Source organism: Nonomuraea sp. NPDC048916 (assembly GCF_040649575.1).
Lineage (GTDB): Bacteria > Actinomycetota > Actinomycetes > Streptosporangiales > Streptosporangiaceae > Nonomuraea.
In genome coordinates this window covers 1-55,558 of sequence record NZ_JBEZFS010000009.1, presented here as the reverse complement: position 1 = coordinate 55,558, position 55,558 = coordinate 1, and the positions used below count along the sequence as shown (strand labels likewise).

The 55,558-nt window shown below is 72.2% G+C and carries 54 protein-coding genes, 3 tRNA genes and 1 pseudogene (1 of these 58 cut by a window edge); 37 read left to right on the top strand and 21 right to left on the bottom strand.

The genetic code is table 11. The features are described from left to right. Positions 1-591: the start of an alpha/beta fold hydrolase gene (locus AB0C16_RS11120; protein ID WP_357681347.1), read on the bottom strand. 591 nt of this gene lie to the left of the window's left edge; only the first 591 of its 1,182 coding nucleotides appear in the window; its start codon is at positions 589-591; its stop codon lies beyond the left edge, outside the window. An 85-nt stretch (positions 592-676) separates the two neighbouring features. Between AB0C16_RS11120 and AB0C16_RS11115 the strand changes: the two genes are divergently transcribed. Next, a complete protein-coding gene (locus tag AB0C16_RS11115) occupies positions 677-1,258 on the top strand; it encodes a TetR/AcrR family transcriptional regulator (RefSeq protein ID WP_357681345.1) in 582 nt (193 codons plus the stop codon). Here AB0C16_RS11115 and glgC read toward each other — a convergent pair. Beyond that, a complete protein-coding gene (glgC, locus tag AB0C16_RS11110; RefSeq protein WP_357681343.1) occupies positions 1,227-2,462 on the bottom strand; it encodes a glucose-1-phosphate adenylyltransferase in 1,236 nt (411 codons plus the stop codon). The genes AB0C16_RS11115 and glgC overlap by 32 nt on opposite strands. Positions 2,463-2,663: 201 nt before the next feature. Between glgC and glgA the strand changes: the two genes are divergently transcribed. After that, positions 2,664-3,875 carry a glycogen synthase gene (gene glgA, locus AB0C16_RS11105; RefSeq protein ID WP_357681341.1) on the top strand — a complete coding sequence of 404 codons (1,212 nt, stop codon included), beginning with the start codon at positions 2,664-2,666 and terminating at the stop codon, positions 3,873-3,875. Here glgA and AB0C16_RS11100 read toward each other — a convergent pair. Next, positions 3,844-5,103: a hypothetical protein gene (locus tag AB0C16_RS11100; protein WP_357681339.1), complete on the bottom strand. Its 1,260-nt coding sequence runs from the start codon at positions 5,101-5,103 to the stop codon at positions 3,844-3,846. The genes glgA and AB0C16_RS11100 overlap by 32 nt on opposite strands. Positions 5,104-5,279: 176 nt before the next feature. Between AB0C16_RS11100 and AB0C16_RS11095 the strand changes: the two genes are divergently transcribed. After that, positions 5,280-6,758 carry an Nramp family divalent metal transporter gene (locus tag AB0C16_RS11095; protein ID WP_357681336.1) on the top strand — a complete coding sequence of 493 codons (1,479 nt, stop codon included), beginning with the start codon at positions 5,280-5,282 and terminating at the stop codon, positions 6,756-6,758. A gap of 24 nt (positions 6,759-6,782) precedes the next feature. Here AB0C16_RS11095 and AB0C16_RS11090 read toward each other — a convergent pair whose 3' ends face one another. Together AB0C16_RS11090 and AB0C16_RS11085 are read right to left on the bottom strand one after the other, a co-directional pair. After that, entirely contained in the window at positions 6,783-7,268 is a 486-nt protein-coding gene (locus AB0C16_RS11090) for an OsmC family protein (RefSeq protein ID WP_357681334.1), read from the bottom strand. A 39-nt stretch (positions 7,269-7,307) separates the two neighbouring features. Further along, positions 7,308-7,499: pseudogene (locus tag AB0C16_RS11085) on the bottom strand (nitroreductase/quinone reductase family protein); the annotation flags it as partial. Positions 7,500-7,642: 143 nt separating this feature from the next. On the opposite strand from AB0C16_RS11085, the gene AB0C16_RS11080 reads away from it, so the two are divergent. From AB0C16_RS11080 to AB0C16_RS11050, 7 genes are read left to right on the top strand one after another with little or no spacing between them, the layout of a single operon-like run. After that, positions 7,643-8,644, top strand: coding sequence for a LacI family DNA-binding transcriptional regulator (locus AB0C16_RS11080; protein ID WP_357681332.1), 1,002 nt, complete (start codon positions 7,643-7,645; stop codon positions 8,642-8,644). Next, positions 8,641-9,903, top strand: a complete 1,263-nt coding sequence (locus tag AB0C16_RS11075; protein ID WP_357681330.1) for a sugar ABC transporter substrate-binding protein — start codon at positions 8,641-8,643, stop codon at positions 9,901-9,903. Before AB0C16_RS11080 ends, AB0C16_RS11075 begins: the two co-directional genes overlap by 4 nt. A gap of 3 nt (positions 9,904-9,906) precedes the next feature. Continuing rightward, a complete protein-coding gene (locus AB0C16_RS11070; protein ID WP_357681328.1) occupies positions 9,907-10,785 on the top strand; it encodes a sugar ABC transporter permease in 879 nt (292 codons plus the stop codon). Then, positions 10,782-11,603 (top strand): carbohydrate ABC transporter permease, encoded by an 822-nt coding sequence (locus AB0C16_RS11065; RefSeq protein WP_357681326.1) that lies wholly within the window; start codon positions 10,782-10,784, stop codon positions 11,601-11,603. The genes AB0C16_RS11070 and AB0C16_RS11065 overlap by 4 nt, the downstream gene beginning before the upstream one ends. A 26-nt stretch (positions 11,604-11,629) precedes the next feature. Then, positions 11,630-12,154 (top strand): DUF3131 domain-containing protein, encoded by a 525-nt coding sequence (locus AB0C16_RS11060; RefSeq protein WP_357681323.1) that lies wholly within the window; start codon positions 11,630-11,632, stop codon positions 12,152-12,154. After that, complete coding sequence (locus AB0C16_RS11055) at positions 12,151-13,146, top strand: glucoamylase family protein (RefSeq protein WP_357681321.1); 996 nt, start codon at positions 12,151-12,153, stop codon at positions 13,144-13,146. Before AB0C16_RS11060 ends, AB0C16_RS11055 begins: the two co-directional genes overlap by 4 nt. A gap of 26 nt (positions 13,147-13,172) precedes the next feature. Further along, positions 13,173-14,972, top strand: a complete 1,800-nt coding sequence (locus AB0C16_RS11050; protein ID WP_357681319.1) for a hypothetical protein — start codon at positions 13,173-13,175, stop codon at positions 14,970-14,972. A 177-nt stretch (positions 14,973-15,149) separates the two neighbouring features. On the opposite strand, the gene AB0C16_RS11045 is transcribed toward AB0C16_RS11050, so the two are convergent. Then, a complete protein-coding gene (locus AB0C16_RS11045) occupies positions 15,150-15,605 on the bottom strand; it encodes a hypothetical protein (RefSeq protein ID WP_357681317.1) in 456 nt (151 codons plus the stop codon). Positions 15,606-15,953: 348 nt separating this feature from the next. On the opposite strand from AB0C16_RS11045, the gene AB0C16_RS11040 reads away from it, so the two are divergent. Next, positions 15,954-16,241, top strand: coding sequence for a DUF1540 domain-containing protein (locus AB0C16_RS11040; RefSeq protein ID WP_357681315.1), 288 nt, complete (start codon positions 15,954-15,956; stop codon positions 16,239-16,241). A 56-nt stretch (positions 16,242-16,297) separates the two neighbouring features. Here AB0C16_RS11040 and AB0C16_RS11035 read toward each other — a convergent pair whose 3' ends face one another. Further along, complete coding sequence (locus AB0C16_RS11035) at positions 16,298-16,846, bottom strand: GNAT family protein (protein WP_357681313.1); 549 nt, start codon at positions 16,844-16,846, stop codon at positions 16,298-16,300. Positions 16,847-16,889: 43 nt separating this feature from the next. After that, complete coding sequence (locus tag AB0C16_RS11030; RefSeq protein ID WP_357681311.1) at positions 16,890-17,597, bottom strand: hypothetical protein; 708 nt, start codon at positions 17,595-17,597, stop codon at positions 16,890-16,892. A gap of 256 nt (positions 17,598-17,853) precedes the next feature. Here AB0C16_RS11030 and AB0C16_RS11025 point away from each other — a divergent pair, with 256 nt between their 5' ends. Next, entirely contained in the window at positions 17,854-19,146 is a 1,293-nt protein-coding gene (locus AB0C16_RS11025; protein ID WP_357681309.1) for an MFS transporter, read from the top strand. Between the two features lie 3 nt (positions 19,147-19,149). Here AB0C16_RS11025 and AB0C16_RS11020 read toward each other — a convergent pair whose 3' ends face one another. Further along, on the bottom strand, positions 19,150-19,317 hold the full coding sequence (locus tag AB0C16_RS11020) for a hypothetical protein (protein ID WP_357681307.1): 168 nt from the start codon (positions 19,315-19,317) through the stop codon (positions 19,150-19,152). Positions 19,318-19,335: 18 nt separating this feature from the next. Next, on the bottom strand, positions 19,336-20,643 hold the full coding sequence (locus AB0C16_RS11015) for an MFS transporter (protein WP_357681305.1): 1,308 nt from the start codon (positions 20,641-20,643) through the stop codon (positions 19,336-19,338). A gap of 85 nt (positions 20,644-20,728) precedes the next feature. Here AB0C16_RS11015 and AB0C16_RS11010 point away from each other — a divergent pair, with 85 nt between their 5' ends. From AB0C16_RS11010 to AB0C16_RS10990, 5 genes are all read left to right on the top strand, one after another. Then, positions 20,729-21,415 (top strand): GntR family transcriptional regulator, encoded by a 687-nt coding sequence (locus AB0C16_RS11010; RefSeq protein ID WP_357681303.1) that lies wholly within the window; start codon positions 20,729-20,731, stop codon positions 21,413-21,415. A 9-nt stretch (positions 21,416-21,424) separates the two neighbouring features. Beyond that, positions 21,425-21,787, top strand: coding sequence for a DUF2203 domain-containing protein (locus tag AB0C16_RS11005; RefSeq protein WP_357681301.1), 363 nt, complete (start codon positions 21,425-21,427; stop codon positions 21,785-21,787). 102 nt (positions 21,788-21,889) lie between these two features. Beyond that, positions 21,890-22,891 carry a hypothetical protein gene (locus AB0C16_RS11000; RefSeq protein ID WP_357681299.1) on the top strand — a complete coding sequence of 334 codons (1,002 nt, stop codon included), beginning with the start codon at positions 21,890-21,892 and terminating at the stop codon, positions 22,889-22,891. 5 nt (positions 22,892-22,896) lie between these two features. Then, positions 22,897-23,862: a hypothetical protein gene (locus AB0C16_RS10995; RefSeq protein ID WP_357681297.1), complete on the top strand. Its 966-nt coding sequence runs from the start codon at positions 22,897-22,899 to the stop codon at positions 23,860-23,862. Positions 23,863-23,904: 42 nt separating this feature from the next. After that, a complete protein-coding gene (locus tag AB0C16_RS10990; protein WP_357681295.1) occupies positions 23,905-24,432 on the top strand; it encodes a CGNR zinc finger domain-containing protein in 528 nt (175 codons plus the stop codon). A 6-nt stretch (positions 24,433-24,438) separates the two neighbouring features. Here the strand turns inward: AB0C16_RS10990 and AB0C16_RS10985 are convergent, their stop codons facing one another. After that, on the bottom strand, positions 24,439-25,794 hold the full coding sequence (locus AB0C16_RS10985) for an MFS transporter (RefSeq protein ID WP_357681293.1): 1,356 nt from the start codon (positions 25,792-25,794) through the stop codon (positions 24,439-24,441). 212 nt (positions 25,795-26,006) lie between these two features. Here AB0C16_RS10985 and AB0C16_RS10980 point away from each other — a divergent pair, with 212 nt between their 5' ends. Together AB0C16_RS10980 and AB0C16_RS10975 are read left to right on the top strand one after the other, a co-directional pair. After that, on the top strand, positions 26,007-26,636 hold the full coding sequence (locus AB0C16_RS10980) for an alpha-ketoglutarate-dependent dioxygenase AlkB (RefSeq protein WP_357681291.1): 630 nt from the start codon (positions 26,007-26,009) through the stop codon (positions 26,634-26,636). 279 nt (positions 26,637-26,915) lie between these two features. After that, complete coding sequence (locus AB0C16_RS10975; protein ID WP_357681289.1) at positions 26,916-27,899, top strand: putative protein N(5)-glutamine methyltransferase; 984 nt, start codon at positions 26,916-26,918, stop codon at positions 27,897-27,899. A gap of 685 nt (positions 27,900-28,584) precedes the next feature. Here AB0C16_RS10975 and dusB read toward each other — a convergent pair. Beyond that, positions 28,585-29,694, bottom strand: coding sequence for a tRNA dihydrouridine synthase DusB (dusB, locus tag AB0C16_RS10970; protein ID WP_357681287.1), 1,110 nt, complete (start codon positions 29,692-29,694; stop codon positions 28,585-28,587). An 82-nt stretch (positions 29,695-29,776) separates the two neighbouring features. Between dusB and AB0C16_RS10965 the strand changes: the two genes are divergently transcribed. The 5 genes from AB0C16_RS10965 to AB0C16_RS10945 all read left to right on the top strand — a co-directional run bounded on the left by AB0C16_RS10965 (position 29,777) and on the right by AB0C16_RS10945 (position 31,251). Further along, the gene (locus tag AB0C16_RS10965) at positions 29,777-30,412 is read left to right on the top strand and encodes an ACT domain-containing protein (protein WP_357681284.1); all 636 of its coding nucleotides are present in this window, start codon (positions 29,777-29,779) and stop codon (positions 30,410-30,412) included. Positions 30,413-30,450: 38 nt separating this feature from the next. Further along, positions 30,451-30,522 (top strand) — tRNA-Gly (locus AB0C16_RS10960). A 15-nt stretch (positions 30,523-30,537) separates the two neighbouring features. After that, positions 30,538-30,611 (top strand) — tRNA-Cys (locus AB0C16_RS10955). Position 30,612: 1 nt separating this feature from the next. After that, positions 30,613-30,687, top strand: a tRNA-Val gene (locus AB0C16_RS10950). A gap of 156 nt (positions 30,688-30,843) precedes the next feature. After that, positions 30,844-31,251, top strand: a complete 408-nt coding sequence (locus AB0C16_RS10945) for a TIGR03667 family PPOX class F420-dependent oxidoreductase (protein WP_357681282.1) — start codon at positions 30,844-30,846, stop codon at positions 31,249-31,251. A gap of 158 nt (positions 31,252-31,409) precedes the next feature. On the opposite strand, the gene AB0C16_RS10940 is transcribed toward AB0C16_RS10945, so the two are convergent. Continuing rightward, entirely contained in the window at positions 31,410-32,393 is a 984-nt protein-coding gene (locus AB0C16_RS10940) for a hypothetical protein (RefSeq protein ID WP_357681280.1), read from the bottom strand. A 7-nt stretch (positions 32,394-32,400) separates the two neighbouring features. Between AB0C16_RS10940 and AB0C16_RS10935 the strand changes: the two genes are divergently transcribed. Further along, positions 32,401-32,964, top strand: a complete 564-nt coding sequence (locus AB0C16_RS10935) for a hypothetical protein (RefSeq protein WP_357681279.1) — start codon at positions 32,401-32,403, stop codon at positions 32,962-32,964. A gap of 127 nt (positions 32,965-33,091) precedes the next feature. On the opposite strand, the gene AB0C16_RS10930 is transcribed toward AB0C16_RS10935, so the two are convergent. Both AB0C16_RS10930 and AB0C16_RS10925 read right to left on the bottom strand, forming a co-directional pair. After that, on the bottom strand, positions 33,092-35,590 hold the full coding sequence (locus AB0C16_RS10930; RefSeq protein WP_357681276.1) for a DUF3516 domain-containing protein: 2,499 nt from the start codon (positions 35,588-35,590) through the stop codon (positions 33,092-33,094). Positions 35,591-35,656: 66 nt separating this feature from the next. After that, positions 35,657-36,937 carry an acyltransferase gene (locus AB0C16_RS10925; RefSeq protein WP_357681274.1) on the bottom strand — a complete coding sequence of 427 codons (1,281 nt, stop codon included), beginning with the start codon at positions 36,935-36,937 and terminating at the stop codon, positions 35,657-35,659. Between the two features lie 186 nt (positions 36,938-37,123). Here AB0C16_RS10925 and AB0C16_RS10920 point away from each other — a divergent pair, with 186 nt between their 5' ends. Together AB0C16_RS10920 and AB0C16_RS10915 are read left to right on the top strand one after the other, a co-directional pair. Then, a complete protein-coding gene (locus AB0C16_RS10920) occupies positions 37,124-38,371 on the top strand; it encodes a sensor domain-containing protein (RefSeq protein WP_357681272.1) in 1,248 nt (415 codons plus the stop codon). Then, on the top strand, positions 38,362-39,009 hold the full coding sequence (locus tag AB0C16_RS10915; protein ID WP_357681269.1) for a response regulator transcription factor: 648 nt from the start codon (positions 38,362-38,364) through the stop codon (positions 39,007-39,009). Before AB0C16_RS10920 ends, AB0C16_RS10915 begins: the two co-directional genes overlap by 10 nt. A 202-nt stretch (positions 39,010-39,211) precedes the next feature. On the opposite strand, the gene mihF is transcribed toward AB0C16_RS10915, so the two are convergent. From mihF to AB0C16_RS10900, 3 genes are all read right to left on the bottom strand, one after another. After that, positions 39,212-39,517, bottom strand: a complete 306-nt coding sequence (gene mihF, locus AB0C16_RS10910) for an integration host factor, actinobacterial type (RefSeq protein WP_184962109.1) — start codon at positions 39,515-39,517, stop codon at positions 39,212-39,214. Between the two features lie 105 nt (positions 39,518-39,622). Continuing rightward, positions 39,623-40,027: a heme-binding protein gene (locus AB0C16_RS10905; RefSeq protein WP_357681267.1), complete on the bottom strand. Its 405-nt coding sequence runs from the start codon at positions 40,025-40,027 to the stop codon at positions 39,623-39,625. A 143-nt stretch (positions 40,028-40,170) separates the two neighbouring features. Beyond that, entirely contained in the window at positions 40,171-41,508 is a 1,338-nt protein-coding gene (locus AB0C16_RS10900; protein ID WP_357681265.1) for an ROK family protein, read from the bottom strand. Positions 41,509-41,554: 46 nt separating this feature from the next. Here AB0C16_RS10900 and AB0C16_RS10895 point away from each other — a divergent pair, with 46 nt between their 5' ends. Continuing rightward, positions 41,555-42,787 (top strand): MFS transporter, encoded by a 1,233-nt coding sequence (locus AB0C16_RS10895; protein WP_357681262.1) that lies wholly within the window; start codon positions 41,555-41,557, stop codon positions 42,785-42,787. A 176-nt stretch (positions 42,788-42,963) separates the two neighbouring features. On the opposite strand, the gene AB0C16_RS10890 is transcribed toward AB0C16_RS10895, so the two are convergent. After that, on the bottom strand, positions 42,964-43,923 hold the full coding sequence (locus tag AB0C16_RS10890; protein ID WP_357681260.1) for a DUF523 and DUF1722 domain-containing protein: 960 nt from the start codon (positions 43,921-43,923) through the stop codon (positions 42,964-42,966). Positions 43,924-44,064: 141 nt separating this feature from the next. After that, entirely contained in the window at positions 44,065-45,522 is a 1,458-nt protein-coding gene (locus tag AB0C16_RS10885) for an SDR family oxidoreductase (protein ID WP_357681258.1), read from the bottom strand. Positions 45,523-45,671: 149 nt separating this feature from the next. Between AB0C16_RS10885 and AB0C16_RS10880 the strand changes: the two genes are divergently transcribed. Genes AB0C16_RS10880 through rbsK form a run of 9 tightly spaced genes read left to right on the top strand, consistent with a single transcriptional unit; the run spans position 45,672 to position 55,167 of the window. Continuing rightward, positions 45,672-46,697, top strand: coding sequence for a LacI family DNA-binding transcriptional regulator (locus tag AB0C16_RS10880; protein WP_357681256.1), 1,026 nt, complete (start codon positions 45,672-45,674; stop codon positions 46,695-46,697). Further along, on the top strand, positions 46,694-47,605 hold the full coding sequence (locus AB0C16_RS10875; RefSeq protein ID WP_357681254.1) for a sugar ABC transporter permease: 912 nt from the start codon (positions 46,694-46,696) through the stop codon (positions 47,603-47,605). The genes AB0C16_RS10880 and AB0C16_RS10875 overlap by 4 nt, the downstream gene beginning before the upstream one ends. Next, complete coding sequence (locus AB0C16_RS10870; RefSeq protein ID WP_357681252.1) at positions 47,602-48,420, top strand: carbohydrate ABC transporter permease; 819 nt, start codon at positions 47,602-47,604, stop codon at positions 48,418-48,420. Before AB0C16_RS10875 ends, AB0C16_RS10870 begins: the two co-directional genes overlap by 4 nt. Before the next feature lie 9 nt (positions 48,421-48,429). Then, positions 48,430-49,731: a sugar ABC transporter substrate-binding protein gene (locus tag AB0C16_RS10865; protein ID WP_357681250.1), complete on the top strand. Its 1,302-nt coding sequence runs from the start codon at positions 48,430-48,432 to the stop codon at positions 49,729-49,731. Then, a complete protein-coding gene (locus AB0C16_RS10860) occupies positions 49,728-50,804 on the top strand; it encodes an ADP-ribosylglycohydrolase family protein (RefSeq protein WP_357681248.1) in 1,077 nt (358 codons plus the stop codon). Before AB0C16_RS10865 ends, AB0C16_RS10860 begins: the two co-directional genes overlap by 4 nt. A gap of 7 nt (positions 50,805-50,811) precedes the next feature. Further along, complete coding sequence (locus AB0C16_RS10855) at positions 50,812-51,774, top strand: ADP-ribosylglycohydrolase family protein (RefSeq protein ID WP_357681246.1); 963 nt, start codon at positions 50,812-50,814, stop codon at positions 51,772-51,774. Next, positions 51,771-52,946: an ADP-ribosylglycohydrolase family protein gene (locus AB0C16_RS10850; RefSeq protein ID WP_357681244.1), complete on the top strand. Its 1,176-nt coding sequence runs from the start codon at positions 51,771-51,773 to the stop codon at positions 52,944-52,946. Before AB0C16_RS10855 ends, AB0C16_RS10850 begins: the two co-directional genes overlap by 4 nt. Next, on the top strand, positions 52,943-54,283 hold the full coding sequence (locus AB0C16_RS10845) for an ADP-ribosylglycohydrolase family protein (RefSeq protein WP_357681242.1): 1,341 nt from the start codon (positions 52,943-52,945) through the stop codon (positions 54,281-54,283). The genes AB0C16_RS10850 and AB0C16_RS10845 overlap by 4 nt, the downstream gene beginning before the upstream one ends. Further along, complete coding sequence (gene rbsK / locus AB0C16_RS10840) at positions 54,280-55,167, top strand: ribokinase (protein WP_357681240.1); 888 nt, start codon at positions 54,280-54,282, stop codon at positions 55,165-55,167. Before AB0C16_RS10845 ends, rbsK begins: the two co-directional genes overlap by 4 nt. 248 nt (positions 55,168-55,415) lie before the next feature. On the opposite strand, the gene AB0C16_RS10835 is transcribed toward rbsK, so the two are convergent. Further along, positions 55,416-55,558 (bottom strand): methionine adenosyltransferase domain-containing protein (locus AB0C16_RS10835; RefSeq protein WP_357681641.1); only part of this gene is annotated, 143 nt, incomplete at its 5' end.

Genomic DNA, 55,558 nt, shown 5'->3' with positions numbered 1-55,558 from the left:
CCAGTCGGGCCTGAACACCAGCCCCTCGCGCAGGGCGCCCGGCTGTCCGGGACCGTCGAAGGTGAGCACGTTGAAGCCCCGCTCCGACAGCGCGGCGGCGGCGAAGAAGTGCAATTCCTCGGCGCTGCCGTCGAAGCCGTTGTGCATGACGACCGTCGCGCCACCGGTGCCCCGGTAGAGGTAGCCGGGCAGCGTGGTGCCTTCGTAGGGGATCTCGACCCGTTCGATGCCCGACAGGTCGGCGAAGGCGCGGAAGCAGGTCACCTGCCCGGTGTAGGCGACGTCGATGCGTGGGTCCGCCGGGTCGCCGTGCAGGAAGAACTCCGCGGCGCGGTAGTAGTTGGAGGCGCGCAGGAACCCGTCTCGGGCGCTCACCCGGCGCCCGGCCGCCAGGGATTCCGCCGCCTCGGCGGTCACCCGGTCGGCCGTGGCCAGCCACTCGTCGTGCCAGCTGTCGTAGTCGCCCTCGATGATCCGTTGCGATGTGGTCAGCACCTCGCCGAAATCGGCGCCGCCGTACGCGATGTGACCGAACGAGCGGAGTGTTTCGTACCAGAACGTGGGGTCCTTCTCGAAGATGATCGGGCGCACTGAGACTCCTTAATGCGAAGAATTTCGCTTCAAGGTATGCCCTTTGGGGTGCTTAACGCAAGACGGTTCGCGTTAAGATGGCGGCATGCAACCTGCACGCAGGCCGGGTGGCCGCAGCGCGAGGGTCCGTACGGCGGTGCACGAGGCTGTGATGGACCTGCTGGGCGAGGCGGACTGGGACAGTCTGAGCATCGCCGAGGTAGCCGAACGATCAGGCGTGCACCAGGCGACCGTCTACCGGCGCTGGGGCACGCTGAGCGCGCTGATCGACGATGTGGTGACCGAGCGGCTCTCGCAGGCCTCGCCGATGCCCGACACCGGGTCGCTCCGGGGTGACCTGGAGGCTTACGCGGTGCGGCTGGCCGAGGACGTGGCCGGGCCGTTGGGCGGTTTGTACGTGCGCGCCGCGCAGGTGGGCACCCGGGCTGACGACTCGCCGGTCTACATGGCGGACCGGGCGGCACAGTTGCAGGCGATGCTGGACCGGGCGGTGGAGCGGGGAGAACGACCGCCGACACTGCTGGAGTTGCTGGAGGTGGTGATCGCGCCGATCTACTATCACGCCATCTTCTTCAGCCGCCCGGTCGGGCCCGAGCACGCCAGATCTCTGGTCGGACGGCTGCTCAGCCTGCCGGTCAGCGGTCCACGATCTCGTTCTTCCCGATGACCACGACGCCGCCCCGGGTCACGGCGAAGCGGGTGCGGTCGTAGTCGAGGTCGAAGCCGATCCGGGCGCCGTCGGGGATCACCACGTTCTTGTCGATGATGGCCTTGCGCACCACCGCGCCCCGGCCCACCTTGACGTTCTCCATCAGCACAGAGTCCTCGACCAGCGAGTGGGAGTGCAGCACCACTTTGGGCGACAGTATCGACCGCAACGCCGTGCCGCCTGAGACGATCACGCCGGGGGAGACGAGGGAGTCTATGGCCCGGCCCACCCGGTCGCCGTCGTTGTGCACGAACTTGGCCGGCGGCAGCGGGTCGTGGCCGGTGTGTATCGGCCACTTGTCGTTGTAGAGGTTGAAGATCGGGTGCGCCGAGATGAGGTCCATGTGGGCCTCGTAGTAGGCGTCGAGCGTGCCCACGTCGCGCCAGTAGCCCCGGTCGCGCTCGGTCGAACCGGGCACCACGTTGTGCGCGAAGTCGTAGACGTCGGCCCCACCCGACTTGACCAGCATCGGGATGATGTTGCCGCCCAGGTCGTGCTTGCTCGACGGGTCGAGGGCGTCCTCGCGCAACGCGTCGATCATGGACTGGGTCTTGAACACGTAGTTGCCCATCGAGGCGTACACCTCGTCCGGCGAGTCGGCGAGGCCCACCGCGTCCTTGGGTTTCTCCCGGAACGCCACGATCCGGCGCCCCTGCGGATCGGTCTCGATCACGCCGAACTGGTCGGCCAGCGACAGCGGCTGCCTGATCGCGGCCACGGTCACGTCGGAGCCGGAGTCCTCGTGCTGTTCGAGCATCTGCCGGGGGTCCATCCGGTAGATGTGGTCGGCGCCGAACACGATCACGTGCTCGGGCATCTCGTCGTAGATCAGGTTGAGGTTCTGGAAGAGCGCGTCGGCCGAGCCGGAGAACCAGCGCGGGCCCAGCCGCTGCTGCGCGGGCACCGGCGTCACGTAGTTGCCGAGCATCGCCGACAGCCGCCACGTGCGCGAGACGTGCCGGTCGAGGCTGTGGTTCTTGTACTGGGTCAGCACGACGATCTTCAGGAAGTCGCCGTTCGCGAGGTTGGACAGCACGAAGTCGATGAGCCGGTACATCCCGCCGAACGGCACCGCCGGTTTCGCCCGGTCCGCCGTGAGAGGCATGAGCCTCTTGCCCTCTCCACCTGCCAGCACGACCGCAAGCACCCTCCGGGACCTCATGTCCAGGACGCTACCCCCAAATGGCCGATCTATCGACGAAACCCCGCACGGCTCTCTTCCTGGGCGTCACGTTTTGCGGTGATTCGCGCGAGCGGACCCCCGTGACCGGCCACGCCTGCCTCCACAGTGCCATCCGGCGGGCCGATATTTACCGGCTTGTCGGTGTGTCCCCGGCGCTCGGCTTGCTCGTAAGGTCGTCTCATGCGCGTTGATCTGCTCAGCCGGGAGTATCCACCCGAGGTGTACGGCGGAGCCGGCGTCCACCTCGAATACCTCGCCCGGGAGCTGCGGCGCCTGACCGACGTCCGGGTGCGATGCTTCGGAACCGATCGGGACGAACCAGGCGTCGCCGCCTACCGGGTCCCCGGCGGGCTGGAGACGGCCAACGCCGCGCTGCAGGTGCTCGGGGTGGATCTGGAGATGGCCGCCGCCTGCGGGGGCGCCGATCTCGTGCACTCGCACACCTGGTACGCCAACTTTGCCGGGCATGTCGCGAAGATGCTGTACGGCATCCCGCATGTGATCACCACGCACAGCCTCGAACCGCTGCGCCCGTGGAAGGCCGAGCAACTGGGCGGCGGCTACACGATCTCGTCCTGGGCCGAGCGCACCGCGCTCGCCGCGGCCGACGCGGTGATCGCCGTGTCGGAGGGCATGCGGCGCGACGTGCTCGCCGCCTATCCCGAGATCCCGGCCGACCGGGTGAGCGTGATCCACAACGGCATCGACACCACCGAATACTCTCCCGACCGGGGCGACGACGTCCTGAACAAACACGGCGTCGACCCCAACAGGCCCTACGTCGTCTTCGTCGGCCGGATCACCCGGCAGAAGGGGCTGATCCACCTCCTGCGCGCGGCGCGGTCCTTCGACCCCGGCGCCCAGCTCGTGCTCTGCGCCGGCGCGCCCGACACCCCGGAGATCGCGGCCGAGGTGACGGGCCTGGTGCGCGACCTCGGACACCAGCGCGAGGGCGTGGTGTGGATCTCCGAGATGCTGCCCAAGCCCGAGGTGATCCAGTTGCTCACGCACGCGACGGTGTTCGTGTGCCCGTCGGTCTACGAGCCGATGGGCATCGTGAACCTGGAGGCGATGGCCTGCGAGACGGCGGTCGTGGCCACGGCGACCGGCGGCATCCCCGAGGTGGTGGCCGACGGCGAGACGGGGCTGCTGGTGCCGATCGACCAGGGCGCCGACGGCGACCCGCGCGACCCCGCCCGATTCGCCGCCGACCTCGCCGACCGGGTCAACACGCTGCTGGGCGACCCGGCGCGGGCCCGCGCCCTGGGCGAGGCGGGCCGCGTCAGGGCCGTCGAGCACTTCTCCTGGGAGCGCATCGCCCGGCGCACCCTCGACCTCTACACCTCGCTCACCGGCTCACTCACCGGCTCCGCCACAGGGTCGCGCGGGTGAGGTCGTGCCCCACCTCGCCGGCCGCGTAGACCTCGGTGGTCCCGGGACGCTGGGCGAGCGCGGAGACCTTGCCGTCCAGCCGCTCGCTCGTCCACCGGCCGCCGGCGTGACGCAGCAGGCGCGAGCCGGTCGAGTCGAGCACCCACAGGCCGCCCCGCCCGTCGGGCTCCGCCTGCGCGAACGTGCTGCCGAGCGCGCCCCAGTCGCACCGCCACGTGTCGCCGTCCCAGTGCAGGGCGACCGGCCGGTAGCGTTCGAGCGGCTCGTTCTCCCTGTCGTACCTGCCCGGCACCAGCCATGACACCCCGCCGACCGCCCATACGTCGTCCGGGCCGAGCACGGCCACGTCGTTCAGGTGGGCCCGGGGCGAGCCGGCCCCGGCCGGCAGGCCCAGCTCGGGCACGCCGACCCGCTGCCAGGCCGTGCCGTTCCAGCGGGCGGCCGGGCCCGCCTCCAGCAGCGGGCCGCTGACCGTCCAGACGTCCGTGCCCGTGCCGCCCACGGCGCCCGCCGGCGCGGGCAGCTCGTGCGACCGCCAGGTGGAGCCGTCCCAGGACAGCGCCGCCGTGCCGTTGACCGCCCACGCGCCCCGGGCGGCCGTGCCGCCGGCGCCGATCGTGGCGCCGAACCGCCCGGTGAGCCGCGACGAGGCGAACGCGCCGTCCCGGAAGCCGCCCACCAGCCCGGCCAGGTCGGCCTGGTCACCCGCCAGCCCGAACGCCCAGGCCTGCCCGGCCGAGGTCGCGCCCAGCGCGGTCACCCGCATGTCCGGCAGCGGGAACGCCTCCCACCGCCCGCCGTGCCGGCGGCGCAGCCCGGCGAACCTCGTCTCTACGGCTCCGCCACTCTCGCGCTGGGTGAAGTGGGTCGTCCAGACCGCGCCGTCACCGCCCACCGCCAGCTTCTCGAAGCCGCCGTACCCCTTGTCGGTGGAGACCGCGCGCCAGGTCGTCCTGACCGGCCTGGCGCGCAGCTGGTCGGCGTGGGGCGGCGGCTGAGCGCAGCGCTCCGGGGCGGCGGCGAGGGGCGGCGGCGTCGGGCCCGTCGCCGGCACGGGAGTGAGCGATCCGCCGGGCGTGCCCATCGCCGAGGCGGCCGGGCCGGGGGTGGGACTGCCCGGAGCCCGCGCGGGTGATGGGACGCAGGCCGCCGCCAACGCCGTCACGGCCAGGGCCACTCCCAGCCGCCCGGGCCTTCGCGGCACGCCGGCCTCCCCGAGAGATCTCATGCCCCCGCACGATAGGCCAGCGCGGCCGTCACGTCTCCCGCCGGTCAGGTCTGCCAGGTCTCCATGACGCATCCTGTCGTCGGCGCGCACATCCACGCGCGGTATATGGGTTTCGCGGCATTTGGGTCTTGTAGCCGACCGGGCAGAGGATCACCCTGAACGGCAGGAGGCCTGAGATGTCGCATCCACTCGGAGTCAGCCGCCCGGATCTCACCGTCACCGACCTGCCCTCGCCTGAAGAGGTGTTCAAGGTCTCCAGGATCGGCCCCAAGGAGCTGTTCAAGTACGCCGTCGGCCCGAGCCTGATCGCGCTCGGCATCTCCATCGGCAGCGGCGAATGGCTGCTCGGCCCGCTCAGCGTCGGCCAGTACGGCTTCGTCGGCGTCGGCTGGGTCATCCTGGTGTCCGCCCTGCTCCAGACGTTCTACAACGTGGAATGCTCCCGCTACGTCCTCGCCACCGGTGAGACGCCGGTCGTCGGCTGGGGGCGGGTGCCTCCGGGATGGAAGCTCTGGGTCCCGCTCTCGGTGCTCATCGTGATCTTCGCGTTCATCGCCGGAGGCTGGGCCGCCTCCGCCGGGCAGGGCGTCTACGCCCTGTTCCACGGCGAGCCGCCGCCCGCCGGCGCCGAGGAGCCCCGGCTGTGGGCCATCGCGCTGCTGGTGCTGGTCTTCGTGATCACCGCCACGGCGCGCCGGATCAGCCGGGCGCTGGAGCTGGCCAACTGGGTGATGGTCGGCTCCATCCTGATCGCGCTGCTGGCCCTCTGCCTGTTCGTGGTGCCGTTCGCCCAGTGGTGGGAGGGCATCCGCGGGTTCGTCACCCCGGCCGCCCCGCCCAGCGGGATCACCGCCACCCAACTGGGCGGTCTGGCCGGCTTCACCGCGCTGGCCTCCGGCCTCAACTGGTACGTGATGGGCCACTACCGCGACAAGGGCTACGGCATGGGATTCCGCGCCGGCTACATCTCCGGCCTGCGCGGCGAGCGCACCGAGATCCTGGCCAGCGGCGTCACCTTCCCGGACGACGAGCGCAACCGGAGCATGTGGCGCCGGTGGTATCGGCTGCTGATGGTCGACATGTGGGGCGTCTTCTTCGTCGGCGCCATCCTCGGCATGCTGCTGCCGACACTGCTCATGTCGCAGGCCGTGGCCATGTCGGGGGAGCGGCCCACCCGGGCCAACGTCCCCACGTTCGTCGCCTCCGCGCTCGGCGACGAGTACGGGCAGGTCATGTTCTACCTGGCGCTCGTGCTCGGCGTGCTGATCCTCTTCTCCACCCAGCTCGGCATCTTCGAGGCCATGGTCAGGGTGACCACCGACGCCGCCCACGCCACCAGCCCCCGGCTGCGCGCCCTGGTGGAGGGCGACCCGCGCCGCTTCTACTACCCGTTCATGATCATCCTGCTGGTGGTCATCTCGATCATCATCCACTTCTCGCTGCCGGTCGGGCTGGTGGAGTGGTCGGCCAACATGTCGAACCTGGGCGCGCTGATCTACCCGTTCATGCTCATCTACCTCAACAGCAAGCTCCCCCGCCCGGCTCGGCCCCGTCCGTGGCACTACGTCATCCTGATACTGAACTTCCTGTTCTTCGGGTTCTTCTTCGTCAACTTCATCGCCGACTTCATCGGCGACCCGCTGGTGACGTTCTGACGGGTTCCGGAGGTTTCCGAGGTTCTAGAGGTCGGTGCTGGCGGCGTGCAGGATCCGTGGCTCGTGGTGCACGGGGAAGTTCACCGAGTTGGCGATGAAGCACAGCCGGTGAGCTTCCCGGTGCAGCTCGACGGCCTTGTCGTGCGTCTCGGGGGCGGCGACCGTGACCGTGGGCCGGAGCGTGACCGAGGTGAAGCGGCCCGCGCCGTCGGCGCCTTCGGACATGGCGCCCTCGGCCTCGTCGACGTAGGAGGTCACCACGACGCCGTTGGTCGCGCACAGGTGCAGATACCACAGCATGTGGCACTGCGAGAGCGACGCGACCAGCAGCTCCTCCGGGTTCCAGCGGGCCGGGTCGCCCCGGAAGGCCGGGTCGGAGGAGCCGTGCACGGGCGGCTTGCCCTCGGCGGACACCTCGTGGTCGCGGCTGAAGGCCCGGTAGCCGGAGGTGCCCTCGCCGAGGTTGCCGGTCCAGGTGACCGTGGTGCGGTAGTGATGTTCGCGGCTCATGCCTCCATCCTGAAGCATCCCGGCGGCGGACGATCATCCGGGGGCGCCGCCCTTGGAGGCCACGACGACGTGGTCGTCGCCGTGCCGCTGGTAGATGAGCGGCGTGGTGTACGCCTGGTCGCTGTTGCGGCCCTTCGTGGTCAGGAGCAGGACGGTGGTGTTGTTCCAGTCGTGCCCCTCCCTGCCGTCGGTCTGCTGGTAGCGCTGCACGTGTTCCTTGCCGTAGAGCATGCCTGACCGGCTACCCGGGAACGCCGTGATGTCACCATCACGCGCGTGGGTCTGTACGGACGCGGGCGATCCTGGCACACTGGCTTTTCTGTAAGCGCTTTCATCGAATGGAGTGAAAGCGCTTACAGAAAAGGGGAGCGCGTATGGACGTGACGATCTACGAGGTGGCCCGGCGGGCAGGCGTGTCGATCGCCACCGTGTCCAGGGCGCTGCGCGGCACCGGCCCCGTGGCGGCCAAGACCCGCGAGAGGGTGCTCAAGGCCGTCGAGGAGCTCAACTTCACGCCCAGCCGCCTCGGCGTCAGCCTGGCCGAGGGCCGGCACGCCGCCAACGGGATCGTCTTCCCCGACCTCGCGGGCCCCTACTACACGCAGGTGCTGCTCGGCTACGAGGAGGTCGCCTCCGAGCTGGGCCGCTCGGTCGTCATCCTGTCCACCAAGGGCCGCACCCGCGACGTGCACGCCCTGGTCAAGGACCTGGCCGGGCGGGTCGACGGCATGCTGGTCTTCGGCCACACCGTGCCCGGCGCCCTCGTCGCCGAGCTGGTCGGCGTGGGCATGCCGCTGGTGTTCGTCTCCCGCGAGCCGCTCGCCGGGGCCGACACCCTGCGCAGCGAGAACACCGCCTCGGCCCGCGCGCTGGCCACTCACCTGCTGGGCCACGGCTACCGCCGCTACGCCTTCCTCGGCGCTCCGCTGACGACCGGCGACGACGTGGACGAGCGCTGGCAGGGCGTGCGGTCGGTGCTGGGCGGTGCGATCGAGGCGGTGCCCATCTCCCACTACACCGTCGAGCACGGCTACGAGGCGGCCCTGCCGCTGCTGCGCTCCAGGAACCGGCCCGAAGCCGTCATCTGCTCGGACGACGAGGTGGCGCTGGGCGCGCTGCTCGCCGCCGAGGAGCTCGGGCTGGCCGTGCCCGGCGACGTGGCCGTGACCGGGTGGGACGACATCATGGCCGCCCGCCACGCCCGCCCGGCACTCACCACGATCCGCCAGCCCATGCGCGAGCTGGGCGCGCGCGCCGCACGGGCGCTCGACGAGCTGATCACCGGTGCCCGCACGACCCCCCAACACCTCGTCCTGACCACCGAGCTGGTGTTCCGTGCCAGCTGCGGTCACCACCCCCAGGAGGAACCCCAGTGAACACCTCGACCAGGCGCCCGGCCGCCGCCCTGATCGCGCTCGCGATCGTGGCGACCGGCTGCGGGCGCGACTCCGACCAGGCCCAGGAACAGGCACAGGACGTCAAGAGCGGCGCCGCCTCCGGCGAGATCACGGTGTGGGCGATCGGCGAGGAGGGCAAGGCGCTCGGCGCGTTCGCCAAGGACTTCGAGACGGCCAACCCCGGCGTCACGGTGAAGGTGACGCCGATGGGCTGGGACGTCGCCCACGACAAGATCATCTCCGCTGTCGCGGGCGGCGCCACCCCCGACGTCAGCATGATCGGCTCGACCTGGGCGGGCGAGCTGTCCAAGACCGGCGCGCTCGAACCGACCCCCGGCAACCTGATCGACAAGTCGGCCTTCTTCCCCGGTGCGTGGCAGACCGTGGACGTCAACGGCACCGCGTACGGCGTGCCGTGGTACGTCGAGACCCGCGTCCTGTTCTACCGAACCGACCTGGCCGAGAAGGCGGGCGTCAAGCCGCCGGCCACCTGGGAGGAGCTGCGGACGTTCGTCAAGGCCCTGAAGGAGAAGGGCGGCGCCGAGAAGGGCTTCAACCAGGGCTACACCGAGGGCTCCTGGCAGGAGCTGCTGCCGCTGATCTGGCAGGCCGGCGGCGAGATCGTCAAGGACGGGAAGTACAGCTTCGACACTCCCGAGGCGGTGACCGCGCTCAAGCAGTACGCCTCGCTGTTCGAGGAGAAGCTGGCCCCCAACGACACGCCCCGGGGCGCCTTCCCGCAGAACTTCATCAAGGGCGAGGTCGGCGGCTTCTTCCTCGGCCCGTGGATGATCGGCGTGCTGGAGAACGACGGCGGCGCCGGCTTCAAGGACAAGTTCGGCGTCGCCCCCTACCCCAAGGGGCCGGTCTCGGCCACCAGCTTCGTGGGCGGCTCCGACCTGGTCGTCTTCAAGAAGGCCAAGAACCGCGACGCGTCCTGGAAGTTCGTGCAGTGGCTGACCGAGCCCAAGGTGCAGGCCAAGTGGTACACCACGGTCAAGGCGCTGCCCAGCGTCCAGTCGGCCTGGCAGGAGCCGGAGCTGACCTCGGACGAGCGGGTGGCGGTCTTCGGCGAGCAGCTCAAGGACGCCAAGACGCCGCCGCCCTACCCGACCTGGGAGCAGGTCGCCAAGGTGCTCGAGGCCGAGCTGGAGAAGCTGGCGCTCGGCAGGTCCACGCCCGAGAAGACGGCCAAGGCCATCCAGGCGCAGGCCGACACGATCGGCACCGGCCTGTAGACGATGGGCCGATTACGCGGGGCAGGACTCGGCTGGGTGTTCGTGCTGCCGTTCCTCCTGATGTTCGTGGTCTTCTACCTCGGGCCGCTGCTCGCCGGGCTGGGCATGAGCTTCACCGACATGCGCAGCACCGACGTGTCCGACCCGCTCGGCGTCGACCTGGTGGGCGTGGAGAACTACATCCGGCTGGCGAACGACGAGGCGATGCGGAAGGCCGCGCTGAACACCGCGATCTTCGTGGTGACCACGCTGCCGCTGGCCATCGGGCTCGGCCTGGCCGCCGCGGTGGCGCTCAACTCGGGCATCGCCCGGCTGCCGGCCGCGTTCTTCCGGCTCGGCTACTACCTGCCGCACATCACCAGCATCATCGGCGTCGCGGTGGCCTGGAAGTTCCTGCTCGAACCCCAGGCCGGACCGCTCAACCGGCTGCTGGAGACGGTCGGGGTGCAGGGGCCGGCCTGGCTGCAGGACGAGGCCACCGCGCTGCCGTCGATCATCGTGATGACGGCCTGGCGCAGCTTCGGCTTCGACATGGTGGTGTTCCTGGCCGCGCTCCAGGGCATCCCGCGCGAGCTGTACGAGGCCGCCGAGGTCGACGGCGCCGGGCGCTGGGAGCGGTTCCGGTCGGTCACGGTGCCGCAGTTGCGGCCGGTGATCCTGTTCTGCACGATCTACAGCTCGACCGGGTTCCTGCAGTTCCTGGAAGAGCCGCTGATCATGACCGGGGGCGGGCCGCTGAACTCCACGCTGTCGGCCTCGCTGGCCATCTTCAAGCAGTTCGGCGTGGGCAACTACGGCTACGCGGGCGCCGCGGCCACGGTGCTCTTCACCGTGATCATCGCGCTGGCCGTGCTGCAGCTCAGGATCGGGAGGGCGCGGTGAGGCGGACACGCGGGCAGCACCTGGTCACCTATCTCGGGCTGATCGTCGGGCTGCTGCTCGTCGTGGGGCCGTTCCTGTGGGCCGGGCTCAGCTCGGTCAAGCCGGAGACCGAGATCAGGCGCGACCCGCCGACGTTCTGGCCGGAGACGTTCACCCTGGACAACTACCGCGAGCTGCTCGAACGGGTGCACATCGGGCAGGCGTTCGCCAACAGCGTGATCGTCGCGCTGGCGATCGTCGCCGGCAACCTGCTCTTCTGCTCGATGGTCGGCTACGGCTTCGCCAAACTGCGCTTCCGCGGCAGGGACACCGTCTTCGCGCTCGTCCTGGCGCAGATGGCGGTGCCGGCGATCGTGCTGATGATCCCGCAGTTCGTGCTGATCGCGAAGCTGGGGATGGTCAACACGTTCATCGGGATCATCCTGCCCGGGCTGATCACGCCGCTCGGCGTCTTCCTCATGCGGCAGTTCATCGCCGACCTGCCCGACGAGCTGATCCACGCGGCGCGGGTGGACGGCGCGGGGGAGTTCCGGATCTTCTTCGGGATCGTGCTGCCGCTGTGCAGGCCGGCGCTGGCCACGCTCGGGCTGATCACCTTCCTCGGAGCGTGGAACAACTTCCTCTGGCCGGCCGTGGTCGCCCAGTCGGAGGACGTCTACACGCTGCCCGTGGCGCTGAACATCCTCAACGGCCACGAGGGCACCCACTACAACCTGCTGATCGCCGGCGCGATGATCGTGGTCGCGCCGATCCTCGTCCTCTTCGTCTTCCTCCAGCGCTTCTTCATCCAGGGAATCGCCACGTCAGGGCTCAAGTGAGGAGCCTTCAAGTGAGGAGCATCGTCATGCGCAAGACCCTCCTGTCCGGCGTCCTCGTGCTCGTGGTCGGAGTGCCGGGGGCGGCCCACGCCTCCGCCGCCCCGGCCGGAGACGACACGCTGCGCCAGTACGCGAAGGACACGTGGCGCTCGATGGCCGCCATGGTGGACCCGGGAACCGGACTGCCCGCCGACAAGGTCACCGGTGACCTGAAGACCAGGGCCCAGGTCACCTCGCCGACCAACATCGGCACGTACGTCTGGAGCACCCTCACCGCCCGCGACCTCGGCGTCATCAAGCCCGCCGACGCCTCCGCCCGGATCGGCAGGGTGCTCGACGCGCTCGAACGGCTGGAACGCCACGGCCCGACCGGCCAGTACTACAACTGGTACGACCCGGCCACCCTTCAGCTCGTGCGCACCTGGCCCGACAACGGAGACCCGGTGCGGCCGTTCGCCTCCAGCGTCGACAACGGCTGGCTCGCCTCGGCCCTGATGATGGTGCGAGGCGCCGGTACGGCGCGAGGGCCTGGCGGCTGGCCACGTCCATGAACTTCGCCTCCTACTACGACCCGGCCGCCCGTCCGGACGCGGGCACCGGGCTGCTGCGCGGCGGGTTCTGGCCCGAGCGGCCCGAGGGGTGCTCGGTCGAGAGCGACTACGCCGGCACCGGCACCACGGTCTACTCGACCTGCCACCACTACGGCTCCCCCAGCGAGACCCGCATCGGCACCTATGTCGGCATCGCGCTCGGGCAACTGCCGCGCGAGCACTACTTCGGCCCCTACCGCACCTTCCCCGACAACGGCTGCGACTGGGCCTGGCAGGACCAGAAACCCACCGGCTCCTGGACGTCCCACCTCGGGGTCAACGTCTGGGAGGGCACGTACGGCTACCGCGGCATGCGCTACGTCCCCAACTGGGGCGGCTCGATGTTCGAGGAGCTGATGCCCGACCTGGTGGTGCCCGAGGCGAAGTGGGCGCCCCGCAGCTGGGGCCGCAACCACCCGGTGTTCGTCAAGGCGCAGATCGAGCACGGCCTGCGCGAGGCCCGCTACGGCTACTGGGGCTTCTCCCCGTCCAACGACCCCCACGGCGGCTACCGCGAGTACGGCGTGGACCCGCTCGGCATGCTCGCCGAGGGCTACACCTCCGACGCCGAGCGGACCTCCTCCGACCCCGGCTACGAGGGCTGCCGCCCGGCCCAGCCCGAGCCCGCCTCCTACGGCGACGGCGTCGTCACCCCGCACGCCGCGTTCCTCGCCCTGCCCTACGCCCGCGCCGAGGCCCTGGACAACCTGGCCAGGCTCCGGAAGAACTTCGACGCCTACGGGCCGGGCGGCTTCTACGACTCGGTCGCGGTCCGCTCGGGCGCGGTGTCGAAGTGGTATCTCGCGCTCGACCAGGGGATGGTCATGGCCGCGCTGGGCAACGTGCTCGCCGGGGGCAACCTGCACCGCTACTTCGGCAGCGCCGACGTCGAGGCCAGGCTCCGGCCGGTGATGCGGCTGGAGGAGTGGGCCGTCGTCCCGCCCGGCAACTGAACCCTCCAACAGATCGGGGATCATCCATGAGCACCGCCGACGCCGCCCGCGACGACTGGCGCGAGCGGATCCACCAGGCCTCCGGCGAGGTCGTCCCGGCCTCGCCGCCCGCGCCGCCGGCCCCGGCCGGCCTGCGGGCCTGTCCCGGAGCCGGGCAGGTGACGCTGACCTGGGATCCGGTGCCCGGCGCGATCGGCTACCTGGTGCACCGCGACGGTGTGCCGGTGGGGCAGCCGGACGTGGACGTGCCCGCCGTGCCGGGCTGCCGGTACGTCGACACGGCACACGGCCCGACCGCCTACTCCGTGGCCGCCCTCGCCACCATGGACACGCTCGGGCCGCGCTCGGCCGAAGTGACCGCCGGGCCCCTTCCGGCGGGGCCCGCCGCCGTCACGGTGCGGGTCGACGCCGCCCGGGTGACCGGAAGGCTCCAGCGGCCCTGGCAGCCCATGATCGGCTCCGAGCACCTGTCGTACCTGCTGAGCCGGGAGGAGACGGGCGGCCGGCTCGTCGGGGCGGAGCTCGCCGAGGCGCTGCGCACCGTGCGCGACGAGCTGGGCGTGCGGGCCGTGCGGGCGCACGCGATCCTCTGCGACGACCTCGGCGTCTACCGGGAGGTGGACGGCCGGGCGGTCCACGACTTCACCCGGGTCGACGAGGTCTACGACACGATCATGGGCCTCGGCCTGCGCCCGGTCGTCGAGCTCGGCTTCATGCCGCGGGACCTGGCCGCCGACCCGACGCGGACGGTGTTCGGCTACGAGGCGGTCATCTCGCCGCCCAGGGACTTCGAGGCGTGGGGCGACCTGGTGCGGGCCCTGGTCGAGCACCTGGCCGAGCGCTACGGAATCCAGGAGCTCGTCGACCACTGGGCCTTCGAGGTGTGGAACGAGCCCAACCTGGCCGTCTTCTGGTCCGGCACGCCCGAGGACTACTTCCTGCTGTACGACGTCAGCGCGGCCGCCGTGAAGAACGTCCACCCCGGCCTCCGGGTGGGCGGCCCCGCCTCGGCCGCCGACGGCTGGATGGAGGAGCTGCTGGCCCACGTCGCCGGGTCGGGCGCGGCTCTCGACTTCATCTCCACCCACACCTACGGCAACGCGCCGCTCGACTGGCGTCCCGCCCTGGCCCGGCACGGCAGGCCGGGCACCCCCATCTGGTGGACGGAGTGGGGGCCCACGCCCACCCACTTCCACGGCATCGGCGACGGCCCGTTCGGGGCGACGTTCCTGCTGCACGGCATGAAGTCGGCGGCGGGCCGGCTGGAGGCCCTGTCGCACTGGGTGGCCTCCGACCACTTCGAGGAGCTGGGCCGGCCGCCGCGGCTCTTCCACGGCGGCTTCGGTCTGCTCACGGTCGGCAACCTGCGCAAACCCCGCTTCCACGCCCTCACCCTGGCCGCCCGGCTGGGCGACGACGAGCTCGCCGCCACGGTCGAGGGCGACGCGGCCGGCGTCGAGGTCTGGGCGGCCCGGCACGGGGACGGCCGGGTCGGCGTGCTGGTCTGGAACGGCACGCTCGACCAGTCGCGGGCGGCCGGAGCGCCGGAGCTGGCCCGATCGGTGACCCTGGCGATCGGCGGCCTGGACGGCGACCACACGCTCACCCACCACCGTCTCGACCACGACCACTCCGACATCGAGGCGGTCTGGCGGTCGATGGGCGGCGGCGACTGGCCGGCCGGCCGCCAGTGGGACGAGCTCCACGCGGCCAACACCCTGGACGAGCTCACGCCGCCGGCCCGGGTCACGGCCGAGGGCGGAACGGTGACGCTGGAGTTCGACCTGCCGATGCCGGCCGTGTCGTTCGTCGAACTGACCCCGTGAGGCGAGCCCGCGTCGTACTGGACGCACCGCGGGCCGGGGGCCGCAACGCCGCCCGTACGGGGGGAAGGGCGTCCGTGCCGTCCACCGGCCGTGCCGTGCGTGCCAGCCTCGGCCGTGCCGGCCCGTGCGTGCCGAACACCGTCCGTGCCGGGCAGGGACTAGAGAAGGGGGCGGGGGCTAGAGAAAGGGGCGGGTGGCTGTGACGAGGTCGGGGACCGCGTCGTGGGTGTCGATGTAGAGGGCGAAGTCGGGGGTGCGCTCGCGGACGTCGCGGTCGCGGATCGCGAACACCGCCGGGGCCGCTCCCACCTCGCCGTAACGGGCGGCGACCGCGGCGGAGACCGCCCGCCGCACGTCGGCGACCACGCCGGCCGGCGTGTGACCGGGCCCCGAGGCGGCGAGGTGGCCGAGCATGCCCGCGAACCGCAGCTCGACGTCGGCCGCGGGCCGCTGCCGGGGGAGCACCGGCCGGTCGAGCCAGAACACCTTGCCGGCCAGGAACGCCTCGTAGCTCGCGCCGTCATGGTCGAGCGTGCGCGCCGTCTCGGCGAGCAGCTCGCCGAACCCGGCCAGGTCGGCGCCGGGCGGCAGGTCCGTGGTGATGAACAACGGCACGATCAGCGAGTCGAGCATCTGGGTGATCCCTCCGTGAGGAGGCTCATCGTAGGGGGCGCCACCGACAATCCCACGGGACTCCGGACCGTGTCGTCAAGCGGGAGCCCCCGCCGGAGAAGGCCGGGGCGGAGCGGTCCGGCTGAGCGGATTCGTACTGAGTGGGTTTGTGCTGAACGGTTCGTGATGGCCCGGCGCGGCCGCCCGCCGGGTCACCGGCGTCGCCGGAGCGAAGGGAGGTCTATGGCGAGGCTTAGCGGTCCCGTGGGCTTAACTTCCTGATCGGGGACGGTATGAGACAGGCGCGAGCGCCCACGCCGGCCGGAGAGCCCGTCGATCCCGTGGCCCGCTCGCCGAAGGAGACCCGCGATGAAGATGCCCGTCGTGAACCAGTGCGAGGCGGAAGCCTGCGCGTACAACCGTGAGCGCGTCTGCCACGCCTCGGCCATCACCGTCGGCGACGCGCCGCAGCAGGCGCACTGCGACACGTTCTTCACCGCGTCCGCCAAGGGCGGCGATCCCTCCGCCGTCGGACGGGTCGGGGCGTGCAAGGTGGCCGACTGCCGGCACAACACCCACTACGAATGCCAGGCACCCGGCATCGAGGTGGGCTACGTGAGCAACAGGGCCGACTGCATGACCTACGCGCCGGCCTAGCCGGTGCCCCGAGGCGGGGTCCCCGGCGGACCCGGCACACCCGACGCCGGAGATCTCTAGCGGTCGATCCACCTGTCCTTCAGGGCCGCGTGGACGACGGAGTCGCGCCAGCCGCCGGGCGTGAGCACGTGGCGCGGGACGAGCCCCTCCTCGATCATGCCCGCCGTCAGCATGGCCAGCTGGGCGGGCAGGTTGGCGGGCGCGCGGGCGCCCCAGATGCGGTGCAGCCCCAGCTGCTTGAACCCGAACGACAGCAGCAGCTTGATCAGGTCGGTGCCCATGCCCCGGCCCCACTGGTCGGGCCGCAGGCCGAGGCCGATCTCCGCGCTGTGCGGCTGGTCGGCCTCGATGTGCAGGCGCGCCACCCCGATCACGTCGCGGTGGTCGGCGTCGACCACCGCGAGTACGTACAGCTGGCGCGGCTCGGTTTCGGCGGCCCGCAGCGCCTCCTCGACCAGCCCTGTGACCTGCGGGAACGTCAGTGGCTCGAACGGCATGTACTGCGTGGCCGCGGGATCGCCGTAGATGGCGTGCAGCGCCGCCACGTCGGCCTCCGTGACGTCGCGCAGGCCCAGACGCGCACCTTTGCACTGCACCAGACGCATGCGCAGAAGTAAACGCGACTTTTGTGATCTCTACAACCCCTTGTCAAGTCGCGAGTTGACTCCCGTAAGCTCGCGCGACAAGTTCGGCGATCGCGCCGTGCGCGCCGAGCGGCTCGGCGTGCCCGGCGCCGACTCCGGCGGCGGCCTGCTCGACCAGGCTCTCGGGGACCTCGTGCCCGATCAGGCAGGGGGCGATGGCCAGGCGTTCGGCGCCGGCCGCCCGCAACCGCTGGGCGGCCATCGGCACGCCGGGCTCGCTGTCCAGCGACGCGGCGACGACGGGCAGCGTGAGCCGGGAGGCCAGCAGCACGGCGGTGGCCTGGACGGCGTGCACGGCCTGCGCCCCGCCGGCGGTGCCGAGGATGACCGCGTCGACCGGGCTGCCGACGTTCAGCACCCGCACGCGGTCGGCCCTGGCCAGGCCGCGTTCGGCCAGGCGGATGTGCAGCGCCTCGGCCAGCAGCGGATGCGGGCCGAGCGCCTCGGTGACCGCCGCGCCCGACCCGCTCGCGGCGACGGCCTTGCCGATCTCCGCCAGCACGGCGGGGTCGTCCCAGGTCAGCAGGGGCACCACGATGGCGTCCCGCCCCGAGGGCAGGGAGTCGGCCAGGTCGGCGACCGTTGTCAGGCGTACCTCGATGTGCGGGTTGTCGACGCGGACGACGGCGGCGATCTCGGCGGCCACGCCGGAGGCGCTGCCCGGCGCCGCGAGGACGAGGAGGGGGGCGTCCGGCGGCAGGGACGTGGGCACGGGACGGCGGTGCCGGCCACCGCCCGGCCGGGGGGAACGTTCACGTACAGGCAGGCTCACAGGCGCGCAGTTTATGCCCATTGGAGGCATCTTGTTCCAGGATTCGGCGGAGATTCAATCACAACGTGATCGGTGTGGCCGAGATCACATCGTGATGCTCGAAAACGTTGACTTATCTGCATGAAACGGCAAACTCGGCATCAACTAGAAACGCGTTCTAGAGCGAGTGTCACGCTCCGTCCCAGAAGGATGGGTAATGAAGCCGTTCTATGTCCGCGAGCTGAACGTCTACCCGGTCGGCCGCCGTCGCATCTGGCTGCTGGCGATCGCCGTCCTGGCGAGCCTGGTGGCCAACTTCGAGACCACGATCGCCACCGTCCTGCCGCTCCTGATGGAGGACCTGAGCATGTCGCTCACGGTCTACGGTCAGATCGCGGCCGCCTCCGTCCTGGTCGGCGGGCTGTCGGCGGCGTTCGGTGGCATCCTGTCCGACCGCTGGGGCCGCGTCACCATCCTGGTGCCGACACTCACGATCACCGCGGCCTGCAACTTCCTGCTCGCCACCGTGGACTCGGTCGGCGAGCTGTTCGCGATCCGGTGCCTGATGCTGTTCATCGAGGGCGCCGGGATCACGATCACCGCGTCGCTGGTCCGGGACTTCTCGCCGCGGCTGGGACGGGCACAGGCATTCGCCTTCTGGACCTGGGGCCCGGTCGGCGCCGCCTTCCTGGCCTCCGCGCTGGCCTCCCTGACGCTGCCGCTGTTCGGCAACGCCTGGCAGTCGCAGGCGATCATCATGGGCATCGTCTCGCTGACCATGTGCGGCGTCATCATCTGGCAGATCGCCGAGCCGTCGGCGGCGCTGCGGGCACAGGTGATGACGGCCGAGTCGGCGGTGACCGCCGAGGAGAAGATCGACCCCGGCAAGGTCAGAGAGCTGTTCAGGCATCCGCACCTGTGGGCGCACGTGTTCGGCAACACCGCCTGGCAGGTGCTCTACTGGACCTTCGCGATCTTCGGGCAGACGATCCTGGCCGGCGCGTTCGGGATGGAGACCGCCGCGGCCAACGGCGTCGTCGCCCTCGGCATCGTGGTCAACGCGCTGGCCGTCATCATCGTCGGCCGCGTCTCCGATCGGCTGCAGCTGCGCAAGCCGTTCACCGCCGTGGGCACCGTGCTCACCATCGCGGTGCTCGCCTACTACATCAGCCTGATCGGCCAGAACGTCTCCGCCGGCCACGTCACCCTGGTCTACGCGGCGCTCTTCCTCTGCCTGGGCGTGGCCTACGTCCCGTGGATGGCGAACTTCTCCGAGGACGCCGAGGACGTCGAGTCCCGCCTGCAGGGCGCCGCGCTGGGCATCTGGGGCATGGTCGTCCGGGTCATGATCGTGGTGCTGCTGGTGGTCTCGCCGATGGTGGTCGAGTCGGGTGGCTGGGACGCCTGGCTGTACGTGGCGCTCGCCGGTCAGGCCGTCTTCCTGCTCTCGATGCTCGCCTACAAGGGCGGCTGGCGCCGCGCCGGAACCCCGCCCAAGGTCACGGCCTGACCCTCAGCGTGCCGGGACCAGCGTGAACCGCAGCCCCGTGAGGAAGTCGCCGCCCAGGGTCTGCGGCAGGTCGCGGGCGAGCGAGGCGTTGACCGCGCTCTGCACCTTGACGATGTTGGGACCTCCCGCGCGGGCGGCGGTGGCAGCCGCCGCCCGCGCTTCTCGCGGCAAGATTTCGGAGGCTCGGCCCTACGCCCGCTGCGGCACCTGGCTGTCGCCGGCGGTGAGGTCGAGGTCGCGGGTCTCGGGTGCGATGGCCAGGCCCACGGCGGTGATGGCCAGCGCGACCACCACGTAGATCGACACCGCCAGGGTGGTGCCGTACATGTCGAACAGCTTGATGGCGATGATCGGGGCGATCCCGCCGCCGACGATCCCGGCCACCTGGTAGCCCATCGAGGCGCCGCTGTAACGCAGCCGGGTGCTGAACAGCTCGGCGATGAACGCCGCCTGCGGGCCGTACATGGCGGCGTGCGTGACCAGCGCGACGATCGCGGCGAGCGCGATCAGCGGGAACGACTTCGTGTCGAGCAGCGGGAAGAAGGCGAACACCCAGACCGCGGCGCCGATCACGCCGGCCAGGTAGACCCGCCGCCTGCCGACGCGGTCGGACAGCGCGCCGAACAGCGGGATCAGCAGGAGCTGCAGCGCCGACCCGATCAGCACGGCGTTCAGCCCCACCGAGCGCTGCATCCCCAGCGAGCCGGTCAGGTAGACGAGGATGTACGCGGTGAAGGTGTAGAAGGCCACGTCCACGCCGATGCGCGCGGTGAAGGCCGACAGCAGCGCGCGAGGGTGCGTGCGCAGCACCTCGACCAGCGGCATCCTGGCCTTCGCCCCCGTACGCTCCACCTCCGCGAACAGTGGCGACTCCGACACCTTCACCCGCACCCAGAGGCCGACGAGCACGAGCACGCCCGACAGCAGGAACGGCACCCGCCAGCCCCACGCGAGGAACGCCGCGTCGGACAGCGTGAACGACATGACCGTCAGCAGGGCGGTGGCCAGCACGTAGCCGGCCGGGACACCCACCTGCGGCCAGCTGGCGTTGAAGCCGCGGCGGCGGTTGTCGCCGTGCTCCAGCGACATGATCACCGCGCCGCCCCACTCGCCGCCGAGTCCGAGACCCTGCACGAACCGGAGCGTGGCCAGCAGGATCGGGGCCGCGACGCCGATGCTGTCGTAGCCGGGCAGCAGGCCGATGAGGAAGGTAGCGACGCCCATCACCAGCAGCGTCACGACCAGCACGGTCTTGCGCCCGGCCCGGTCGCCGAAGTGGCCGAAGACGATGCCGCCGAGCGGCCGGGCGACGAACGCGACGGCGTTGGTGGTCAGCGCCAGCAGGGTCGCGTTGAGCGGGTCGAAGGTGGGGAAGAACAGTTTGCCGAAGACCAGGGTGGCGGCCGTCGTGTACAGGAAGAAGTCGTACCACTCCAGCGACGTGCCGATCAGGCTGGCGAGGATCACCCGCCGGGTTTGAGGGGTGGAGCCTGACATCTCATCGCTCCTTACAGTCAGGGGGTTCCTTTCAACGTAAGGATCGTTGAACAATTCGACAAGAGGTTTGTTGGATGATTGCCTGTTGACTGTGAACGACGCCGTTGCCGATCTCGCACAGGACCGCGGCCGGCTGGGGCGCAGCAGCACCGCCGAGCGGGTGGCCGACATCCTGCGAGACCGCATCAGCGAGGGCTTCTTCGAGCCGGGCCAGCGGCTGTCGGAGGAGGCGATCTCCGAGGCGCTCGGCGTGTCGCGCAACACGCTGCGCGAGGCGTTCCGGCTCCTCGGTCACGAACGACTGCTCGACCACCGGCTGAACCGGGGGGTGTTCGTCCGGATCCTGTCGGCCGAGGACGTCGCCGACCTCTACCGGGTGCGCCGCGTGCTCGAAGGCGCCGCCGTCCGCCGGGCCCCGTCGCAGCGGGCGCTGGAGCTGATCGCGGAGGCCGTGGCCGACGGCGAGCGGGCCGCGGCGGCCGACGACTGGCGGGCGGTCGGCACCGCCAACATCCGCTTCCACCAGGCGCTCGTGACGGCCAACCAGAGCCCCCGGCTCGACGAGGCGATGCGCCAGCTGCTGGCCGAGCTCCGGCTCGTCTTCCACGTCATGGCCAATCCGCGCGACTTCCACGAGCCGTTCGTCGCACGCAACCGCCTGCTGCTCGGCCTGCTCCGCGACGGCCGGCTGGAGGAGGCCGCGACCTTCCTCGACGGCTACCTCGACGAGGCCGAGCAGCTTCTCATCCGCGCCTACGAGCCCAACCGCTAGCGTTCGTCCATGGACAGGATGTTCACCCCCGACGAGGCCCGCTCGCTGATGCCGTCGATCCTCGAGGAGACCCGCGAGCTGGTCGCCGCGCGCGCCGACCTCGCCGAGATCGCGTTCGACCGGCAGACCGCCGGCTCCTCAGCGCTGGGTGGCATCCCCGAGCTGAAGGCCCTGGAGGCCCGCATCGAGGAGATCCTGAGCGGCTGGACCGGCCAGGGCATCGAGGTGAAGGGCATCGCCCCCGTCCTGGTCGACTTCCCCTCGCTGCTCGACGGGGTGTCCGTGCGGCTGTGCTGGATCGAGGGCGAGCCCGGCCTGGCCTGGTACCACCGCACCGACCTCGGCTTCGCCGGCCGCCGCCCGCTCGCCTGAGAGCGCGCGGCCGGGGAACGCAGCCCGGGAGTTGTGGCTGAGCTGTGATCAACCGGTCCCACCCGGTGGTGGTCTAACCGGTCGACGAAGGGATCACACACGATGAGGCACACCTCAGTGTCCGCCGCGCTCCTGGTCGCGGCGGTCATCGGCGGGCTGGGGGTCGCACCCGCCGGCGCGCACGCCCAGGAGGGGCCGGCCGTGGCCCGTGCGGCCTGGATCAAGTCCTGTCACGACAGGAAGAACGACACCGACGCCCCCTGCGGGCACTGGCGGCTGATCACGCGGGACGGCGGCGGCGTCGCCCTCCCCGACGCCGCGGCGACGAGGCGCCACGCGACGGGAGCCGTGGCGCACGAGCCGGGCAGGCTGGCCATCAGCGGCGACGGCCGCGTCGTCGCCTACGAGCGGGCCCGCGACCACCGCCTCGTCGTCCGGCGGGTGGCCGGCGGGCCGGTCAAGGAACTGCCCACGTCGCTCGTGCCGAAGGGGATCGGCACCGACGACCTGCTCCTGTACGTGTCGCCGTTGGGCGACAAGGTGCTGGTCGAGTACGTGGACGATTCGGGCAGGCAGCCCACGAAGGTCGTCACCGTCGCCACCGGCCGGACGGCCGAGCTGCCCGCCCGGGACAGCGTGCGGGGCTTCAGCGCCGACGGCGACGAGGTCCTCGCCACGCGCACCGCGGAGGACAACACGACCGCGCTCGTCGTCCACCGGCTCGGCGGCACCTCCACCCAGCGGACGCCGTCGCAGGTCGTGGCCAACGCCCCCGTCACCGCCCTGGCGGCCGACGGCAGGACCGTCGCCGTGTTCGTCTCGGGCGACACCGGCCGTGGGAAGCCGCCCCGGCTGCGGTTGTACGACCTGGAGACCGGCGAGCTGTCGGCCGGCGTGGACCTGGCCCTGAACCCCGGCGCCACCCCGTACTTCGCGCGGTGGACCGCCGACGGCCGGCTCACCGCGACCGTCGTGTCGGCGGAGGACGGCAAGCCGGAGGTGGTGCGGGTGCTCACCGTCGACACCGAGACCGGAGACGTCACGCTGACGGACCGCTACTCGATCAGCAAGACCAGCTACTCGTCCACGAAGGCGGGGGAGTGACGACCATGAGGATCAGGATCGCGGTGGTGGTCGCGGCCGGGCTGAGCACCCTGCTCACGGCCCCGGCACAGGCCGGCCCGCACCACGGGCACGACGGCGTACGGTACGCCTCGATCAAGGCGTGTGAGACGAAGGACGCCGGGCCCCGGCCGTGCGGCGCCTGGCGGCTCGTGATGCACGACGGCTCGCGGCGCGCCCTGCCCGACGCCCAGACCGTCGCCCTGAAGGCCAACGGCAAGCCGTCGGTCACCGGGGTCGCGCCCGTCGCGGTCAGCGGCGACGGGCAGCGGCTGGCCTACCTCACCAAGTCGGGGCGGCTCGCCGTGCGGACGCTCGGCGGCGGCGTGAAGCTGCTGGCCGAGGACGCGCTGCCCCGCGTCGCCCAGCAGGACCTGACGTTCCGGCTCTCCGACGACGGCGGCAGGCTCGCCGTCATCGACGGCAACATGCGCAAGGGCACCCGCGTCTTCGACACCGCCACCGGCGACCTGCTCGGCACGATCCCGGGCACGGAGAGGATGATGGGCTTCAGCGGCGACGGCGGCGAGGTGCTGACCAGCGTGGACGCGGACGAGTCGGTCACCGACCTGGCCGTCTACAGCGACACCGGCGAGCAGCTGCGGCGTGCCACGCCGCCCCAGGTCGTCGCGTGGAACAGCCCGCAGGCCCTCTCGGGCGACGGCCGGACCGTGGCCAACATGGTCATGTCCGGCAAGCCCGAGCTGGTCCTGTACGACATGGAGACCGACCAGGTGACCAGCCGCACCAGGGTCAAGCTGCCCGCCGGATCCGTCCACATGATCGACTGGACCGGCGAGTCGCAGGTGACGCTGCACCTCCTTCAGGAGCGTGACGACAAGGCCGGCCTGATGACGATCGTGCGGATCGACACCGGCACCGGAACGGTCAAGACCAGGGACCGCTACGCGATGCTGAAGGACAGCTACGTCTTCGCCGCCTGCGGCGGCTGATCCTCCTCTGGTTCAGCGGCGCCCGGGACGTACGCTGCGGGGGTGAAGGTTCACTCGACCAAGGCGATGGCGGCCCGGGCGGTCGACCTGTGCGTCGCGCTGCTGCACCGGGAGCCGTCCGCCGAGTCGGTGTCCCGGGTGCTGCGCGACCACGGCGAGACCGTGACCCCGCCGCTCGACGACGCCGACCTCGCGGCCATGCGCGAGGCGGCGGCGCGGCTCGCGGAGGTCTTCGGCGCGGCCGGTCCCGAGCAGGCCGCGCGGCTGCTGAACCGGATCCTCGCCGACTCCGCCCGCCCGCCACGGCTCAGCAGCCACGGCGGCACGACCACCTGGCACCTGCACGTGGACAGCGGAGACGACGCGCCATGGGCCGAGTGGTTCCTCGCCTCATCCGCCCTGGCCCTGGCCGTGCTCCTGGCCGACCACCAGCGGGTGCCGGGCGGGCTGTGCGCCTCAGCCGGCTGCCGCCGTCCCTACCTCGACCTGGGAGGCGGCAGCCGGCGGCGCTACTGCGGCACCCGCTGCGCCACCCGCGAACGCGTCGCCGCCCACCGCGCCCGCGCCTGAACGCGGTCACGGGCGCGAGCGTCCGGACGGGCGCGACAGCAGGGCGTAGGCCGCCAGGGCCGACACCTGCAGCGCGGCGCCCGCCGGCAGGGCGGTCCCGGTGCCGGACGCGGCCAGGGGGCCGGCCAGCGCGGCGCCGGCGGCGTACGAGGTGATCTTGAGGCTGGCCCCGGTGGTGAAGATCTGGCTCCGCAGGCGAGGCGGGGCCTCGCGGTGCCGTACCGAGAACAGGGCGGTGAGCTGGGGCCCCTCCGCGACGCCGGCCAGGGCGTAGGCGAGCACGGCGACGGCGAAGTGCCCGGCCGTGGCGGCGATCACCATGGCCGCCGCCAGGACCGTCGTGGACCCCGCCAGCACGAGGTCCGGGGTGAACGGCCATCTCGTGACGCGGGCCAGCGCCGCGTTCGCGGCCAGCGCGGTGGCCGCCGTGACGGACAGCAGCAGCGCGCCGTGGCCGGCGCCGCCGGCGAGGCCGGCTCCGAGCAGGGGGGCGCTGACGACCAGCACCGCCACACCGGAGAAGGAGATCATCGAGGTGACCGTCGCCCGCCTCAGCGCGGGATTTGACGCGATCGCCCTGAACCCGGCGGCCAGCTCCTCCCGGATGCCTGCCGGAGTCGTCCCGTGGACCGGAGACTCGACGGCTGTCGCGGGCGACCCGTCCGTCGCGTCCGTCGCGTCCGTCGTGGACGTCGTGGACGTCGTGGACGTTGCGGACGTCGTCGTGACCGTCGCGGACGATGCCGGCGTCGTGGGCGGCGCGGGCGGTTCGGTGTGTGGCGTACGGGGTGAAGGAGGGGGTGAGGCGACGGGAGCCGTACGAACCGGCAGGGCGCGGGCGGCGGGGACGGCGGCGAGCAGGAGGGCGACCGACGCGACCATCGCCGTCGCGCCGCCTCCCGCGGTCGCCACCACGCCGGCCAGGGCGGGGCCCGCGAGCCCGGCGACGTTGTAGCTCATGGAGTCCAGGACGTTGGCCCCCGCCAGCCGTTCCGGACGGACGACGAGGGGAAGTTGGGCGGTCCAGCCGCCGGCCAGGGCCGGGCCGAGCAGTCCGGCGAGCGCGGCCACCCCGATCAGCGCCACCTCGGGCACCCGTCCCAGCCCGAGCAGCACGACGACGAGACCGGTGGCATATCCGAGCAGGCACCGGCCGAGCATCCGGCCGGGCCGCGCGGTGCGATCGAGCAGCACGCCCAGGAACGGCCCGCCGACCGCGGCCGTGGCGGTGAGCCCGGCCAGCAGCCACGACGCCACGGCGGGGGAGCCGGTCAGGGCGAGAGCGGCGAGGAGGAGGGCGGGGCCGGACATCTCGTCTCCGGTGCGCGCGGCCACGGCGCCGACCATGTAACGCGATAACACAGTTGAGACGTTACAGGGGAATGTCCGCGGACGGTAGAAGGCCGCGGGCGCGCGCACCGGCGGGAAGTGGCGGATAGTGGCAGTGGTGGGATCCGGCGGTGGCGTCGGCCCGGCCCGTGCGGACTGCGTGCCGTGCGGGCCGGGCAAGGCGCCCGACGTCAACCCCGCCCCGAGTCGAATGGATGTTTGAATCGCGGCGTAGTATCGGCCGTATGACGGGTGTTTTCCAAGCTTCTCTGCTCGGCCTCGACGAGGACATCGGCGTCGGCCCGCTGGAGGCGACGGTGCGCAGGACGTTCCTCGGCCATGGGGCCTGGGTCGACGTCAGGCCCGGCTGGGTGAGCGGCGCCGACACGCTGTTCGACCGGCTGGCCGAGACCGTGCCGTGGCGGGCGGAGCGGCGGCGGATGTATGACAAGGTCGTCGACGTGCCCCGGCTGCTGAAGTTCTACGACGAGGACGAGCGGCTGCCCGACCCCGTGCTCGACGACGCCAGGCGGGCGCTCAACGCCCACTACGGCGACGAGCTCGGTGAGCCCTTCCGCACGGCCGGCCTGTGCTTCTACCGTGACGGCCGCGACAGCGTCGCGTGGCACGGCGACACCATCGGCAGGGGCGGCACGGAAGACACCATGGTCGCGATCATCTCGGTCGGCGCCCCGCGCCCGCTGCTGCTCCGCCCGCGCGGCGGCGGGCCGTCGATCCGCCACGACCTGGGACACGGCGACCTCATCGTGATGGGCGGCAGTTGCCAGCGCACGTGGGAGCACGCGGTGCCCAAGACGTCCCGGCCCACGGGGCCGCGCATCAGCGTCCAGTTCCGCCCGCGCGGTGTCCGCTGAACCACCCGCCCGAGCGACCTGACCGGGCGCGGGCCGCGGATCTACGGTCAAAGGAGGCGCTGCACCACCGCGACCTGACGATCGAGGGAGGCACCGGCCCGCCCTGATCATGGCCGATCGCCGGATACGGTAGGGTTGCCGTTCTCAATAGCGAATGTCCTAGGAGGTGAGACACATCAACGCCACACCAGGCCGGGTGCTCTCATCTCGCGGCCACACGGTTCGCCCGTCGTAGGCGACCGGGGGAGAGCGCCCGTCGGCATTCCGAAAGGCTCCCTCATGTCGGGTTCCCCCGCGTTTCTCTCTTCAGCCGCCATCGTCACCAGGCTCCGGACCGCCGGCTGCGTGTTCGCCGAGGACGAGGCCCGGATGCTCATCTCCGCCGCCCGCACCGCCGCCGAGCTCGCCACCATGGTGGAGCGACGGGCCGCCGGGCTCCCCCTCGAACACGTCGTCGGCTGGGCCGAGTTCTGCGGCCTGCGCGTGGCGGTCGACCCCGGCGTCTTCGTTCCGCGTCGCCGCACCGAGTTCCTCGTCACCCAGACCCTCACCCTCGCCCGCCGATCCATGGACGCGGATCCAGCGGTCCTGGCCCACCAGGTAGCGGGTCCGCGCGATCGGGCCGTCCCGGGGGACGCCCCCGATCATGGTCTGTCCGCCCCCATCGGAGGTGCGAATCGGGTGGATTCGGATCGCGGGGTCAGGGGCTCCGCCGATCAGGACGACTCCGCCGCGCCGCGCGCCGAGAACAGGCGGCCCGTGGTCGTCGATCTCTGCTGCGGGTCGGGGGCCGTGGGGGCGGCGGTGATCGCGGGTCTCGACGGAGTCGAACTGCACGCGGTCGACATCGACCCGGCCGCGGTGCGCTGTGCCCGCCGTAACCTGGCCGCCGCCGGTCAGGTGTACGAGGGCGACCTGTACGCGCCGTTGCCCGCCTCGTTACGGGGACGCGTCGACGTCCTGGTGGCCAGCGCCCCCTACGTGCCCACCGAGGAGATCGGCCTGCTACCCGCGGAGGCGCGCGTGCACGAGCCGAGAGTCGCGCTCGACGGCGGTGCGGACGGACTCGACGTCGTACGGCGGGTGACCGCCGCGGCGCCCCGGTGGCTGGCGCCGGGCGGCCACCTGCTGGTCGAGACCAGTGAGCACCAGGCGGCGGAGACGGCGCGGGCCATCACCCGCGACGGGCTGGTCGCGCGGGTGGCCAGGTGCGACGAACTGAACGCCACCGTCGTCATCGGCGCCTGGTCCGCCCCGGGCTGACTCCGTCTGTTCGTCTTCGGTGCCTGGTCCGCTCCGGGCTGACTCCGTAGGTTCGTCTTCGGTGCCTGGTCCGCTCCGGGCTGACTCCGTAGGTTCGTCTTCGGTGCCTGGTCCGCCCCGGGCTGACTCCGTCCGTTCGTCTTCGGTACCTGACCCGCTCCGGCCTGACTCCGTCCGTTCGCCGAGTGCCGGGGTCTCAGACCTCGGGTCTGCGACCCGGCGGCTCGGGTGTCCGATCGCGAGCACGGGGGTGGGAGCCGGCCGGGGTGACGGAGTGGTGTGGGCCTCATTCGCAGCGTGTCCGTGCCCGGCGGGGAGACGTTCCGCCAGCTCCGCCCGCCTCCACGGTGCGCAGCACGGTCCCCTGCGAGCCGGAGGCCCACACCACGTCGCGGCTCACCGGCGACAGCCCGCGCAGCCGTGCGGTCACCCCGGTCTGCGTGAGCTCCCAGCCTGGTGAGGGCGCACCCGCGTGGGGCGGGAAGCGGGGCCGGAAGCGGGGCGGACGCGAGCAGGCAGGCCGCCGCCAGGGCACGGAACGCGAAAGTGGGCCTCAGGCCGGGCAACCTAATCAAGAGATCAAGACCGTCCATGGCGAGTGTCGACGGCCTGGCCCGCCCTGGACCCGTCGCCGGTGGGGCACAGTGCGGCACCGAGGCCGCGCCGACCGGTCCACACGCAACCCTCAGCCGCCGGATATGTCGGATTCGGCGTCTTCAGGCACCACGGAGTCCCACGGATCGTCCAGCCAGCCGTCCGGCAACTGCACCTTGCCCCGCTCGCCGGACTTGCCGCGCGGCGTGTCGGTGTTGGCCGGCCACGGCTGGTCGTGATCGAGCTTGGCCAGCCCCTCGCGCAGCCCGTCGAGCGACTCGGCCGTGGCCAGCTCGCGCCGGAGCTCACCGCCCACCGTGAACCCCTTGAGATACCACCCCACGTGCTTGCGGAAGTCGGCCACCGCGTAGCGCTCCTGGTCGAAGCAGCGGGTCAGCCCCTCGGCGTGCCTGGCCATCACCCCGGCCACCTCGCCCAGCGTGGGCCGGACCCGGTCGGCGAGCCCGTTGAACGCGTTGTCCAGGTCCTTGAACAGCCACGGCCGCCCCAGGCAGCCGCGCCCCACCACGACCCCGTCGCACCCCGTCCGGGCCATCATCCGCAGCGCGTCGTCGGCGCACCAGATGTCGCCGTTGCCGAGCACCGGGATCTCCGGCACCGCCTCCTTGAGCCTGGCGATCGCGTCCCAGTCGGCGACACCGCCGTAGTGCTGCCTGGCCGTGCGGGCGTGCAGGGCGATCGCCGCGACCCCCTCCTCGACCGCGATGCGGCCCGCGTCGAGGTAGGTGAGGTGGTCGTCGTCGATGCCCATGCGCATCTTCATCGTCACGGGCAGCGGGCCCGCGCCCGCCACCGCCTCGCGCAGGATCCGCCGCAGCAGATGCCTCTTGTACGGCAGCGCCGAACCGCCTCCGCGCCTGGTCACCTTGGGCACCGGGCAGCCGAAGTTGAGGTCGATGTGGTCGGCCAGGTCCTCGTCGGCGATCATCCTGACCGCCCGGCCCACGATGACCGGGTCGACCCCGTAGAGCTGGATGCTCCTGGGCTTCTCGGACTCCGCGAACCTGATCATCCTGAGCGTCTTGGGATTGCGCTCGACCAGCGCCCGCGTCGTGATCATCTCGCACACGAACAGCCCGGCCCCCTGCTCGCGGCAGAGCACCCGGAACGGCGCGTTGGTGATGCCGGCCATCGGCGCCAGCACCACCGGCGGCCACACCTCTATCGGCCCAATCTTCACCCCGTCAGTTGTAGCGCAGGTCAGGCCGTGACCGGTATTCGCGGATAGGCTGTGACCAGGCATCTACGTGGGGAGGGCCTGGATGCTCCTGCGAGTGCGCGTCGCGCTGCCCGATCGGCCGGGATCGCTGGCGCAGGTCACCCGGGTGCTCGGCGCCGCCGGAGCCGACATCACCCAGGTCACCGTGCTCGACAGGGGCGCGGGCCGGGCGGTCGACGACATCACCGTCTTCTGTCCCGAGAGCACTCCCAAGGATTCGCTGGGCAAGAGCCTGCAGGGCGTCCCCGGGGTGACGGTCGAAGGCATCTGGACCACCCGCGAGGCTCCGGGCACCTACCCGGAGCTGGAGATCCTCAAATACATCACCACGGCCGGCGACAGGGGGCTGACCACGCTGGTCGACTCGCTGCCGGTGCTGTTCAGCGCCGACTGGGCCGCCACGAGCACCGGGCAGGGCGTCGTCTACGCCAGCTGGCGCGCGCCGCAGAGGGTGACGCTGCCGGCGGAGATCCCGCCGCGTCCCGTCGCCCGCACACTCGACGACGGTCTGCACGTCATCCACGCCCCGCTGCCGCCGCTCGCGCTCACCCTGTTGCTGGCCCGCTCCGAAGGCCCCGCCTTCCACCGCACCGAGGTTCACCGGCTCGCCCGCATCCTCGAGATCTTCCTGAGCCTGCCCGCCACCGAGCGGAGCGTGGCGCGGCAACTGCGCAAGTGAGCATCCGGTCCGAAAACCCGCTAGAGTGGTCGGGCAACGCGGAAGTGGCTCAGTGGTAGAGCATCACCTTGCCAAGGTGAGGGTCGCGGGTTCGAATCCCGTCTTCCGCTCGGAGATCCTGTCTCGGTGGAGTGGCCGAGAGGCGAGGCAGCGGCCTGCAAAGCCGTCCACACGGGTTCAAATCCCGTCTCCACCTCCAAGGACGATTAGCTCAGCGGGAGAGCGCTTCCCTGACACGGAAGAGGTCACTGGTTCAATCCCAGTATCGTCCACCACATGACGAAGCCCCAGGCGATGAGCCTGGGGCTTCGTGCCGTCACCGGCAGGCGCTACTCCTGCCGCCCATGCCTATGACCGGTCGTGTCGTGGCCGGCTGATCGAGTGACCGCCCAATCCCGTGATCGTCCGATCGTGTCATCTACGATCGGACAGTGGCTGTTGACCTGATTCCCGAGCCGTTTCGTGAGCGGATGGCCGAAGACGAGGTGGTCTGGCTGACGACCGTGGGCGCCGATGGCACGCCGCAGCCCAATCCGGTCTGGTTCCTGTGGGAGGGCGACGGTTCCGTGCTGACCTTCAGCAGGCCCGACGCCAGGCGGCTTCGCCACGTCCGGGCCAGGCCCAGGGTCTCGCTCAACCTCAACAGCACACCCAAGGGCGGCGAAGTGCTCGTACTGACCGGTGATGCCGAGATCCTGGACGGTAGTCCGATCGACTTTCCCGCGTACGTCGCGAAATATCGGTCGGAGATGGAGCGGATCGTCGGCAGCGTCGAGGAGTTCGACGGCGAATACTCCGTGCCCATGCGCATCACCGTGACCGCGGTCAGGGGCTTCTGACCGCGGCGGCCTCCCTGGAGTGAGTCCCGGCGCGGGCCAGGGCCTGCCACTCAGGTGCGGGCCGGTGGCGGCACGGGTCAGGGCCTGCCGCCCGGTGTGGGCCGGTGACCGTACGGGGGAGAGGTTGCCGGTCAAGTGCGGGCCGGTGACCGTACGGGTCAGAGTCTGCCGTTGAGGCGGAGGACGGTGATGGCGTGGACGGTCGCGTGGCCGCGCCAGTCGAGGACGCCCGCGGGCGAGATCTTGGCGTAGTCCACGGACCACCCGCCGTCCGCCTGCTGCAGCCCGGCCAGCCGGTCCAGCTCGGCGTCGATCATCTCCGGGGCGAACAGCGCCCGCGCGGGACCGTCCGGGAACGCGGAGAAGTCCAGCGGACGCATCTTCTCGTCCTGCGTGCCGCCCGCGACGGGCATCATGCCGTCGGCGGGGATGTACTCACCGAGCCGTTCGAGCAGGGCCGCCGTCTCGGGGCGGGTGGCGTGCACGGCGTCCAGGAAGCGCACCGCGAAGGCCAGGAGCATGGCGTGCGGTGTCTCGTCGATCGCCTCGATCGCGGCCAGGCAGTACCGGGTGGCCCGCTCCAGCCACGGGTGCGCGGCGACGGCCGGGTCGTGGGCGGCGACGCGCAGCGCGACGGCCGCGACGCAGGCGGTCATCTGCAGCGACGATGCCGAGGGGTCGGAATCCGCCCACCAGGGTGCGTTGCCCGCGGTGGACGTGACCGGCAGCGCGAACGGCAGCCCGCCGTCCGGCAGCGTCACCGACTCCAGCCAGTCGCACAGCGCCACGGCCTGCGGCGCGACGGCCGGGGCGATGTCCTCGAAGACCTCGAAGGCGTGCAACGCCGCTCCGGGCTGACTCTCGGGCGAGCGCAGGTCGGGCTCCAGGCCCCATCCGTAGCCGCCGTCGGCGTTGCGGTAGGCGTCGAGGGCCGCCAGGGCGGAGGCCGGGCCGGCTCCGTTCATCAGCAGGTGGAAGCGGTGCCGGTCCAGTATGCGGGCGTGGGTCGCCATGAAGCCGGCGGCCGCGTCGAGGTCGAGTTCCATACGTCGATCGTGCCCGCACGGCGCGACCGGAGTCTTGTACGTTCCGGCCGTCGCCCGCCTGCGGCCGTCCGCCGAGGGGATGGCCGCTTTTACCATGGGGACCATGGTCATCTCACTGCTGTTAGCCGTCACCGTCGCCGTGCCCAACGGATTTCTGCTCTACGAGAAGGCCGCGGCCGTCAAGGACGACGACCCCGAGACCAGTTGGGCGGTGAGCGGCCGGAAGACCGCCCGGCTCGTGGTCAACCCGTGTGACAGGGCCGGGCTCGGCCAGGCCGGACGCGTCTCGGCCAAGACCATCGTCTACACGGCGGTGCCCGACTTCTCCAGGTCCGAGCAGGTGATCCTCTACCGTTCCGCGACGGCCGCCCGCAAGGCCGTGAAGGACCTGCGTAAGGCGGTGTCCACCTGCCGCATCAGCGGATACAGGTACGCGGGACGCACGGTCGGGCTCGGCGACGAGGCCCTGGCCGTCACCGGGCAGAGCTACCAGGGACGGCACCCGGCCATCGGCGGCGAGCGTGGCATCGTGGCCCGCAGGGCCAACGCCCTGGTGATCTACACGCAAGCCGGGGAGTGGGGCAAGCCCGCCAAGGCGGACTTCGCGCGGCAGACCAGGGATGCCAAGCGCATGCTTGGCAAGATCTGCGACATCGCCACATGCTGAATGTCCCGATCTTGAGACATTGTCATGACACGATGACGAACTTTTCTCCCAGAGACTAAGAGATACAGCCGTGTGCCGGGGCGCCCTTGCCAGTCCGTCCCGGCACACGACTATTGGCGTGGCCCGCTCAGAGCCGGTTGAGCCCCACGACGTGCACCACCGCGCGGCCCTCCTCGTCGGAGGCGGCCAGGTCGACCTGCGCGTCGATGCCCCAGTCGCCGTCGCCCGCAGGGTCCTTGACGGTCTGGCGGACCTTCCACAGGCCGCTCTCCTCCTCGATGCGGAGCAGCGCGGGCCCCCGCGCGTCGGCACCGGTGAGGATCTCCTCGTGCTCGTCGTAGTAGGCGTCGAGCGCCGCGCCCCAGTCGACGTCGGGAGCCAGCTCCTCCAGCTCGTCCTCCTTCTCCAGCGCGCAGAGCTCGATCAGCCGGAACATCGCGTTGCGCACCAGCACCCGGAACGCCCGCGGGTTGCCGGTGACCGGGCGGACCTTGGCCTCCAGCTGCTCCTGCCGCTCCAGCGCCTCCTCCGGGTTGGCCAGCTTCTCCCACTCGTCGATCAGGGAGGAGTCGACCTGCCGCACCAGCTCACCGAGCCACTCGATCAGGTCGACCAGGTCCTCGGTCTTCAGGTGCTCGGGCACCGTGCGGGACAGGGTGCGGTAGGCGTCGGCCAGGTAGCGCAGCACCGTGCCCTCGGACCGGGCCAGCTCGTAGAACTGGATGTAGTCGCCGAACGTCATCGCCCGCTCGTACATGTCGCGGACGACGGACTTGGGGCTGACCGTGTAGTCGCCCACCCACGGGTGGCCTCGCCGGTAGGTCTCATAGGCGCCCAGCAGCAGGTCGTCGAGCGGCATCGGGTACATCACCTCGGCCAGCGCCTCCATGCGCTCTTCGTACTCGATGCCGTCGGCCTTCATCTGGGCCACCGCCTCGCCCCTGGCCTTCTTCAGCTGGGCCGACAGGATCTGGCGCGGGTCGTCGAGGATGGACTCGACGATCGACACCATGTCGAGCGCGTAGCCGGGCGACTCGCGGTCGAGCAGCTCGAAGGCGGCCAGCGCGAACGTCGACAGCGCCTGGTTGAGCGCGAAGTCCTCCTGCAGCTCGATGGTGAGCCTGGCCCGCCTGCCCTGCTCGTCGGGCTCCTTCAGCTGCTCCACGATGCCGCCGGCGAGCAGCGACCGGTAGATGGCGATGGCCTGGCTGATGTGCCGCCGCTGCCACTTGCGGTCCTCGTGGTTGTCGGTCAGCAGGTGTTTCATCGCCTGGAAGCAGTCGCCCGGCCGGTTGATGACCGCGAGCAGCATCGCGTTGCTCACCTTGAACCGGGAGTTGAGCGGCTCCGGCTCGGCGTTCTGCAGCTTCTCGAACGTGTCCTCGCTCCAGCCGACGAACCCCTCCGGCGGCTTCTTGCGGGCGTAGCCGCGCCGCCGCTTGGGATCGTCGCCGATCTTGGCGAGCGCCTTGGCGTTCTCGATGTCGTGCTCGGGCGCCTGGCAGGCCACGTAGCCGATCGTGTCGAAGCCGGCCCGCCCGGCGCGGCCCGCGATCTGGTGGAACTCGCGGGCTCGCAGCCGGCGCACCTTGTTGCCGTCGTACTTGGACAGCGCGGTGAACAGGACGGTCCGGATCGGCACGTTGACGCCGACGCCGAGGGTGTCGGTGCCGCAGATCACCTTGAGCAGCCCGGCCTGGGCCAGCCGCTCCACCAGCCGCCGGTATTTCGGCAGCATCCCGGCGTGGTGCACGCCGATGCCGTGGCGGACCAGCCGTGACAGGGCCCGGCCGAAGCGGGTGGTGAACCGGAAACCGCCGATCATCGCGGCGATCGCCTCTTTCTCGGCCTTCGTCGCCATGTTGATCGACATCAGGGCCTGGGCCCGCTCCATCGCGGCGGCCTGCGTGAAGTGGACCACGTAGACCGGGGCCTGGCCGGTGCTGAGCATCTCCTCCAGCGACTCGTGCAGCGGGGTCATCCGGTAGGAGTAGATCAGCGGGACCGGCCGCTCGGCGTGCTTGACCACCGCCGTCGGCCGTCCGGTGCGTCTGGTCAGGTCGCGCTCGAACATCGAGACGTCGCCGAGCGTCGCCGACATCAGTACGAACTGCACGTTGGGCAGCTCCAGCAGCGGCACCTGCCAGGCCCAGCCCCGGTCGGGCTCGGCGTAGAAGTGGAACTCGTCCATGACCACCTGGCCGATGTCGGCCGCGGCGCCGTCGCGCAGCGCCACGTTGGCCAGGATCTCGGCGGTGCAGCAGATGATCGGCGCGCCCGGGTTGACGCTCGCGTCGCCCGTCATCATGCCGACGTTGTCGGTGCCGAACAAGGCGCACAGGTCGAAGAACTTCTCCGACACCAGCGCCTTGATCGGCGCTGTGTAGAAGGTGCGGATGTCCCTGGTCAGCGCGGCGAAGTGGGCGCCGGCCGCGACCAGGCTCTTGCCGGAACCGGTCGGGGTCGCCAGGATCACGTTGCTCCCGGAGACGACCTCGATCAGGGCCTCCTCCTGGGCGGGATAGAGCGTGAGCCCCCGTTCGGAGTTCCAGGCGACGAAGGCGTCGAAGATGGCGTCGGGCTCGGCGTCGATCTCTTCGGGCAGGCGGTCTACGAGAAGGCTCACCCCTCTATCCTGCCGAAGTCCGCGCCATGGTCGGACCGGTCGGCCCGAACGGGCCTTCGCCGGTGGTCAGGCCCGGGTCCGCGGACCGGTGAGGAGCAGGCCGCCGAGGATGGCCAGCAGCGCGACGAACGGGACGACGCCGGGCGCGAAGCCCGTCACGGTCAGCGCCAGCAGCCCGCCGCCGATCAGCGTGGCCGAGGTGAGCGCCCCGCGCCAGGTCGCCTGCCCGTACGGCAGCACGGGCGGCTCCTCGAAGCGCCGGAACCAGCTCAGCAGCGGCCACATGACCAGGCACAGCGCACCGAGCCAGAGCGGCCACCCGGCGAACCAGCCGAGGCTGCCCGGAGCCGGGGTGTTCAGCCCGAGGGCCACCACGGCCACGCCCGTGACGGCGAACAGGGCGGGCATGTGCCACAGGTAGGCGGTCATGACGCGCGGCCCGGCCCAGGCGAGCAGCCGGCCGCTCGGCAGCCGGACGAGCCACGGCCGCAGCGTCACGGCCAGCCCGATCTGCCCGAACGCCACGGCCAGCATGGCCAGCGTCGGCGGGGCCATGTTCGACATCTCGGCCCCGGGCAGGCCGATCATGCTGCCCGGGTACGGACCCGCCCACACCAGCAGCGCCGCGCTGCCGAACCCGCCGGCGGCGAGGGCCCAGGGACGGGTCAGCCGCCCCTCCGCGTACAGGAAACCGAGCTGGTGCACCGCGAGCCAGACGAACACGATGTTGAGGTAGCCCAGCGCGTCCAGCCCCGTGGAGAAGCGCAGCAGGTCGGTCAGCACCGCGCCGGCCGCGAGGATCGCGGGCACCCGCGGGCCGTGCCTGCGGTGCAGGCCCATCAGGTACGGCGTGGCGGCGACGGCGATCAGGTAGACGGCGAGAAACCACAGCAGCTGGCCGGTCAGCCGCGCGCCCACGTCCAGCGGCTGCTCGGGCACGCCGAGCGAGGCCAGCGCCTGGGGGAGCGGGATCCAGACCGCGGCCAGCGGCAGCAACGGCCAGGCCAGCCGGCGCAGCCGGGTGAACAGCCACCGCGGCGCGCCGTGCGCCGCGCGGCCGAGGCTGATCGCGTTGGCCGCGCCGCCCGCGAAGAACACCAGCGGCATCACCTGGCTGATCCACGTGACCACCCACGCGCCCGGTGCCGCCAGCGCGTTGCCGGTGCTCAGGCGGATGCCGTCGAAGGACAGGACCGGGATGGTCCAGTGCTGCAGCACGACGAGCGCGACGCCGAACACCCGCAGGAGGTCGAGGAAAGGGTCCCTGGCCACCGGCCGCGCGCACACCGGGCGGGCCGGGGCGACGGCGCCCGCGCGGGGGAGCGGACGATCGATCAAGACGGTCATGGGGGGGAGCCTCGATTCCTCGTGAGCGGGTGATCCAAGGCTCCCGCCGGGCCCGCTGTCGCACACTGCCGCGAGCCGCCGTGTTCGGGTCGCGATCTCACCACCGCGCCGGGTAGGGCTGGCCCTACCCCCGGACGCCTGCGTACCGGGTCGCCCCCCTGATGGCGGCGTCATAGCGTGTGGGACATGCGTTCCCTGATGAGGCGTGTCCTGCTCGACACGCGCTATACACTCGTGGGCTTCCCCACCGCCGTCATCGCCTTCGTGCTCCTGGTGGCCGGGTTCGCCGCGGGAGTGAGCACGGCGGTCGTGTGGATCGGGGTGCCGATCCTGGTCGGCACGCTCCTGACCGCGCGCGGTTTCGCCGACGCGGAGCGCGGCTGGCTGTCCGACGTGCTGGAGCGCCCGCCCGTACGCCCCCGTTACAAGCCCGCACCCGCCGGAGCCGGCCGCTTCCGCAGGCTGGTCAACCCGCTGACCAGCGGGCAGTCGTGGCTCGACCTGATCCACGGCCTGCTGAACTTCCCCATCTCGATCATCTCGTTCGTGGTCACCGTGGTCTTCTGGTCGCTGCCGCTGGCCGGCCTGACCTACCCGCTCTACGGCATCGTCACCTCGCGCATCCCGGGCAACACCGAGCTGCCCGAACTCCTCGGCTTCGGCGGCGGCTACCTGACCAACGCGATCTTCTACGTGAGCGTCGGGCTGGTGAGCGCGCTGCTCCTGCCGCTCATGGTGCGCGGCTCCGCGCTGCTGCGGGCCGGTCTCGGCCGGGCGCTGCTGACCGGCGTCGCCGAGCTGCGGGAACGCATCGACGACCTGGCCGAGGGGCGGGCCGCCGCGGTGTCCGCCGAGGCCAACGCGCTGCGCAAGCTGGAGCGCGACATCCACGACGGCCCCCAGCAGCGGCTCGTCTCGCTCGCCATGGAGCTGTCCAGGGCGCAGCGCCAGATGAGCAAGGACCCAAGCGCCGCCCACGCCACGATCAGCTCGGCCATCACGGCCACCCGGGAGACGCTCGACGAGCTGCGCGCCCTGTCACGCGGCATCGCGCCGCCCATCCTGTCGGACCGCGGGCTCGCCCCCGCGCTCGCCGCGCTGGCCGGCCGCTGCACCATCCCCGTCGACCTCGACGTGCAGGTCACCGAGCGCTACCAGGCCGGCGTCGAGAACGCGGTCTACTACGTGGTCGCCGAGACGCTGACGAACGTCGCCAAGCACAGCCGCGCCACCGTCTGCACCGTCCAGCTGACCCGCACCGCCGGCATCCTCATGCTGACGATCGGGGATGATGGGGTCGGCGGCGCACACGTCGCCAAGGGACACGGTCTCGCCGGGCTGGCCGACCGGCTCCGCGCGGTCGACGGGGAGCTCACGATCCAGTCGCCGGATGGCGGGCCGACAGTGATCGTGGCGGAGGTGCCGTGCGCGTAGTCGTGGCCGATGACGCGGTTCTGATCAGGGAGGGCCTGGTCAGGCTGCTCGAAGAGTTCGGCTGCGAGGTGGTGGCGGCCGTCGGCGACGGCGACGGCCTCGTCTCGTCCGTGGCCGAGCACCGGCCGGACGTGTCGGTGGTGGACGTGCGGATGCCGCCGTCCTTCACCGACGAAGGGCTCCGGGCGGCGGTCGAGGCCCGGAGGCGGGTGCCTGGCGCGCCCGTGCTCATCCTGTCGCAGTACGTCGAGGTCTCCTACGCCGACGACCTGCTGGCCGATGCCAGGGGCGCGGTGGGCTACCTGCTGAAGGACCGGGTGGTCGACGTCGACGAGTTCATGGAGGGCCTGCGGCGGGTCGCCGCGGGCGGGACCGTGTTCGATCCGCAGGTGGTGTCCCAGTTGATGGTGCGCAGGCGCAGAGACGATCCGCTGGCCCAGCTGACGCCGCGCGAGCGGGAGGTGCTCGGGCTGATGGCCGAGGGCAGGTCCAACCCGGCCATCGGCAGGCAGCTGGTGATCAGCGACGGGGCCGTGGAGAAGCACATCAGGAGCATCTTCAGCAAGCTCGGCCTGTACGCCGACGACAGCGACCAGCACCGGAGGGTTCTCGCCGTGCTGACCTATCTGCGTTCCTGACGCCTCCGGGGGCCTTTCCTCCAACGCCGTACGGCGGAGCGTCTACTGCACGCCGTCCGGGGTGTTCCCGGAGCGTCTACTGAACGCCGTCCGGGAGGTTCCCGAAGCGTCGCCTGAACGCCGGCCGGGGTGTCTCTCGTAACCTCTCCCGAACGCCGGCCGGTCCGCGCGGTCGTCTCCGCGCGGACCTGGCCGCCCGGTCTCAGCCGAGCGCGTCGACCAGCTTCTTGCGCTGCTGGGCGCCCAGGCCGCCGAGGCGGCGCTTCTCGTCGACGCCCGCCTCCTCCATCAGCGCGGTGGCCTTGGCGGGGCCGACGCCCTTGACCGCGCGCAGGGCCTGCGACACCTTGATCTTCTTGGCGATGTCGTCATCGCGCTCGAGAAGCTGCGCGAAGGACAGCTCGCCGGCCTTGACCTTGGCGAGCAGGGCGGTGCGGGCCGCGCGGGCCTCGGCGGCCTTCTCCAGTGCCGCCTTGCGCTGCTCGGGGGTGAGAGTGGGAAGTGCCATCTCGGATCTCTCCTCGGGGAGTTGACGTTCGGGGATTCCTGTTACCCGTCGTGCAGGGGCTAATCATGGCGGATACCAGCCATTCCGCGTGCGGAAAGTGACCGCTCAACGGGTGTGCCATACCGAGGCGGCCGCCTCGGCGCACGCCACGTCCTGGGCGACCGTGCCCCCGCTGACCCCCACACCGCCGACCACGCGCTCCCCCTCGCCGTAGTCGGCCCAGAGGGGGACGCCACCCCCGAGACAGACGAAACGATCACCGGCCAGACCGTAGAGTTCCCCTCCCGGAGCGGCCAGCACCGCCAGGTCGGCAGTGGGCCTGCCGTGGGCCACCGAGGTGTACGCCTTGCCCGGCGCCAGCACCGGGCCCGCGAGCTGCGCCCCCTCCATACGCTGGAATGTCACCAGATGGCCGCCCGAGTCGACGACGGCCACGGAGATCCGCGCGCCTTCGCGTGCCGCCTGCTTCAGCGCCGCCTCGCATACGCGGAGCGCGAGTTCAAGGTCCACGTGTTCTTCCCCTCACATCCCTGCCGCTTCACCTGCCGTCCGCCTCCATCCGTACAGCCCGGCCGGGCGGCCCGCAAGATCGTGTACGGCGGGCGCCTCGCCGGTGTTCGCTGGGCGCTTTCCGCCCTCGCGCGTGGTATCCATCACATTTCGTGGTCCGGGCGTGTCGCAGGGGTTTGCCGGGCGCGGTGACGGCGCCAGGCCTCGACGCCCTGGACCGTGAGGAAGTCGTCGAAGACGGACTCCACGGCGCCGACCAGGGCGCCGCGCCAGCCGAGCGCGGAGGCGGCCAGGCGTGGCGGGCGCTCGCGGCGGATCGTCATGAGACCGGTCTCGAACGGCTCCACGAGCGCGGGCAGGGCGCGCTCGTACAGGTCGGCGCCGAGGCCGGACAGCGTCACCACCTCCGGGTCGTGCGCGTTCACCAGGGCGGCGATCCCTCGGCCGAGAGCACGCGCACAGGCGCGCACCGCCCGCCCGGCCGCCTCCCCACCCGCGCTCGCGCCGAGGCGTGCGTCCGCGTCGACCGGGATGTCCGCGGAGGGGGACGCGCTCGCGCCAAGGCCCGTGCTCGCGCCGAGGGGGAGGTCCGCTGAGGGCGATGTGCTCGCTTGAGTGGTGGCCTGGGCGAGGATGTGGCCGGCCTGGGCGCGGCCCCTTCCGCCGCCGTAGGCGAGCCCGAGGTGGCGCAGCAGCGCGTTGGCCCCGACGTCGAGCCCCCAGCAGCCGTGCGCCCCGCACATGCACGGCGCGGTGCCGCCGGTGAGCGGCATGTGCCCGAACTCGGCGCCCATCCCGCCGGCTCCACCGAGCGGCCGCCCCTCCACCACCAGCACGCCGCCGAGGTCGAAGTCCACATGCAGGTGCAGCCCCACGCCGACGCCGCGCAGCAGGCCCCGCCGCGCCTCGGCCAGCGCCGCGAACGCCGTGTCGTTGCTCACCCGCGGCACCGTGCCGCCGAGGCCGAGCAGGGCCGGGACGTCCACCGAGCGCCAGCGCAGGTGCGCCACGTCGACCAGCCCGCCGGCGCGCACCGGGCCCGCCACGGCCACGCCCACGCCGACCACCCGAGGGCCGAGCCGCCGCAGGTGTCCGCGGAGCGCCTCGCCCAGCGGGCCGAACGCGTCCTCAGGAGTGCCGTCGTGATGACCGGTGCCGAGGACCGTCGTGTGGCCGCCCAGCTCGCCGGCCGCGATCTCCCAGCCGTCCTCGCGCAGGTCGACGGCGAGCGCGAGCGGGCCGTGCGGGTGGGGCCCCGGCACCTGGGTGGGGCGGCCCCTGCCGTGCTCGGCCGCGGGCGCCTCGTGCGCCAGCCGGTCCTCGGCCAGCTCGGCGGCCAGCACCGACGCGGTGCCCCTGGCCAGGCCGAGGTCACGGGTCAGCTGTGACCGGGTGCGCGTGGCGCCGCAGTCGTGCACGGCCCGCAGCAGCCGGACCCGGTTGTGCGCGCGCAGCTCGACGCTGGTGGTGGCACCGCTCATCGTGTGCTCATTGTGTGCGCCTCATGGCACTCATTATGCTCTCACCGTGAACATAAGTCTCGCGGATGCCAGACGGGCCCGCATCGGGGTGTTCGGCTACTTCTTCCTCGCCGGGTTCGTGATGGGGCTGTGGGCCTCGGGCCTGCCCTCGCTCAACGACCGGCTGGAGCTCGGCCCGGCCCGGCTCGGCAGCGTGCTGCTGCTGATCTCGGCCGGCGCGCTGGTGTCGATGCTGGTGGCCGGGCCGCTGGTGGACAGGTGGTCGAGCAGGGTCGTGTGCTGGTTCGGCGGGCCGTTGTCGGCCGTGGTGCTGCTCGGCCCGGCGCTCGCGCCGTCGTACCCGGCGCTGGCGATCCTGGCCGTGGTGTTCGGCATCGGGCTGGGAGTGACCGAGGTCGCCATGAACGCCCACTCCGTCGAGGTCGAGCGCGCCTACGCGCGGCCCGTCATCTCGGCCTTCCACGGGACGTGGAGCCTCGGCGGCGCGGCGGGCGGCGCGCTGACCGCCGCCGTCCTGGGGGCCGGCCTGGACGCGCAGGCGCTGCTGGTGGTGGCGGCGATCGTGGTGCCGTTCCTGTACGCGCCACTGGCCCGGCTGCTGCTGCCCGCCTCGCCCGGGCCCGCCGCCTCCGGAGCGGACACCGGCGAGGGCCGGTCCGCAGGCGGGTTGCGCTGGGGGCTGATCGCGATGCTCGGAGTGGCCGCGTTCGCCGGGCACCTGAGCGAGGGAGCGGCCATCGACTGGGCGGCCCTGCACGCCCGCTGGGTCCTCGACACCGACCCCGCCGCCGCGCCGCTCGCCTACACGATCTTCGCCGTGGCCATGACGACCGTCCGGCTGCTCGGCGACCCCATCCGGGCCCGGCTCGGCTCCGTCAACACGATTCGGCTGGCCGGGATCCTCGCCACCTGCGGATACGGCCTCGTGCTGGCCGCCCCGCCGGCCGGCGCCTCCCTGCGGGTGGTCTGCGCCTGGGTCGGCTGGGCGCTGGTCGGCGTCGGGCTGGCCACGGTGGTGCCGGTCATCTTCAGCGCCGTCGGCGCGGCCGGCGGGCCCGTCGGCCGGGCGCTGTCGCTGGTGACGGCCTTCGGCTACAGCGGGCTGCTGGTGGGGCCCGCGCTGCTCGGCTACGTCGCGGAGGCCTCGTCCCTGCCCGTCGCCCTGATCGTGCCCGCCGTCCTCGCCGCCGTCGTCGCCCTCACGGGAGTCCCCGCCATCCGGGCCCTGCACGCCGCCTCCCGCACGCCGGTGGCGGCCGAGGCGTCCGCCGGCGACTGACACGAGGTCCGCCCGGCTCGCGGGGGCCGCACGCGTCGTCCCGCCCGCCCGGGCCTGTCGCGCGCCGGACTGGCGGCGGACCGGAGACATCGCGGGCATGATCCTGACCATCCGGGCCTGTCGCGCGGACTGGTGGCGGACCGGACGCATCCCGGATGCCCGGGCCGGTCGCGCGGTCAGGCGGGGACGTGGTTGCGCAGCGCCAGGTCCGCCGGGTACGGCGAGAAGTAGGTCTGGCCGAGGACGTAACCGCCGTCCTCGCCGCGCGCGTGGTGGCGCAGGAGCGTCACAGGGACGCTCAGGGGCACCAGGCCCGCCTGGTAGGAGGCGATGACCTCGACCAGGTCGGCCCGCTGGAGGGCGTCGACGGTGATCATGCCGAGGCAGTGGTGGAGGACGTTGACGTTCCGGCCGACGCTCGCCTTCCTCGACAGCGCCGTACGGAACGCGCCGGCGTAGTCGGCGGCCAATTCGTCGCGCGGCCGGTTGCCCGCCTGGGCCACCAGCCGGCCGGCGAGGCGGTAGGCGGCGGGGTCGTGGGCGAGGATCTGCATCTTGTGCCGCGCGTGGAAGGCGACGAGGTCGCGCGGGCGCCAGTCGCCGGTCAGGAGCTCGCGCAGCCGGGCGTGGGCGAAGATCCGTTCCACGAACGTCTCGCGGAGCAGCGCGTCGTGCAGTCGCCCCTCGTCCTCGACCGGCAGCAGCGGGTCGGCCGAGAGGACGACCCCGGCGAAGACGCCCCGGCCGCGCCGGTCGGCCGGTGGGCCGGACTCCCGGTGAACGGGGATGCCGTGGAGGCCGCAGCTCGGACTCTTGGCCTTGAAGACGTACCCGTCCACGTCGAGCGCGGCGGTCCTGGCGGCGGCCAGGGCGGTCATCCGGTCGGTGAGGTCCACGCGGCTCGTCCGGGTCATCAGGCGCGGGCCGCGGTCGGAGCCCTCCAGCCGGAGCGTCTCACGCGGTGTGCCGAGCCCCGCTTCCATTTCCGGACAGATCGGCACCCAGTCGACGTGCGGGCCGAGGGCGCCGGCCAGGAACCGGTCTCGGCTGTGGCCGCCGTTGAACCGTACGGGCTCGCCGAGCAGGCAGCCCGAGACGGCCACCCTGGGCCTGGTCATGGCGGGGCGCGCGTCCATCGCCGCCTCCTCGGATAGATAACTTCCTCAAAACTCATTCATATCCGGAGCGGACGCGCCAGGGCAACCAAGGACGGGGAGATCGTGGACACGGCCCGGCCTACCGGCGGGTCACGGCCCCGAGCCCGGCGTGACGGGGCGCTACGGCGCCGAGGACGCGGCGGCGGCCAGGTTGCGGGACATCCGGCCGAAGATCAGGTCGTGGAAGGGTGAGATCAGCCACCAGTAGAGGTGACCCAGCAGCCCGCGCGGGTGGAAGATCGCCCGCTGGTGGTAGACGGTACGGCCCCCTTCGCGCGCCACGCTCAGCTCCAGCCAGGCCAGGCCGGGCAGCCGCATCTCGGCCCGCAGCCGCAGCAGCCGACCGCGCTCGACCTCCTCCACCCGCCAGAAGTCGAGCGCGTCGCCGACCCTGAGCCGCTGCGGATCGCGGCGGCCCCGGCGCAGGCCCACCCCGCCGGCCATGCGGTCGATCGCCCCGCGCAGGTGCCAGGCGACGGGCAGGGAGTACCAGCCGCGCTCGCCGCCGATGGCCTCGATCACCCGCCACAGCGTGGCGGGATCGGCGTCGACCACATGGCTGCGGCGGTCGACGTAGAGGCTGCCGCCGGCCCAGTGGGGGTCGGTGGGCAGCGGGTCGCTGGGCGCCCCCGGGGTGGAGGCCGAGGACCACCGGGTCGTCACGTCGGCCTCCTTGATCTTCTGCAGCGCCAGCGACACGGCCCTGGTGAAGCCGGTCAGGCCGCCCGGCGGGTCGGGGACGTAGCGGGCGATGTCGTGCTCGCGGCACACGGCCTCGTTGCGCAGGGACTCCACCAGCGGGCGGGCGATGCCGGCCGGCACCGGCGTGACCAGGCCCACCCAGTGGCTGGACAGCCAGGGGCTGAGCAGCGGCACCGGAATGATCAGCCGTGGCGGCAGGCCGGCCACGGCGGCGTACCCGCGCATCATGTCGGCGTAGGTCAGCACGTCGGGGCCGCCGAGGTCGAAGCCGCGGTCGACCCGGTCGGGCACGCTCGCCCAGGCGACCAGATAGCGCAGCACGTCGCGCACCGCGATGGGCTGTGTCCGGGTGCGCACCCAGCGCGGCGTCGTCATCACCGGGAGCCGTTCGGTGAGGTAGCGGAGCATCTCGAAGGAGGCCGACCCGGAACCGATGATCACCGCGGCGCGCAGCACCACGGCGGGCACCCGGCAGCCCAGCAGGGTCTCGGCCACCTCGGCGCGCGAGAGCATGTGCGGCGACAGGCCCTCGCCCGAGGCGAGCCCGCCCAGGTAGACGATCCTGCGCACCCCGGCCGCCTCCGCCGCCTCGGCGAAGACGCGGGCCGCCCGGCGGTCCGCCTCGGCGAAGTCCCCGCGCGCGCCCATGGTGTGGATCAGGTAGTAGGCCACCTCGATCCCGTCCAGGGCGCGGCGGGTCGCCTCGGGGTCGAGCGCGTCGGCCTCGGCGACCTCGACGCGCTCCGCCCACGGCAGGTCGCGCAGCTTGCGGGCCGAGCGCACCATGCACCGCACCCGGTGACCGGCGGCGAGCAACTCGGGCGCCAGCCGCCCGCCGATGTAACCGGTCGCTCCCGTGACAAGGCATCGCGTCATGGTCGGTCACCTCCCGCCCGGTTCCTACCCTGACCTGGTGTTATGTGATCGTGACTTGACCTCGTGCTGGGCTCCCGGTTTCATGTGCGAAACACGGTAAACGTTTACAGCAATGCGCTGGAAACGTTTACTTTCACGGGAGGACAGCTTTGGGCCAGGGACCCACGATCAACACGATCGCCGCGCGCGCGGGCGTCTCCATCGCCTCGGTCTCGCGGGTGCTGAACGGACTGCCGACCCGGCAGGAGACCGAGCGCAAGGTGATGGCCGCGGCCGAGGAGCTCGGTTACGTGCGCAACGCCGTGGCCAGATCGCTCAAGTCGCGCCGCACCCACCAGGTCGCGTTCGCCATGGCCGACGTCGGCAACCCCGCCTACCTGGCCATGCTGCGCGAGATCCAGCCGGTGCTCAAGGCGGCCGGCTACCGGCTCGTGCTGCACTCCACCGACGCCGTCGTGGCCGACGAGATCGACGTGCTGCACAGCCTCGGCGAGCACTACGTGGACGGGCTCATCATGGTCCCGCTGCGGGTCACCGGGACGCACCTGGAGATGCTCGCCGCCGCCCGGGCCCCGGTCGTGATCATCGGCTCGGTGCCCGAGGGCACGCCCGTCGACAACGTGCGCGCCGACTCGCGCACCGGTGTCCGGCTGGCCCTCGACCACCTCCACGCGCTCGGCCGCCGCCGCATCGGGCTGGTCAACGGCCCGCTCGACACCGTGCCGGGCGCGGCCCGCGGCGCCGCCTACCGCGAGGCGCTCGGCGCGCTCGGCCTGCCGTACGACGAGGAGCTGGTGGAGATCGGCGACTTCTACCGCGAGGAAGGACGCCGCGCGGTGGCGACGCTGCTCGACCGGGTGGCCGACATCGACGCGCTGATGTGCGCCAACGACCTGATCGCGCTCGGCGCGCTCGACGTGCTGCGGGCCGCCGGCCGGCGGGTGCCGCAGGACGTGGCGGTGGTCGGCATGGACGACACCGACCTCGCCGCCGCCTCCTGGCCGTCGCTCACCAGCGTCTCGCTCGGCTCCGCCGAACGCGGCCGGGCCGCCGCCGAGCTGCTCCTCGACCGGCTGCGCCACGGCGACCGCGAGCCCCGCCTGGTCACCGTGCCGCCCCGCCTCGTGGTGCGCGCGTCCACGGGCCGCACGGGCGCGAAGGGGAGCGCTCCGTGACGGTAACCGCGACGCGGCCCGCACCGCCCGCGCGGCACGCCGGGGGCGGCGGCGGATCGCGGCGAAGCCGCGAGATGTGGGTGCTCATGCTGCCCGCGCTGGTGCCGGTCCTGCTGTTCAGCGTCGGCCCGCTGCTGTACGGCATCGGCCTGGCGTTCACCGACGCCGAGGCCGGCCGCAACCACGTGACCGGCTTCGTGGGCCTGGAGAACTTCGGCCGGCTGCTCGCCGACGACGAGTTCTGGTCGTCGATCAGGATCGGCCTGATCTGGGCCGTGTCGGTGACCGCGCTGCAGTTTCTCGCCTCGCTGGGCCTGGCGCTGCTGCTCGACCAGAGGCTGTGGTTCAGGGGCCTGGCCCGGGTGCTGGCCGTGGTGCCGTGGGCGATGCCGCCCGTGGTCATCGGCCTGATGTGGCGCCTGGTCTACCACCCCGACGCGGGCATCCTGAACAGCACGCTCGGCACCGACATCAACTGGCTCGCCGACTTCTCCTGGGCGCTGCCCGCCGTCATCGTCATGGGCGTCTGGAGCGGCATGCCGCAGACCACCGTGGTGCTGCTGGCCGGGCTGCAGGGCATCCCCAAGGAGTTGTACGAGGCGGTCGAGGTCGACGGCGCGGGCGCCTGGCGCAGGTTCTGGAACATCACGCTGCCCCAGCTGCGCCCCATCATCGTCACCATCACCTCGCTCGACTTCGTGTGGAACGTCAACCAGTTCAGCCTGGTCTACGTGCTCACCCAGGGCGGCCCCGGCGGCCGGACCCGGCTGCCCATGCTCTTCGCCTACGAGGAGGCGTTCAGGTTCGGCTTCTTCGGCTACGCGGCGACCCTCGGCCTGACCATCGTGATCGTCGTGCTCGCCCTGCTCGGGTTCTACCTGTGGCGGCAGCTGCGGGAGGTGTCTTGAGAAGGATCCCGCAGTACGCGGCGCTGCTGGCCTACCTCGTCTTCCTGGCCTTCCCGCTGGTCTGGCTGCTGTCCACGGCGCTGAAGACGCCGCAGGAGATGGCCAACCTCGACCCGGCCTGGATCCCGCGGGAGCCGACCCTGGCCAACTTCGGCGACGCGTTCGGCGAGCAGGACCTCGTCGGGGCGGGCACCCGCAGCCTGGTCGTGGCGCTGGCCAGCTCGCTGCTGACGGTCGCCGTCGCGTTGCCCGCCGCCTACGCGCTGGCCCGCTACCGGGGGCTGCTCAAGCGGGTGGCGCTCGGCTGGGTGCTGGTCAGCCAGGTCTTCCCGTTCATCCTGATCATCATCCCGCTCTTCATGGTGCTGCGGCGGCTCGACCTGGTGAACACACTGGCCGGGCTCGTGGTGGTGCATGTGACGTTCACGCTGCCGTTCGCGCTGTGGATGCTGCAGGGCTACGTGCGGTCGGTGCCGCGCGAGCTGGAGGAGGCCGCGGCCGTGGACGGCGCGGGCCGGATCCGCTCGATCGTCAGCGTCGTCGCGCCACTGCTGGCTCCCGGCGTGGTGGCGACGCTGCTGTTCTCGTTCATCTCCTCGTGGAACGAGTTCCTTTTCGCGCTCGTGGTCCTCAAGGACCCCGACGTGATGACACTCCCGCTCACGCTGGTGAGGTTCACCGGCCCCGAGGGGGTGTCCAGGCTCGGCCCGCTCGCCGCGGCGTCGCTCATGGCGACGATCCCGAGCCTGATCTTCTTCGCGATCATCCAGCGTCGGCTGAGGTCCGGTCTGATGGCCGGCGCTGTCAAGGGCTAGGAGGCTCTCATGCGTATGAAATCCGCGTTGGCGGCGGCGGCGATCGTCGCGCTGACCGCCGCGTGCGGTGGCGGAGGGGAAGGGGGGGAGTCCGCCTCCAACGAGCCGGTCAAGCTCGACTTCCTCAGCCTGGCGTGGCAGAAGGAGTCGGTGGAGGCCAACAAGCAACTGGTCGAGGAGTGGAACAAGGCCAACCCGAACATCCAGGTCACCTATGTCCAGGGCAGCTGGGACAACGTCAACGACCAGCTCGTCACCTCGTTCGAGGGCGGTGACCCGCCGGACGTCATCCACGACGACTCGCCCGCACTGTCCGGGTTCGCCGCCAAGGGGTACCTGCTGGACCTGAAGGACAAGGTGCCCGCCGAGCTCAAGAGCGACATCCCGCAGCCCGCCTGGGACACCGTCACCTTCGACGACGGCAAGGGCGGCCAGGGCGTGTACGGCGTGCCGTTCCTGCAGGAGTCGCAGGTCATCATCGCCAACAAGAAGCTGCTCGACGCCGCCAAGGTGCGCATCCCCACCTCCGACGACCCGTGGACGTGGGACGAGTTCGCCGACATCAGCAAGAAGCTCACCAAGGGCGACACGCACGGCGTGGCCTGGCCGATGAAGTCCCCGGTCAACAAGACGCTCAACCTGGCGCTCAACTTCGGCGGCACGTTCTTCCAGACCACCGGCGGCAAGACCACGGTCAAGGTCGGCGCCGAGGAGAAGGAGGTCCTCCAGCGCATCCACGACCAGCTCTACAAGGACAAGTCGGCCGACACCTCGGCGCTCGGCATGGGCACCGCCGACCCGCTGCCCGGCTTCTTCGCCGGCAAGTACGCGATGCTGCCCGTCGGCGTCTACCTGCGCCAGCAGGTCGCCGAGCAGGCGCCCGACGGCTTCGCGTGGGTGACGCTGCCGCCGCTCAAGGGCACCACCTCCGAGCAGGGCGCGGTCTCCCAGACGCTGTCGGTCGCCGCGGAGAGCAAGCACCCGGACGAGGCCGTCAAGTTCATCTCGTTCTTCCTGAACGGCCCCAACCAGGCCAAGCTCGCCAAGGGTGACTGGCTGCTGCCGACCTCGGTCAAGGCCGCGTCCGACCCGGTCATCACCACCGAGGAGAACGGCTGGGACGTGGCCACCGCCTCGGGCAAGAACCTCGTCGTGGCGCCGTTCCTCAAGGTGAACGGATTCGACGAGTGGAAGAGCAAGGTGGCGACACCGGTGCTGCAGGAGTTCTACGCCAACAAGATCACCATCGACGAGGCGGCCAAGCGGCTCGTCGACGACGGCAACAAGGTGCTGGAGCGGTACCAGCGGTGACCCATCGAGACAGGGCCCGGGGGTGTCTGCTCGGCCTGGCGGCCGGCGACGCCCTCGGGGCGCCCGCGGAGAACCTCTCTCCCGCCGAGATCCGCCGGAGGTGGGGACGGCTCACCGAGATCGAGGGCGGGGGCACGGACGACACCGAGTACGCCATCTTCGCCGCCTCCCTGCTGGTGCGGCACGGCCACGCGCTGACCTCGGCCGGCGTGGCCGCCGCCTACCGGGCGGAGATCGTCCCGCTGGTGACGGGGCCGATGCGCGGGGCGGGCTTCTCCGAGCTCGGCACCGTCGAGGCGCTGCGCCGGGGGCTGGAGCCGCCGCTGACCGGGCGGGCGCACCCGCACGGCTGGTCGGACGGCCTGGCCATGCGGGCCGCGCCGTACGGGGTGTTCTGCCCCGGCGACCCGGCCGAGGCGGCGCGGCTGGTGGAGCAGGACGGGCTGGTGAGCCACTCGGGCGAGGGCATTCTCGGTGGCCGCGCTGTCGCGGGGGCCGTGGCCGCCGCCATGTCCGGGGCCTCTCCACGGGAGACGGTGCGGGCCGCGCTGGCGGTCGTGCCCGCCGACTCCTGGACCGCCAGGAACATCACGCGGGTGTGCGAGGTGCTCGGCCGCTCGCCCGCCGACGGCTCCGGTGAGGTGCCGGTCGGGGCGGCGGTCCGCGAGGCGGGTGCAACGGCGGAGCTCGCGCTCGTCGAGGCGTTGCACGAGGCCGTCGTGGTCAGGCACTACCCCTGGACGGACCTGGCCCCCGAGGCGGTGGCGCTGGCGCTGGCCGCCTACCTGGCGGGCGAGGGCGACGTGGAGGCGAGCGTGACGTTCGCCGTGAGCCTGGGCCGGGACGCCGACACGATCGGCGCCATCGCGGGCGCCATCGCCGGGGCGGGGCAGGGCGAGCGCGGCGTGCCGGAGCGATGGGCCCGGCGGATCGGGCCCGCGACGGGAAAGTGCCTGCCCGTGGTGGCGGGCAGGCACGTGCTGGACGTCGCCGACGAACTGGCCGCCGCCGCCCGGCCCGCGACCGATCCGTACCCCGGCGGCCATGCGACCGGCCAGGCGAGAGGACTGTAGGAGAGGCATGTCGGGGGACAGGATCAGGGGAGCCTTTCTCGGGCTGGCCGTGGGCGACGCCGCCGGCTGGCCCGCCGCCAGGCACCGGGCGGCGCTGCACGCGCCGTGGAGCAGACGGCTGCACCGGGAGCTCGACGCGTTCGCCGAGGAACACCGGGTCACCACGCTGCCGGTGCCGTTCGCGCTCAACCAGCCGGTCGCGCCGCTGGCCGTCGGCCCGTCGGACGACGCCGAGTGGCTCGCCTGGACGCTGCTCACCATCGGCGAGCCGCGCGCCGGGGCGTTCCGCGCGCTCGGCCCGGACATCCGGGCCCGCATCTCGGTGGCGACCGCGATCGACAACCTGGCCAGGGGCGTGGAGCCGCCCGCCAGCGGGCACGACAACCCGCACCACTTCGACGACGCGGCGGCCGTCAGGGCCGTCGCCTTCGGCGCGCTCGGCCGCGACCCCACGGAGGACGCCCAGGTCACGAACGCGGGCGACGGGCTGCTCGGGGCGCGGGCCATGGCGCTGGCCGTGGCCGAGGCGGTCGCGTCGGGGTCGGCGGCCGAAGCCGTGCGGGCGGCTCTGACCGTACTGCCCGAGGACACCGCCATCGGCCACAACGCGCGCCTCGCGCTGGAGGTGGCGCACGCGGCGAAGGATCCGTTCGCCGCCGTGCCCGCGCTCGACGCGGCCCTGCTCGACCACGTCTACAGCTACGCGGTGGGGGCCGCCCAGACGGTGCCCGTGGCGCTGGCGCTGGCCGAGGTGTCGGGCGGCGCGCTGGACCGGGCCGTGCCCGCCGCCGCGTGCCTGGCCGCGCTGGCCGACTCGGCGCCCGCGCTCACCGGAGCGCTGACGGGCGCGTGCGGCGGACTCGCCGCGATCCCGGGGGAGTGGACCGGGGCGGCCCGCACGCTGGCCGGTTGCTGCCTGCCGATACTGGCAGGAAAAGATCTGATGGAACTCACGGAGGAATTCGCATGACGCCGCTTGAAGACCAGCCTGCCGACCTGCTTTCGAGCAAGGCCACAGGCTGCGTGGCGGGGGCGGCGGTCGGTGACGCGCTGGGCGGCGCCACCGAGGGCTGGACTCCCGAGCAGATCGTGCGGAGGTACGGCGGCCAGGTCCAGGGCATCGTGCCCCCCTACAACGAGGACTGGCGCAACGCCCGGCCCATCGCGCCCTATCACAAGGGTGACGGCCACATCACCGACGACACCCTGATGACGCACGCCCTGATCCGCGTCTACGAGAGGGTCCAGGGGCACCTCGGGGCCTACGCGATGGCCGACCACCTGGTTCCGGAGCTGATGGGGGAGCGGCGGTGGATCCCCGAGCTGGAGGCCGAGGCGCTGCCGCTGCACCGGATCTTCCTGGCCGAGAAGTGGATCGTGGCCAGGCTGCACTACGGCCACGTGGACCCACGCGAGGCCGGTGTCGGAAATATCGTGAACTGTGGCGCGGCCATGTACATGGCGCCCGTCGGCGTCGTGAACGCGGCCGACCCCGACGCCGCCTACGCCGAGGCCGTCGACCTGGCGGGCGCCCACCAGTCGAGCTACGGCAGGGAGGCGGCCGGGGTGATGGCCGCCGCCGTCGCCGAGGCCATGCGGCCGGGCGCGACCGTCGACTCCGTGGTCGCCACCTGCCTGCGGCTCGCCAAGGACGGCACCCGGGCCGCCATCGACGCGGTCTGCGAGGCCGCCCGCGGCGTCGGACACTGGGACGGCTCGTTCGCGACGCTCCGGGCGGCCGTCCGGCCCTTCGACACGGTCGCCGACACCTACCGCGACCAGGGGCTCGGCGCGCGGCGGCCGAGCCGCGTGCACAGCATCGAGGAGCTGCCGCTGGCGCTCGGGTTCCTCGTGGTGGCCAAGGGCGACTACCGGGAGACCGTGCTCGGCGGCGTCAACTACGGCCGTGACGCCGACTCGATCGCCTCCATGGGCGGCGCCATCGCGGGCGCGCTCGGCGGGCTCGCCGCCGTCCCCGCGGAGTGGGTCACCCGGGTCGCCGAGGCCAGCCGCACCGACCTGGTGGCGCCCGGCCACGCGATCGCCCGGGTGGCGCGCCGCGTCCACGCCGACGACCGGGCCCGCCGCCGCGTCCACGAGTCCGCCTTCGCCACCCTCCTCGCGGACGGATCGGGCGCGTGATCCGGCTGACCTGGGTGCAGCCCGAGGACCTGGTCGGCCACGAGCTGCGGCAGGCCGCCGAGGACGGCAGGGACGTGCGCGACGTCGCCGGCAGGTGGCATGCCGCCGGCGGACACGACGCCCCGCCGCGCGCCGGCGCCTCCGAGCCCGGCGCGTCGAGGCTGCGGCCGCTGGCCGAGCGGCTGCTCGACGAGCTGGCCGCGATCCCGTCGCCGCTCGACGAGCCGACCGGCCTGGCCGCTATCATCGCCGCCACACCGGCCTGGCCCGCCGCCCGCGACCGGGTCCCCGGCGGCCGGCGCGCCGACCCCGTGCGGGTGCTGGGCGCGTGGCAGGGGAGGGTAGCCGGGTGCGTCCTGGGCCGGCCCGTGGAGAAGGTCCCGCGCGAGGGCATCAGGGCGATCGCCGAGGCGACCGGCAACTGGCCCATCCGGGGCTGGTTCACCGCCAGGGGCCTGCCGCCGGAGATCGCCGGTCGGTGGTCGTGGAACCGGCGCGGCGCCGTCGACTCGCTGGCCGAGAACATCGACGGCATCCCCGAGGACGACGACCTCAACTACCCGCTGCTCGCCCTGTCGGTCCTGGAGCGCCACGGCCGCGGGTTCACCACCGACGACGTGGCCAGGCTGTGGCTCGACGAGCTGCCCGCGGGTCGTACATTCACCGCGGAGCGCGTCGCGTACCGCAACCTGCTCGCCGGCGTCGAGCCACCCGAGACGGCCACGCGCCGCAACCCGTTCCGCGAGTGGATCGGCGCGATGATCAGGACAGACGTGTACGGCTGGGTCAACCCGGGAGATCCGGCCACCGCGGCCGAGTACGCCTGGCGCGACGCCCGGCTCACGCACACGGCCAACGGCGTCTACGGGGCGATGTTCGCCGCCGCCATGTGCGCGCAGTCGCTCGTCGCGACGTCGGTGGAGGAAGTGGTGGGCGCCGGGCTGTCGGTCGTCCCGCCCCGCTCGCGGCTGCACCGGGCCGTCAGTCAGGCGGTCGAGGACGCCTCGCGCGAGAACGACTTCGAGAGGGTCGTCGACCGGCTGTACGAGCGGCACGGCGGCCTGCACTGGGTGCACACGGTCAACAACGCCGCCCTCGTCGCCGCCGCCCTGGTCCACGGCAGGGGCGACGTCACCGCGACCATCGCCGGAGCGGTCGCCGGCGGGTGGGACACCGACTCGGCGGGCGCGACGGCGGGCTCGCTCGCCGGGGCGCTGAACGGCGGTGTGCCCCCGCAGTGGAGGACGCGCGACGGCCTGACCACCAGCGTGACCGGTTTCGACGGCATCGGGCTGGAGGAGCTGGCTCGCCGCACCCAGGAGATGATGAGCGGATGATCTCGGTCTTCGGCAGCGCCAACATGGATCTGGTCGCGTACGTGGCCCGGGCTCCCAAGAGAGGTGAGACGGTCACGGGCCGGATGTTCCGCACCGTGCCCGGCGGAAAGGGCGCCAACCAGGCGATCGCCGCGGCCCGCGCGGGCGCGGAGGTGGCGTTCCTCGGCGCGGTGGGCGACGACGGCTTCGGCGCCGAGTTGCGCGACACGCTGGCCGTGGCCGGGGTGAACGTCGAGCGGCTGCGGCGGGTCCCCGGCCCGAGCGGCATCGCGCACATCGTGGTCGACGACGAGGGCGGCAACTCGATCGTCGTGGTGCCCGGCGCGAACGGCGCCGTCACCGGCCCCGGCGGCGAGGACGAGGCCGTGATCGCGGCCTCGCGGGCCCTGCTGCTCCAGCTCGAACTGCCCATGCCCGCCGTGGTCGCCGCCGCCCGGGCGGCCAGGGACGCGGGCGTGCCGGCCATCCTCACGCCCGCTCCCTCGCGGCCGCTGCCGGCCGAGCTGCTGGACGCCGTCGCGCTGATCGTGCCCAACGAGCACGAGGCCGCCGACCTCACCGGCGCGTCCTCCCCCGAGGCGGCCCTGGACGCGCTGCTCGAACGGGTCCCGGAGGCGGTGATCACGCTCGGCGCCGAAGGGGCGCTGTACGGCTCGCGGTCGGGCGATCGGCTGCGCGTGCCCGCCGTCCGTGTGAAGGCGGTCGACACCACGGCGGCCGGTGACACGTTCGCCGGGGCGCTCGCGGTGGCCCGTACGGAGGGCCGCCCGGTGGCCGACGCGCTGCGGTTCGCCTCGGCGGCGGCGGCGCTGTCCGTGCGGCGGGAGGGGGCCAGCACGTCGATGCCGTTCCGCACGGACATCGACGCGGCGCTCGCCCGGTGACCGCCGGCGCCTTCCGGCGGCGCGGCATCGCCTCGACCAGGTCGTCCCGGCGAGGCACGCGGGGCGGGCATGGCGCGGCGCGGCCGGCGGACACGGCGACTGCCGCAGCCCCGGCGAGTGGGGTGCGGCAGTCGGCGGGTGACGCGTGACGGTCGGAGACCGCGGCGGGTGCGGAGTAGGAGACCTCGGAGGGTGACGGTCGGAGACCGCGGCGGGTGAGGAGCAGGCGACCGCCGCGGTCTGGCGGGTCAGAGACCGGCGGCGGTCCTGAGTGCCTCGGCGCGGTCGGTGGACTCCCAGGAGAAGCCCTCGCGGCCGAAGTGGCCGTAGGCGGCGGTCTCGGAGTAGATCGGGCGCAGCAGGTCGAGGTCGCGGATGATGGCGGCCGGGC

Bases quoted from the DNA above. Each gene is read 5' to 3' on its own strand.
- rbsK (WP_357681240.1), top strand. From the start codon at position 54,280: ATGATCTCGGTCTTCGGCAGCGCCAACATGGATCTGGTCGCGTACGTG.
- AB0C16_RS11055 (WP_357681321.1), top strand. From the start codon at position 12,151: ATGAACTTCGCCTCCTACTACGACCCGGCCGCCCGTCCGGACGCGGGC.
- AB0C16_RS10855 (WP_357681246.1), top strand. From the start codon at position 50,812: ATGTCGGGGGACAGGATCAGGGGAGCCTTTCTCGGGCTGGCCGTGGGC.
- AB0C16_RS11040 (WP_357681315.1), top strand. From the start codon at position 15,954: ATGAAGATGCCCGTCGTGAACCAGTGCGAGGCGGAAGCCTGCGCGTAC.
- AB0C16_RS10885 (WP_357681258.1), bottom strand. From the start codon at position 45,522: ATGACGCGATGCCTTGTCACGGGAGCGACCGGTTACATCGGCGGGCGG.
- AB0C16_RS11080 (WP_357681332.1), top strand. From the start codon at position 7,643: ATGGACGTGACGATCTACGAGGTGGCCCGGCGGGCAGGCGTGTCGATC.
- AB0C16_RS10940 (WP_357681280.1), bottom strand. From the start codon at position 32,393: ATGGTAAAAGCGGCCATCCCCTCGGCGGACGGCCGCAGGCGGGCGACG.
- AB0C16_RS10995 (WP_357681297.1), top strand. From the start codon at position 22,897: ATGAGGATCAGGATCGCGGTGGTGGTCGCGGCCGGGCTGAGCACCCTG.
- AB0C16_RS11045 (WP_357681317.1), bottom strand. From the start codon at position 15,605: ATGCTCGACTCGCTGATCGTGCCGTTGTTCATCACCACGGACCTGCCG.
- AB0C16_RS11115 (WP_357681345.1), top strand. From the start codon at position 677: ATGCAACCTGCACGCAGGCCGGGTGGCCGCAGCGCGAGGGTCCGTACG.
- AB0C16_RS11060 (WP_357681323.1), top strand. From the start codon at position 11,630: ATGCGCAAGACCCTCCTGTCCGGCGTCCTCGTGCTCGTGGTCGGAGTG.
- mihF (WP_184962109.1), bottom strand. From the start codon at position 39,517: ATGGCACTTCCCACTCTCACCCCCGAGCAGCGCAAGGCGGCACTGGAG.
- AB0C16_RS10865 (WP_357681250.1), top strand. From the start codon at position 48,430: ATGCGTATGAAATCCGCGTTGGCGGCGGCGGCGATCGTCGCGCTGACC.
- AB0C16_RS11035 (WP_357681313.1), bottom strand. From the start codon at position 16,846: ATGCGTCTGGTGCAGTGCAAAGGTGCGCGTCTGGGCCTGCGCGACGTC.
- AB0C16_RS10925 (WP_357681274.1), bottom strand. From the start codon at position 36,937: ATGACCGTCTTGATCGATCGTCCGCTCCCCCGCGCGGGCGCCGTCGCC.
- AB0C16_RS11090 (WP_357681334.1), bottom strand. From the start codon at position 7,268: ATGAGCCGCGAACATCACTACCGCACCACGGTCACCTGGACCGGCAAC.
- AB0C16_RS11000 (WP_357681299.1), top strand. From the start codon at position 21,890: ATGAGGCACACCTCAGTGTCCGCCGCGCTCCTGGTCGCGGCGGTCATC.
- AB0C16_RS10965 (WP_357681284.1), top strand. From the start codon at position 29,777: ATGCTCCTGCGAGTGCGCGTCGCGCTGCCCGATCGGCCGGGATCGCTG.
- AB0C16_RS11050 (WP_357681319.1), top strand. From the start codon at position 13,173: ATGAGCACCGCCGACGCCGCCCGCGACGACTGGCGCGAGCGGATCCAC.
- glgC (WP_357681343.1), bottom strand. From the start codon at position 2,462: ATGAGGTCCCGGAGGGTGCTTGCGGTCGTGCTGGCAGGTGGAGAGGGC.
- AB0C16_RS11025 (WP_357681309.1), top strand. From the start codon at position 17,854: ATGAAGCCGTTCTATGTCCGCGAGCTGAACGTCTACCCGGTCGGCCGC.
- AB0C16_RS10890 (WP_357681260.1), bottom strand. From the start codon at position 43,923: ATGGACGCGCGCCCCGCCATGACCAGGCCCAGGGTGGCCGTCTCGGGC.
- AB0C16_RS10900 (WP_357681265.1), bottom strand. From the start codon at position 41,508: ATGAGCGGTGCCACCACCAGCGTCGAGCTGCGCGCGCACAACCGGGTC.
- AB0C16_RS10935 (WP_357681279.1), top strand. From the start codon at position 32,401: ATGGTCATCTCACTGCTGTTAGCCGTCACCGTCGCCGTGCCCAACGGA.
- AB0C16_RS10980 (WP_357681291.1), top strand. From the start codon at position 26,007: ATGACGGGTGTTTTCCAAGCTTCTCTGCTCGGCCTCGACGAGGACATC.
- AB0C16_RS11005 (WP_357681301.1), top strand. From the start codon at position 21,425: ATGGACAGGATGTTCACCCCCGACGAGGCCCGCTCGCTGATGCCGTCG.
- AB0C16_RS11015 (WP_357681305.1), bottom strand. From the start codon at position 20,643: ATGTCAGGCTCCACCCCTCAAACCCGGCGGGTGATCCTCGCCAGCCTG.
- AB0C16_RS11095 (WP_357681336.1), top strand. From the start codon at position 5,280: ATGTCGCATCCACTCGGAGTCAGCCGCCCGGATCTCACCGTCACCGAC.
- AB0C16_RS11100 (WP_357681339.1), bottom strand. From the start codon at position 5,103: ATGAGATCTCTCGGGGAGGCCGGCGTGCCGCGAAGGCCCGGGCGGCTG.
- AB0C16_RS11070 (WP_357681328.1), top strand. From the start codon at position 9,907: ATGGGCCGATTACGCGGGGCAGGACTCGGCTGGGTGTTCGTGCTGCCG.
- AB0C16_RS10850 (WP_357681244.1), top strand. From the start codon at position 51,771: ATGACGCCGCTTGAAGACCAGCCTGCCGACCTGCTTTCGAGCAAGGCC.
- AB0C16_RS10975 (WP_357681289.1), top strand. From the start codon at position 26,916: ATGTCGGGTTCCCCCGCGTTTCTCTCTTCAGCCGCCATCGTCACCAGG.
- AB0C16_RS10920 (WP_357681272.1), top strand. From the start codon at position 37,124: ATGCGTTCCCTGATGAGGCGTGTCCTGCTCGACACGCGCTATACACTC.
- glgA (WP_357681341.1), top strand. From the start codon at position 2,664: ATGCGCGTTGATCTGCTCAGCCGGGAGTATCCACCCGAGGTGTACGGC.